This is a genomic window from Devosia sp. (assembly GCF_048261455.1).
Taxonomy (GTDB): domain Bacteria; phylum Pseudomonadota; class Alphaproteobacteria; order Rhizobiales; family Devosiaceae; genus Devosia_A.
Window position 1 is genome coordinate 232,469 of sequence record NZ_JBLXGA010000003.1, and the last position, 56,783, is coordinate 289,251.

The 56,783-nt window shown below is 63.7% G+C and carries 53 protein-coding genes (2 of these 53 running past the window's edge); 31 read left to right on the forward strand and 22 right to left on the reverse strand.

All coding sequences use genetic code 11. The features are described 5' to 3' along the window. From ACN0TK_RS05040 to ACN0TK_RS05065, 6 genes are all read right to left on the reverse strand, one after another. Positions 1 to 179, reverse strand: partial view of an ABC transporter permease subunit gene (locus ACN0TK_RS05040; protein ID WP_417308361.1) — the beginning only. The gene continues 703 nt to the left of window position 1, outside the view; the window shows 179 of its 882 coding nt (coding positions 1-179); its start codon is at positions 177 to 179; its stop codon lies off the left edge, out of view. 67 nt (positions 180 to 246) lie between these two features. Further along, positions 247 to 1,551: an extracellular solute-binding protein gene (locus ACN0TK_RS05045; protein WP_417308362.1), complete on the reverse strand. Its 1,305-nt coding sequence runs from the start codon at positions 1,549 to 1,551 to the stop codon at positions 247 to 249. A gap of 131 nt (positions 1,552 to 1,682) precedes the next feature. Further along, positions 1,683 to 2,732 carry a mannonate dehydratase gene (locus ACN0TK_RS05050; protein WP_417308363.1) on the reverse strand — a complete coding sequence of 350 codons (1,050 nt, stop codon included), beginning with the start codon at positions 2,730 to 2,732 and terminating at the stop codon, positions 1,683 to 1,685. A 39-nt stretch (positions 2,733 to 2,771) separates the two neighbouring features. After that, the gene (locus ACN0TK_RS05055) at positions 2,772 to 3,656 is read right to left on the reverse strand and encodes a carbohydrate ABC transporter permease (RefSeq protein WP_417308364.1); all 885 of its coding nucleotides are present in this window, start codon (positions 3,654 to 3,656) and stop codon (positions 2,772 to 2,774) included. Continuing rightward, positions 3,656 to 4,570, reverse strand: a complete 915-nt coding sequence (locus ACN0TK_RS05060) for a carbohydrate ABC transporter permease (protein ID WP_417308365.1) — start codon at positions 4,568 to 4,570, stop codon at positions 3,656 to 3,658. The genes ACN0TK_RS05055 and ACN0TK_RS05060 overlap by 1 nt, the downstream gene beginning before the upstream one ends. A gap of 74 nt (positions 4,571 to 4,644) precedes the next feature. Further along, complete coding sequence (locus ACN0TK_RS05065; RefSeq protein WP_417308366.1) at positions 4,645 to 5,985, reverse strand: ABC transporter substrate-binding protein; 1,341 nt, start codon at positions 5,983 to 5,985, stop codon at positions 4,645 to 4,647. A 265-nt stretch (positions 5,986 to 6,250) separates the two neighbouring features. Here ACN0TK_RS05065 and ACN0TK_RS05070 point away from each other — a divergent pair, with 265 nt between their 5' ends. Then, positions 6,251 to 6,910 (forward strand): GntR family transcriptional regulator, encoded by a 660-nt coding sequence (locus tag ACN0TK_RS05070; protein ID WP_417308367.1) that lies wholly within the window; start codon positions 6,251 to 6,253, stop codon positions 6,908 to 6,910. Positions 6,911 to 7,053: 143 nt separating this feature from the next. Here the strand turns inward: ACN0TK_RS05070 and ACN0TK_RS05075 are convergent, their stop codons facing one another. Together ACN0TK_RS05075 and ACN0TK_RS05080 are read right to left on the reverse strand one after the other, a co-directional pair. Next, positions 7,054 to 7,581, reverse strand: coding sequence for a gamma carbonic anhydrase family protein (locus ACN0TK_RS05075; RefSeq protein ID WP_417308368.1), 528 nt, complete (start codon positions 7,579 to 7,581; stop codon positions 7,054 to 7,056). Between the two features lie 537 nt (positions 7,582 to 8,118). Next, a complete protein-coding gene (locus ACN0TK_RS05080; RefSeq protein WP_417308369.1) occupies positions 8,119 to 8,604 on the reverse strand; it encodes a MucR family transcriptional regulator in 486 nt (161 codons plus the stop codon). Between the two features lie 224 nt (positions 8,605 to 8,828). Between ACN0TK_RS05080 and ACN0TK_RS05085 the strand changes: the two genes are divergently transcribed. The 5 genes from ACN0TK_RS05085 to ACN0TK_RS05105 all read left to right on the forward strand — a co-directional run bounded on the left by ACN0TK_RS05085 (position 8,829) and on the right by ACN0TK_RS05105 (position 15,026). Further along, a complete protein-coding gene (locus tag ACN0TK_RS05085; protein WP_417308370.1) occupies positions 8,829 to 10,754 on the forward strand; it encodes a hypothetical protein in 1,926 nt (641 codons plus the stop codon). A gap of 22 nt (positions 10,755 to 10,776) precedes the next feature. Further along, entirely contained in the window at positions 10,777 to 10,995 is a 219-nt protein-coding gene (locus ACN0TK_RS05090) for a hypothetical protein (RefSeq protein ID WP_417308371.1), read from the forward strand. Then, the gene (locus ACN0TK_RS05095) at positions 10,992 to 12,203 is read left to right on the forward strand and encodes a YcaO-like family protein (RefSeq protein ID WP_417308372.1); all 1,212 of its coding nucleotides are present in this window, start codon (positions 10,992 to 10,994) and stop codon (positions 12,201 to 12,203) included. The genes ACN0TK_RS05090 and ACN0TK_RS05095 overlap by 4 nt, the downstream gene beginning before the upstream one ends. Beyond that, on the forward strand, positions 12,200 to 12,913 hold the full coding sequence (locus tag ACN0TK_RS05100; protein ID WP_417308373.1) for a TfuA-like protein: 714 nt from the start codon (positions 12,200 to 12,202) through the stop codon (positions 12,911 to 12,913). The genes ACN0TK_RS05095 and ACN0TK_RS05100 overlap by 4 nt, the downstream gene beginning before the upstream one ends. Before the next feature lie 97 nt (positions 12,914 to 13,010). Then, positions 13,011 to 15,026, forward strand: a complete 2,016-nt coding sequence (locus ACN0TK_RS05105) for an aldo/keto reductase (protein ID WP_417308374.1) — start codon at positions 13,011 to 13,013, stop codon at positions 15,024 to 15,026. Positions 15,027 to 15,229: 203 nt separating this feature from the next. On the opposite strand, the gene ACN0TK_RS05110 is transcribed toward ACN0TK_RS05105, so the two are convergent. The 3 genes from ACN0TK_RS05110 to epmA form a co-directional block, all read right to left on the reverse strand. After that, positions 15,230 to 15,358: a ubiquinol-cytochrome c reductase iron-sulfur subunit N-terminal domain-containing protein gene (locus tag ACN0TK_RS05110; protein WP_417308375.1), complete on the reverse strand. Its 129-nt coding sequence runs from the start codon at positions 15,356 to 15,358 to the stop codon at positions 15,230 to 15,232. Positions 15,359 to 15,480: 122 nt separating this feature from the next. Then, complete coding sequence (locus ACN0TK_RS05115; protein ID WP_417308376.1) at positions 15,481 to 16,533, reverse strand: lysine-2,3-aminomutase-like protein; 1,053 nt, start codon at positions 16,531 to 16,533, stop codon at positions 15,481 to 15,483. After that, a complete protein-coding gene (gene epmA, locus ACN0TK_RS05120; protein WP_417308447.1) occupies positions 16,530 to 17,582 on the reverse strand; it encodes an EF-P lysine aminoacylase EpmA in 1,053 nt (350 codons plus the stop codon). Before epmA ends, ACN0TK_RS05115 begins: the two co-directional genes overlap by 4 nt. Positions 17,583 to 17,746: 164 nt before the next feature. Between epmA and efp the strand changes: the two genes are divergently transcribed. Further along, positions 17,747 to 18,319: an elongation factor P gene (gene efp, locus ACN0TK_RS05125; protein WP_417308377.1), complete on the forward strand. Its 573-nt coding sequence runs from the start codon at positions 17,747 to 17,749 to the stop codon at positions 18,317 to 18,319. 148 nt (positions 18,320 to 18,467) lie between these two features. After that, positions 18,468 to 18,842, forward strand: a complete 375-nt coding sequence (locus ACN0TK_RS05130) for a pentapeptide repeat-containing protein (RefSeq protein WP_417308378.1) — start codon at positions 18,468 to 18,470, stop codon at positions 18,840 to 18,842. Here the strand turns inward: ACN0TK_RS05130 and ACN0TK_RS05135 are convergent. After that, positions 18,833 to 20,308, reverse strand: a complete 1,476-nt coding sequence (locus ACN0TK_RS05135; protein ID WP_417308379.1) for a UdgX family uracil-DNA binding protein — start codon at positions 20,306 to 20,308, stop codon at positions 18,833 to 18,835. The genes ACN0TK_RS05130 and ACN0TK_RS05135 overlap by 10 nt on opposite strands. Further along, positions 20,308 to 21,549, reverse strand: coding sequence for a putative DNA modification/repair radical SAM protein (locus ACN0TK_RS05140; protein WP_417308380.1), 1,242 nt, complete (start codon positions 21,547 to 21,549; stop codon positions 20,308 to 20,310). Before ACN0TK_RS05140 ends, ACN0TK_RS05135 begins: the two co-directional genes overlap by 1 nt. Before the next feature lie 130 nt (positions 21,550 to 21,679). On the opposite strand from ACN0TK_RS05140, the gene ACN0TK_RS05145 reads away from it, so the two are divergent. Both ACN0TK_RS05145 and ACN0TK_RS05150 read left to right on the forward strand, forming a co-directional pair. Continuing rightward, positions 21,680 to 23,401, forward strand: a complete 1,722-nt coding sequence (locus ACN0TK_RS05145; RefSeq protein ID WP_417308381.1) for an alpha/beta hydrolase — start codon at positions 21,680 to 21,682, stop codon at positions 23,399 to 23,401. A 99-nt stretch (positions 23,402 to 23,500) separates the two neighbouring features. Continuing rightward, positions 23,501 to 24,451, forward strand: coding sequence for a ring-cleaving dioxygenase (locus ACN0TK_RS05150; protein WP_417308382.1), 951 nt, complete (start codon positions 23,501 to 23,503; stop codon positions 24,449 to 24,451). An 88-nt stretch (positions 24,452 to 24,539) separates the two neighbouring features. Here ACN0TK_RS05150 and ACN0TK_RS05155 read toward each other — a convergent pair whose 3' ends face one another. Then, entirely contained in the window at positions 24,540 to 26,639 is a 2,100-nt protein-coding gene (locus tag ACN0TK_RS05155) for a YfbK domain-containing protein (RefSeq protein WP_417308383.1), read from the reverse strand. Further along, positions 26,636 to 27,190, reverse strand: a complete 555-nt coding sequence (locus tag ACN0TK_RS05160; protein WP_417308448.1) for an RNA polymerase sigma factor — start codon at positions 27,188 to 27,190, stop codon at positions 26,636 to 26,638. Before ACN0TK_RS05160 ends, ACN0TK_RS05155 begins: the two co-directional genes overlap by 4 nt. A gap of 178 nt (positions 27,191 to 27,368) precedes the next feature. Here ACN0TK_RS05160 and ACN0TK_RS05165 point away from each other — a divergent pair, with 178 nt between their 5' ends. Next, positions 27,369 to 27,551 (forward strand): hypothetical protein, encoded by a 183-nt coding sequence (locus tag ACN0TK_RS05165; protein WP_417308384.1) that lies wholly within the window; start codon positions 27,369 to 27,371, stop codon positions 27,549 to 27,551. 188 nt (positions 27,552 to 27,739) lie between these two features. After that, positions 27,740 to 28,228, forward strand: a complete 489-nt coding sequence (locus ACN0TK_RS05170; protein WP_417308385.1) for a hypothetical protein — start codon at positions 27,740 to 27,742, stop codon at positions 28,226 to 28,228. Positions 28,229 to 28,274: 46 nt separating this feature from the next. Here the strand turns inward: ACN0TK_RS05170 and mnmA are convergent, their stop codons facing one another. Further along, a complete protein-coding gene (gene mnmA / locus ACN0TK_RS05175; RefSeq protein ID WP_417308449.1) occupies positions 28,275 to 29,420 on the reverse strand; it encodes a tRNA 2-thiouridine(34) synthase MnmA in 1,146 nt (381 codons plus the stop codon). A gap of 252 nt (positions 29,421 to 29,672) precedes the next feature. Here mnmA and ACN0TK_RS05180 point away from each other — a divergent pair, with 252 nt between their 5' ends. Continuing rightward, positions 29,673 to 31,118, forward strand: coding sequence for a flagellar hook-length control protein FliK (locus tag ACN0TK_RS05180; RefSeq protein WP_417308386.1), 1,446 nt, complete (start codon positions 29,673 to 29,675; stop codon positions 31,116 to 31,118). A gap of 9 nt (positions 31,119 to 31,127) precedes the next feature. After that, a complete protein-coding gene (locus tag ACN0TK_RS05185) occupies positions 31,128 to 31,787 on the forward strand; it encodes a flagellar hook assembly protein FlgD (protein ID WP_417308387.1) in 660 nt (219 codons plus the stop codon). A gap of 12 nt (positions 31,788 to 31,799) precedes the next feature. Here the strand turns inward: ACN0TK_RS05185 and ACN0TK_RS05190 are convergent, their stop codons facing one another. Next, positions 31,800 to 32,351 (reverse strand): pyridoxamine 5'-phosphate oxidase family protein, encoded by a 552-nt coding sequence (locus ACN0TK_RS05190; protein WP_417308388.1) that lies wholly within the window; start codon positions 32,349 to 32,351, stop codon positions 31,800 to 31,802. A gap of 223 nt (positions 32,352 to 32,574) precedes the next feature. On the opposite strand from ACN0TK_RS05190, the gene ACN0TK_RS05195 reads away from it, so the two are divergent. The 7 genes from ACN0TK_RS05195 to flhA all read left to right on the forward strand — a co-directional run bounded on the left by ACN0TK_RS05195 (position 32,575) and on the right by flhA (position 40,730). Then, on the forward strand, positions 32,575 to 32,853 hold the full coding sequence (locus ACN0TK_RS05195; protein ID WP_417308389.1) for a DUF1153 domain-containing protein: 279 nt from the start codon (positions 32,575 to 32,577) through the stop codon (positions 32,851 to 32,853). Positions 32,854 to 33,432: 579 nt separating this feature from the next. Next, complete coding sequence (fliF, locus tag ACN0TK_RS05200) at positions 33,433 to 35,007, forward strand: flagellar basal-body MS-ring/collar protein FliF (protein ID WP_417308390.1); 1,575 nt, start codon at positions 33,433 to 33,435, stop codon at positions 35,005 to 35,007. A gap of 11 nt (positions 35,008 to 35,018) precedes the next feature. After that, complete coding sequence (fliG, locus tag ACN0TK_RS05205) at positions 35,019 to 36,092, forward strand: flagellar motor switch protein FliG (RefSeq protein ID WP_417308391.1); 1,074 nt, start codon at positions 35,019 to 35,021, stop codon at positions 36,090 to 36,092. Continuing rightward, positions 36,092 to 36,739: a flagellar assembly protein FliH gene (gene fliH / locus ACN0TK_RS05210; RefSeq protein WP_417308392.1), complete on the forward strand. Its 648-nt coding sequence runs from the start codon at positions 36,092 to 36,094 to the stop codon at positions 36,737 to 36,739. The genes fliG and fliH overlap by 1 nt, the downstream gene beginning before the upstream one ends. Continuing rightward, complete coding sequence (gene fliN, locus ACN0TK_RS05215) at positions 36,736 to 37,062, forward strand: flagellar motor switch protein FliN (protein WP_417308393.1); 327 nt, start codon at positions 36,736 to 36,738, stop codon at positions 37,060 to 37,062. Before fliH ends, fliN begins: the two co-directional genes overlap by 4 nt. Positions 37,063 to 37,141: 79 nt before the next feature. Beyond that, the gene (locus ACN0TK_RS05220; RefSeq protein WP_417308394.1) at positions 37,142 to 38,512 is read left to right on the forward strand and encodes a sigma-54 interaction domain-containing protein; all 1,371 of its coding nucleotides are present in this window, start codon (positions 37,142 to 37,144) and stop codon (positions 38,510 to 38,512) included. A gap of 85 nt (positions 38,513 to 38,597) precedes the next feature. Then, a complete protein-coding gene (gene flhA, locus ACN0TK_RS05225; protein WP_417308395.1) occupies positions 38,598 to 40,730 on the forward strand; it encodes a flagellar biosynthesis protein FlhA in 2,133 nt (710 codons plus the stop codon). 16 nt (positions 40,731 to 40,746) lie between these two features. On the opposite strand, the gene ACN0TK_RS05230 is transcribed toward flhA, so the two are convergent. Beyond that, positions 40,747 to 41,781, reverse strand: a complete 1,035-nt coding sequence (locus ACN0TK_RS05230; RefSeq protein WP_417308396.1) for a hypothetical protein — start codon at positions 41,779 to 41,781, stop codon at positions 40,747 to 40,749. 159 nt (positions 41,782 to 41,940) lie between these two features. Between ACN0TK_RS05230 and ACN0TK_RS05235 the strand changes: the two genes are divergently transcribed. After that, positions 41,941 to 43,062 (forward strand): zinc-binding metallopeptidase family protein, encoded by a 1,122-nt coding sequence (locus tag ACN0TK_RS05235; RefSeq protein WP_417308397.1) that lies wholly within the window; start codon positions 41,941 to 41,943, stop codon positions 43,060 to 43,062. A gap of 18 nt (positions 43,063 to 43,080) precedes the next feature. Here ACN0TK_RS05235 and ACN0TK_RS05240 read toward each other — a convergent pair whose 3' ends face one another. Further along, on the reverse strand, positions 43,081 to 44,454 hold the full coding sequence (locus tag ACN0TK_RS05240) for an L-serine ammonia-lyase (protein ID WP_417308398.1): 1,374 nt from the start codon (positions 44,452 to 44,454) through the stop codon (positions 43,081 to 43,083). Between the two features lie 395 nt (positions 44,455 to 44,849). Here ACN0TK_RS05240 and ACN0TK_RS05245 point away from each other — a divergent pair, with 395 nt between their 5' ends. Next, complete coding sequence (locus ACN0TK_RS05245) at positions 44,850 to 45,860, forward strand: PRC-barrel domain-containing protein (RefSeq protein WP_417308399.1); 1,011 nt, start codon at positions 44,850 to 44,852, stop codon at positions 45,858 to 45,860. Positions 45,861 to 45,958: 98 nt separating this feature from the next. Here ACN0TK_RS05245 and fliJ read toward each other — a convergent pair whose 3' ends face one another. Next, the gene (fliJ, locus tag ACN0TK_RS05250) at positions 45,959 to 46,372 is read right to left on the reverse strand and encodes a flagellar export protein FliJ (RefSeq protein ID WP_417308400.1); all 414 of its coding nucleotides are present in this window, start codon (positions 46,370 to 46,372) and stop codon (positions 45,959 to 45,961) included. A 31-nt stretch (positions 46,373 to 46,403) separates the two neighbouring features. Continuing rightward, on the reverse strand, positions 46,404 to 47,735 hold the full coding sequence (gene fliI / locus ACN0TK_RS05255; protein WP_417308401.1) for a flagellar protein export ATPase FliI: 1,332 nt from the start codon (positions 47,733 to 47,735) through the stop codon (positions 46,404 to 46,406). A 429-nt stretch (positions 47,736 to 48,164) separates the two neighbouring features. On the opposite strand from fliI, the gene ctrA reads away from it, so the two are divergent. From ctrA to ACN0TK_RS05290, 7 genes are all read left to right on the forward strand, one after another. Then, positions 48,165 to 48,872: a response regulator transcription factor CtrA gene (gene ctrA, locus ACN0TK_RS05260; protein ID WP_417308402.1), complete on the forward strand. Its 708-nt coding sequence runs from the start codon at positions 48,165 to 48,167 to the stop codon at positions 48,870 to 48,872. Positions 48,873 to 49,157: 285 nt separating this feature from the next. Continuing rightward, entirely contained in the window at positions 49,158 to 50,114 is a 957-nt protein-coding gene (locus tag ACN0TK_RS05265) for a sugar-binding protein (RefSeq protein ID WP_417308403.1), read from the forward strand. A 116-nt stretch (positions 50,115 to 50,230) separates the two neighbouring features. Further along, the gene (locus tag ACN0TK_RS05270) at positions 50,231 to 51,811 is read left to right on the forward strand and encodes a sugar ABC transporter ATP-binding protein (protein WP_417308404.1); all 1,581 of its coding nucleotides are present in this window, start codon (positions 50,231 to 50,233) and stop codon (positions 51,809 to 51,811) included. After that, a complete protein-coding gene (locus ACN0TK_RS05275) occupies positions 51,808 to 52,809 on the forward strand; it encodes an ABC transporter permease (protein ID WP_417308405.1) in 1,002 nt (333 codons plus the stop codon). The genes ACN0TK_RS05270 and ACN0TK_RS05275 overlap by 4 nt, the downstream gene beginning before the upstream one ends. A 90-nt stretch (positions 52,810 to 52,899) precedes the next feature. Beyond that, on the forward strand, positions 52,900 to 54,474 hold the full coding sequence (locus ACN0TK_RS05280) for a gamma-glutamyltransferase family protein (RefSeq protein WP_417308406.1): 1,575 nt from the start codon (positions 52,900 to 52,902) through the stop codon (positions 54,472 to 54,474). Between the two features lie 125 nt (positions 54,475 to 54,599). Beyond that, complete coding sequence (locus tag ACN0TK_RS05285; RefSeq protein ID WP_417308407.1) at positions 54,600 to 55,235, forward strand: TetR/AcrR family transcriptional regulator C-terminal domain-containing protein; 636 nt, start codon at positions 54,600 to 54,602, stop codon at positions 55,233 to 55,235. Next, positions 55,232 to 55,732, forward strand: a complete 501-nt coding sequence (locus ACN0TK_RS05290; protein WP_417308408.1) for a DUF1772 domain-containing protein — start codon at positions 55,232 to 55,234, stop codon at positions 55,730 to 55,732. Before ACN0TK_RS05285 ends, ACN0TK_RS05290 begins: the two co-directional genes overlap by 4 nt. Positions 55,733 to 55,772: 40 nt before the next feature. Here the strand turns inward: ACN0TK_RS05290 and ACN0TK_RS05295 are convergent, their stop codons facing one another. Then, positions 55,773 to 56,144, reverse strand: coding sequence for a response regulator (locus ACN0TK_RS05295; RefSeq protein ID WP_417308409.1), 372 nt, complete (start codon positions 56,142 to 56,144; stop codon positions 55,773 to 55,775). A gap of 203 nt (positions 56,145 to 56,347) precedes the next feature. Between ACN0TK_RS05295 and ACN0TK_RS05300 the strand changes: the two genes are divergently transcribed. Next, positions 56,348 to 56,783 carry the 5' portion of an ATP-binding cassette domain-containing protein gene (locus tag ACN0TK_RS05300; protein ID WP_417308410.1) on the forward strand. It continues 416 nt past the right edge of the window, so only the first 436 of its 852 coding nucleotides appear in the window; it begins with the start codon at positions 56,348 to 56,350; its stop codon lies off the right edge, out of view.

Sequence of the window (56,783 nt, forward strand, 5' to 3'; positions counted from 1 at the left end):
AACCGCAGGTAGTTTTCGAACCCGACGAAGCTGGCACCGAAGCCGAACGGGTCTTCGAGATAAAAGGACGAGCGCAGCGCCTGCACGGTCGGCCAGTAGAAAAAGACGGCGATGATCGCCAGCTGCGGCAAGAGCAGCAGGATCGGCAACCAGCGGTGGTCAAAAAAGGCGCGTTTCAAATGCGGATCCTCGGCAAAGGGTACCGGCGACCGCGGGAGCGGCCGCCGGCACAGGCGTCACAAGGACTTACTGCTGCTGCGTCTGAGCGAAACGGCCCAGCAACTCGTTGCCTTCGGTTTCGATCGTCGACAGCGCGTCCTCGATCGAGGTTTCGCCATTCAGGAAGCGGGCCAGCTCGCGGTTTTCAACGTCGCGGATCTGGACGTAAAAGCCCATGCGGTAGCCACGGGTGTTCTCGCCCGACTGCAGCGACAGCTGCTTGATGGCCGTTTCGGCTGCCGGGGAACGCTCGTAGTGGCCGTCCTGCTTTGCCAGCTCATAGGCGGCCTGGGTGATCGGCACATAGCCGGTCTCGCGGTGCCACATGTACTGGACTTCCGGGGAGGTCAGGTACTTGAAGAAGGCGGCCGTGGCGGCGTTTTCTTCATCGGAATGACCGGACATGGCGAACAGCGAGGCGCCGCCGATGAAGGTCTGGTAGCCCTCTTCGGTGATCTCGGACCAGTACGGCAGGAAGGTCGAGGCCCACTTGAACGGCAGGTTGGCGGCGGTCAGACCACCGAAGTCACCCGACGAACCGATGTACATGGCGGCTTCGCCATCGTTGAAATGAGCCTGGTTGTCGTCCCAGCCGGTGCCATAGAAACCGAACAGGCCGTTGTCGAGCCAGTTCTTCACATGGGTGAAGTGCATGGCCATTTCGGGCGAGTTGATCAGGATCTCGGTGCCGTCGGCGCCTTCATAGCCATTGTCATTGCTGGCGAACGGCAGGTTGTGGCGCGAATGGAAGTTCTCGACGAATTCCCAGGGCAGATGCGTCTGCAGCAGCGGGATATAGCCGGCATCCTTGAGCGCGGGCGCGATGGCTTCGAACTCTTCGTAGGTCTTCGGCACGTCGACGCCAGCTTTGTCGAAGGCATCGGCATTGTAATAGAGCACCGGCGAGGACGAGTTGAACGGCATGCCGATCATCTTGCCGTCGCTGTCGGCATAGAAGTAGCGCACGCCCGGGATGTAGTCCTCGATGTCGAAGGCGATGCCGTTCTGCTCGAGCAGATCCTGAACGGGGATGGTGGCGCCCTTGGCACCGATCACGGTGGCGGCACCGGCGTCGAACACCTGCACGATGTTGGGCTGCTCGCCGGCACGGAAGGCGGCGATGGCAGCCGTCAGGGTCTCTTCATACGAGCCCTTGTTGATCGGCGTGATCTGGTACTCGTCCTGGCTGGCGTTAAAATCGGTGGCGATCTGATTGACGACATCACCGAGGTGACCGCCCATGCCGTGCCACCAGGAAATCTCGGTGGCGGCAAGGGTGGCACTGGTACCCATCAGCACGACGGCGCTGACGGCGGAGAAAAGCTTGAACATGGCGGAGGCCCCTGTTGTCTCGAATTGAGCACGGGGAGCCCTACCGGGGCGGTGCGAAACTTCCGCAACATCTGGATGTCGGTTTGGTGACGGTGGAAAACCGCGCGTCACCAAATCGCAATCTGTGACACTCAGTCTTTCGCCATGAATTCGGCCATGCGCAGCAGGCCCTGCATGTAGCCGATGGCGTGCGAACGGCCGCGATGGTTCCAGTCGCTGTCGCCATCCATCTTCGGCACGTGATCGTCGAGCAGGAAGCCGTCGAAACCGGTCTTGATAAGCAGCGCCACCACTTCGGCCGGATCGAAATTGCCATCGCCGATGAAGCACTCGGTGAAGTTCGGCACCGAACCTTTGACATCGCGGAAATGGATGTAGGAGATCCGGCCCTTGGGCGCGAAATACTCGATCATCTCGGTGACATTGGCCTTGCCGCCGACCATTTCGGAGCAGCAGCCGAGGCAGAGGTCGAGCGCCCAGGCGTCGGACCGCCCGACGAGGTCGTAGGCCTTCCTGAAATTCTCCGGCTTGTAAAAGAGCCGCGCCACGCCGCCGAGCATCGGCACCGGCGGATCGTCGGGATGGAGGGCGAGCTTGAGTCCCTCCTCTTCCGCGACCGGCAGAACGGCCTTCATGAAGTAGGTGTAGTTGTCCCACATCTGATCTTCGGTGACATGCGGCCCATCCTTGCCGAACAGCGGCATGGACGAGGCACGGCCGAGCGTCGTCGGCATGAAGCCACGCAGCATCTCCAGATCATCGGCATGCGCTTCGACCACGCTCATGTCGAACTGACGCGCCACGGCCCCGCCGCGCGTCGGCGCGCTGCGGTCGGTGCTCCACACCGAATTGGGCATGAAGTGCAGGCCCAGCACCGGAATGCCCGCCCGCGCGACAGCCCGGATCGTCGCCTGGTAGTTCTCAATCTGCGCGTCCCGCCCGTCGAGCCCGAGCATCGCCTTGTGATAAAAATGCGTGGGAACATTTTCGATGGCTTCGAAGGTGAGGCCCGCCGCGCGCACCTGATCGGCCAGCCCCTTGACGTCGGCTTCCTCCCAGCGCGCGTCGCCCGGCAGCGTCGGATTGTTCATCTGCAATCCCGTCGCGCCGATCTGCGCGGCAAAGCGCAGCCGCTCTTCGCTCAATTCGTGAAACTGCCCGACGGCAACCCTGATACCCATATCTCTGTCTTTCGTTGATAAACCGCGTTTCGCCGTGCCTCAGCCCTTCACCGAACCGGCCGTCATGCCGGCCACCATGAACCGCTGCGCCACGAAATAGAGAACCATCAGCGGCACCGAGGAAATGACGGCGCCTGCCATCAGCGGTCCCCACGGCAACACGTCGCTGGTGATGAGATAGTTGAGCGCCAGCGGCGCAGTACGCTGGCTTTCCGACGTGATGAGCACCAGCGCCAGCAGCAACTCGTTCCACGCCCCAGTGAAGGTGAAGATGGCAACCGCCGCGATGCCCGGCGCCGACAGCGGCAAAACGATGCGGATCAGCGCACCCAGCCGACTGAGCCCGTCGATCATCCCCTGCTCTTCGAGTTCGCGCGGCACGCCGCGGAAATAGCCCTGCAGCAGCCAGGTCGAGAGCGGCAGCGAGAAGGTGAGGTAAACGAGGATCAGCCCCACCAGCGAATTGCCGAGATTGAGCTGCGCCATGACGATCGACAGCGGAATGAACAGCAGCGAGCTGGGCGTCAGGTAGGCAAACAGGATCAATCGTCCGATCAGGCCGCGGAACCGGTAGCGGAACCGCACCATGGAATAGGCGGCAAAGGACGAGATCAGCACCGAGATTACGGTGACGGTCGTGGCGACGATCAGGCTGTTGCGGATGGCGGTGACGAAACTGCCATCGGCGAGGAGCTTATCGAAATTGGCCAGCGTGAAATTGCTCGGCCAAAGCGATGGCGCCCGATAGATATCCTTAGGCGTCTTCAGCGACGTGACGATCATCCAGTAGACCGGAAACAACACCAGCGCGACGGCGATGAGCAGCGTCGCATAGGTGAGGATCCGTCCGATCAGATAGCGCCGGCGCATCGAGGCGACGCTGTTGGTTTCGGCGGCGGCGGGAATGGAAGCCAGTGTGCTCATCAATCCTCGTCCCGCAACATGAGCGAGGTGGCGAACACCACGAGGATCGCCAGCACCGGCAGCATGTAGACCGAAACCGCCGCCGCCTCGCCGATGCGTTGCGTCTGCATGCCGAAATAGGCCAGTACCGGAAACACCATGGTGGCGTCGGACGGACCGCCCTGAGTCAGCAGCCAGACGTGCTCGAACCCATTGGCCGTCCAGATCGAACTGAGCAGCACGGTGACGATGACCACTTGCCGGATGCCCGGGGCGGTGACCGCCCAGAACTTCTGCCAGGCATTGGCGCCGTCGATGGTCGCCGCTTCGTAAAGGTCCTTTGGCACCGCCTGCAGCGCTGCAAGGATCGAGATGAACCAGAAGGGAAAGCCGCGCCACACGGTGGCGATGATCACCGAGGCCATGGCGGTATTCTTGGTGCCCAGCCAGTCGATGATGCCGGAGTAGATACCCGTCTGCGTCAGCACCAGATTGATGCCGCCGCCGATCGGTTGATAGAGCACGCGCCAGGTGAGGAAGGCGACGAAGGCCGGCATGGCCCAGGGGAGCAGCAGCAGCGATCGGAAAATGCCGCGGCCCGGCAGGTTCTGGTGGACGAGGAGCGCCAGCCCCAGCCCGATCAGCAGCTTCAGCGTATCGGTGACCACGACGATGAAGATCGTGTTCCAGATCGCGCTCCAGAACGTCGCCCGCTGTGCCAGATACTCGAAATTCGCAAAGCCGATGAACTGGCCGACACTGCCGATCACCTGATCGGTGAACGACACCCAGATGGCAAAGCCGAACGGATAGGCGACAAGCCCGAGGATCAGCAGCGTCACCGGCGCCACCAGCGCATAGGCGAACATGCGAATGCGCATGCCGCCGCGCAACCAGCGTCGCGGTTGCTCCTGTTTTGGTGATGCGATGGTCATGGTGCCCCTGACGTCAGCAAAGCCGGGCTCTCCCATCCACGATGTGACGGGAGAGCCTGGTCCCGGGAGGGAACTCAGTACTTGTCGTAGATCGCCTGGGCCTGGGTCTGAGCCTCATCCATCGCCCGCTCGAAGTCCCAGCCGTCGACCACGACGCGCTGCGCCATCTTGGGGATGATGAAGTTGGACGACAGGTCCGCCCAGGCGGCGTTGTAGACATCGGGATAGGCTGGCGCCGTGCCGGTCTTGGCAAGCCCGAGCAGGCCGACGAGGATCGAGTTCGAGCCGTCGAATGCCGGCAGTTTCTCTTGGTCCTTCAACACCGGCCCATAGATCGCGACGTCGAAATACGCGTTCATGAACTCGGGGTTGGCGAGATGCTCGATCAGCGCCTTGGCCTCGTCCTGCATTTCGCTCGCCGCGGTGATCGCCCGGCACTGTGGCGTGATCGGCGAAATGGTGCCGATCGGACCAGCCGGCAGCGGCGAGAACGCGCTGTCGTCGAACAGCTCCGGATCGTCAGCCTTGGCGGCGATGCCCACCGAGCCGGTATTGGCGATAAAGGCGGCCTGCCCGCTCAGATAGGCCTGGTTGTCGCCCGCACCGTCCCATGTGGTGTTGCCGGGCGAGAAGAGGCCTTTGTCCCAAGCGTTCTTCAGCCAGGCGAGATAGGTCCGGGTCTCGTCAGACTTGATGGTGACGGTCTTGCCCGCATCATCGGCAATCCGGCCGCCGAACGACTGCAGGATATTCACCTGCACATTGGCGTCGCCGACATTGGAGAGCGCCAGCCCCAACCCGGAAACCGGCATCTTGTTCACCGCCTCGGCCTGGGTCACCAACTCGTCCCAGGTGCCAGGCGGCTCGTTGAAACCGGCAGGCTCCAGCAGATCGGTCCGGCGCAGCAACAGGTTGCCGTTGACACCAAAGGGAATGCCAGTGCGACCGCCGGCGACGTCGGTGGTATCGGTCGCCCGGTCGACACCCTCGAACCAGCCGCCCTGCGCCGCGCCAATCTTTGCGTAAAGCTCGTCCAGCGTGATGAAGACGCCCTGCCGCGACAGCAGCAGCAACAGATCGAGCCCGACATCCAGCGCATCGGGCATGGTGTTGGACGAGACGGCGGCAGACACTTTCTGCACGGTCTCGTTCTGGTTGATCATTACCACTTCGGTCTCGACGCCGTTGTCGGCGCCCCAGGCGTTGATCGTATCGACGAGCAGCTTGTTGGCTTCGTCAGAGAAGATCAGCCCACCCCAATAGGTCAGCTTCTTGCCCTGAGCGAGGGCCGGAGTGAACAGGCTGGAGCCGGCGGCGAGCGCCAAACCGCCAGCGGCGGCCCCGAGCACCTTACGGCGGCTCCAGGGTGTACCGGAAACAGCAGACGCACCGGTGATGTTGTCAGACTTGGTCATGGTTCCTCCTCCCAATGACGCCGCCTGCGGTCCCTCCACCGGCGGTCGCAAACCCTCCGGCAGCGCCCCGCCCGAACCTTTCTCCCGAAGGCCCGAACGGTGCGCATACCGTGGCTAATCGCCTGACCGGCACGCCGGCCAAACGAAAGACTGCCTCAACCCGATTGCAAAATGGGCTGTTTAAATATATTTATTTGACTTATTAATAGATTATCTGCGGGTTTTACCGCTTGTCAACGCGCCTTGGCCGCCACCCTTCGAAAGGATGAGACCGCTGCACGCCGGTATCGACAACACGGGCTATCACGCCTTCTTCGAGGCCATGATTGCGGGTCGTCTGCACTTCGGCCAAGTGCTGAAGCAGGAAGAACTGGGCGAGATCCTCGGCCTGTCCCTGTCTCCCATGCGTGAAGCCACGACCCTGCTCGAAGCCGAAGGGCTGATCTCGGTGCGCCGCCGCATCGGCATCACCATCTTCACACCGGACGTGAAATTTGTCGGCAATACCTTCCAGTTGCGCGGCCTGCTGGAACGCGAAGGGCTGCGCAAGCTGTGCCGCCAGGTGACGCCAGACTGGATTGCCCAAATGCGCGCCGAGCACGCCCGAGTCATCGCCTTCGTGCGCGAGGTCAACGACATGGTGGCCTACCGCATGCCGATGAAGCAGCTGGAACGCGATTTCCACGAGAGCTTCATCACCGTGTACGAAAACGAGCAGATCACCCGCATCTACGCCCGTCTGTCGCAAAAGATGTACCTGTTGCGCCTGCACAATCCCGAGGCCGTCGGCACGGCCAACACTGTCCAGTCCCTGAACGAGCATCTCGCCATCATTGATGCCATGGAGCAGCGCGACCCCGACGCGGCGATCGAGGCTCTGGACCGGCACCTCAAAGGCGTCCTGCACCGGGTGCTCACGACATAGTGCCTAGCGCGCATGAGGATCGCGAGCGGGGCGAGCCTTCAAGCTGGTTTCGGCAATCTGTTTTCGGGCTTGGGCTTCGATCTCGCTATCGCTATCGAGGCCCGCTGGACCGACGCAATCGCACCGCACGCTGGTTGCGGGGCTCAGCTCACGACGCTCAAACCGGCGATGTACCGCCGACCGTTAGCCACATAGTGCTCGGCTGAGCGCTTGAGCCCGGCAATCTCGTCGTCCGTCAGCGTGCGCACCACGCGCGCCGGCATGCCGACGACGAGCGAATTGTCCGGGATCTGCTTGCCCTCGGTCACGAGTGCTCCGGCGCCGATCAGGCAATTGGAACCGATCACGGCACCGTTGAGCACCGTGGCGGACATCCCGACGAGGCTGTTCTCGCCGATGGTGCAACCGTGCAGCATGGCCTTGTGCCCAATCGTGCAACCGGGCCCGATGGTCAACGGATAGCCGATGTCGGTGTGCAGCATGCACTGGTCCTGGATATTGGTCCCTTCGCCGACCGTAATGCGCTCATTGTCGCCCCTGAGCATCGCCCCGAACCAGATACTGGCGTCGCGCGCCAGCGTCACGGCGCCGATCACCACCGCATCCGGTGCAATGAAGTTCGCGTCCGCCGCCAGCTGGGGCGCAACGCCATCGAGAGCGTATATCGGCATCCTGTCTCACCGCGTGCATCGAGGAGAGCCCACTGGCTCAAGCTAACGGGAGAGTCCTAGCCGCCAAAGCCTCGCTTTGGAATGGCATGAACTGGCAAGGGCGCAGAACAAGCGACCGCTCCAACCCGCTGCCATTTTCAGACCTGCGAAAGCTAAGCGCATCGATCCGGTCATTTACGTAGATAACGGCCAGATCACGGGCCCCGGAATATGGTGCAAGATGCAGGGACCCCACGCTCCTGTGCGCGTCGTTTCCGCCCCAGCGGAGCGACCGGTACGTGCAATGACCTCCGCGCGTGCAACGTCGGTGCGACTTCCCAGGGCCGCCGACGAACTTAGGGCCGGCATCGTCTCCTGACGGTGTCGGCCCTTGATCCAAGTCATCATAAACGACATACCCATCAAAGACTTATTAGGTAAATGTCGCTATCCAGCCAGACAGGCGTCCGGCGGAAACGGTCTGCAATGTTACGCGCACGCTCCGCGCCCACTCGAAGGTGCGTGCGCAATCATCATTGCCAGCCCGCCTGTCAGCAATCAGGCGACGTTGGCCGCACGGCGAGAACGCCCAGGGGAGGTTGCCTTCGGCTTCTGACCAAGTCCGATGTCCTTAGCAAGACGCGACCGCGCTTCCGAATAGCTCGGGGCCACCATGGGATAGTCTGCCGGCAGACCCCACTTGGCCCGGTATTCGTCGGGAGACATATTGTACTGGGTCCGAAGATGACGCTTCAGCGACTTGAATTTCTTACCATCTTCGAGACAAATCAAGTATTCCGGCGTGATGGACTTGCGCACGGAAATCGCTGGCTTGCGCTCGACCTGCACGTCCTCTTTCTCGCCGCCTATACGCAGCAGCGTCTGATGCACGTCGGTAATCAAGCGAGGCAGGTCGGCAGCGCTGATTGCATTGTGGCTAACATATGCCTCGACGATCGAGGCTGCGATTTCCACCGAGACGAAGTCATTCGACACGCCGGAAGCCTTATCCTGATCATCTGTATTTGCTTGTATAGCGGGCATTGTTTCCTCTACTTTGTTTACGTGGGCGATGCGCGAGACACTGCGCTTGCAAACCCGATGTCAAACCCAGTCGACGACGCCCTACTGTGCTGTAAAGCAGCCGAGCCGGACAGAAACATACTTGCCAGCGTTATGTCAGCGTTATGTCGGTACGCTGATCGCTTTACTTCGTCAAGAGAAGTCTCTTCACATCATAACCACCGCTGAGGACGGATTAACCTTACGTGCGAGAAACAGTCACACTCCAACTGCTCGGAACGCCGGCACTGAAGCTTGCCGATGGCACAACCGTTGAGCTGCGCCAGAAGGCCTATGCTCTGGCGGCGCTGCTCTATCTTGAATTTCACGGCCATGCCCGCCGTGCGATTGTTGCAGAACGACTTTGGAACCGTGAGGGCGGCCTGCAAAAGCAGGCCAGCAACAATCTTCGTCAGATGTTGATGCACACGCGCGGCATCGAGTCGAAATTCGACTTCGAACTGTTCGCGGCCAACGGCACCCAGATCCAGCTGAGCCAGTCCATTCTGCTTGATCTGCGTGAGATCGGCCGCATCAGGTCCGTCACCGAACCGACCGAGCTGGAACGCCTCATGGGCTTCTGGCGCGGCGAACTGCTGGCCGGAATAACAGACCTCGAAGACGAATTCTCAAAGTGGTTGCTGACGGAACGCGCGCGACTTGAAGATCAGTTCGCCAGCCATGTTATTATTGCGGCGCAACGACTTGGCGGACCGGCTGCCCATGCGGCGCTGAACCGCCTCGCCGAAATACGCCACTATTCGGACGACGTTTGTCGGGCCCATGTGCAGCTCTATCTGGCGGAGGGAAATGTTCCCGCCGCACGACGGCTGATCAGCACCTATGTGACGCGGGGCGGCGCGGTCGACCCCGAAACCAGCGCGCTCGTCGACCCACCGACCACGGCGCGTCCGAGCGTCGCTGCAGCCCCGCGTGTCGAGGCGCGTGAAACGCCATACCGTCGCGCCATCGTGCCGCGCGTCGTGCTGCTACCCCCGCTGCTGGAAGCACGCGCTTCGGCGCTGCCCAAGCACCTCGCGCCGGCGCTGATCGAAGACGTGACGATGGGGCTGTCGCGCCTCAAGTCCATTGCCCCCATCGCTCCGCATTCGGCCTGGCACTTCGACCCCTTCGGCGCGCTTGATGAGGTACGTGCCCACGCCATTGATTATGCTGTGGAAAGTCGGATTGCACCGGACTTCGCGACCGGTGAACTGCAGCTTGCCATTCGTCTGGTGCGCAGCTCCGGACGCGAAATCGTGTGGATGAACAAGTTCGCCTTCGGCAGCGAGCTGGCTGCCGACCGTTATTGGGACATGATCAACGGCATTGCGGTAGCGCTGGCCGATTCCATCGAGACCGCCGAACTTCAGCGGGCCCGCACCGCCCGCGACGCTGACGCCTATGGCTATTACCTGGCCGGCCGGCACAACATGCGCAGCTTCGAACTGCCCAAGATCCGCCGTGCCCGCCAGTCTTTCAAGCACGCGCGACAGATCGAGCCGGAAGTTGCCAGCCTCGAAAGCGCGATGGCCCGCAGCTACGTCGTCGAATGGGTGCTTCGCTCGGGTTCGGACAACGCACTGCTCGACAAGGCCAAGCTGCATGCCGAGCGCGCCGTGGCGATCGACCCAACGGATGGTACGGCCTATCGCGAGCTCGGGCGGGTCGCCCTGTTCGAGGGGGACCTCGATCTCAGTCTCGAGCATCTGGACCGGGCCGCGCATCTCGCCCCGAACCACGCCGATGTGCTCGCCGACTATGCGGACACCCTGGTGCACAATTCCGACTTCGTCGCAGCCCGGCAGAAGATCGACGCCGCGCTGCGACTCAATCCGATGCCACCCGACGAGTACATCTGGACGCTGGGCGGCATCAGTTTCTTCCTCGGCCAGTGGGAGGAGGCGCTGAGCCACCTCACCCAAATGCAGAATCAGGATCCTGCGCTGCGGCTCATGGCAGCTTCGGCTGCGATGGCAGGGCAGATGGACCTGGCGAGGAAGTACCGGCTGCTTGCTCTTGAGGAACAGCCGGATTTCGTGACGTCGGACTGGATTTCCCGCATGCCGCAACGCGATCCGGCAGACGTCGATCTCTACCTGGAGGCCTTGCGAAAGGCCGGGTTCAAATGACACCCCAAAAAGGAGAATTACGATGCGCTATGTGATCATTGGTCAAAAAGGTTCCTCTGAACTGCTGGTCGTCGACACCCAGATGATGACCGTCACGCCGCTGGATCAGGCGTCGGTCGTGCCCGAAACCGTGCAGTCTGCGCTCGCCGATGGCGGCACCATGTATGAAGGTATCGACATTGCCGTGGCCGCTGGCCAGCGCGACGATGCCAGCGCTGTCTGGCACTATCAGACCCGGTGAGTCTCGCCCGCATTGACCACGACCCCGCGGCGGTTTCGACCGACCGCGGGGCCGCGGGTCACGCGGAGCAACTGCTCGATGAGTTGTACAAGCATCTGCCGGCGCTCGGCATCACCAGATTGGCGCGGCAGACCCATCTCGACCGCATCGGCATCCCCTGCTTTGCGGCCATCCGGCCGAATTCGGCAACGATTGCCAGCCATCAGGGCAAGGGCCTGACCGACACCACTGCTCGCGTCTCGGCTATTATGGAAGCGGCCGAATACGCACTGGCGGAAGCACCCACAGTCCCAATCCACCGCATGAGTGGCGCAGATCTGGAGGCGGCCGGTCGCGATGGGCTCGATGTTGCCAGCCTGCTGCCGCGCAACCACGTCCTTGATGACGCGCAGCCGATCCGTTGGCTCGGCGGAAACGACATGGTGAGTGGCCGAGAAATGTTCGTGCCCTTCGACGCGGTCGCCCTTGGTCCTCCGCCTGACGATCTGCCCGATATCGTCCAATCCACCAATGGCATCGCCGCCGGTCGCACCCATGACGGCGCCCTGCTGCATGCCCTGTGCGAGCTGATAGAACGCGACGCTGTCTGTCTTTGGGGCTTCAAATCGGATACCCAGGCGCGGGCCACCGCCATTTCTCCGGCCGCCTTCGCCGATCCCGAGATCGACGAGCTTACCGCACGAATTGCCGCGGCAGGGTTTGCCATTCACCTCTTCGACCAGACCACCGACCTGGGCATCCCGACCGTCTACGCGGCGCTCTTTCCTGATGGCGGCACGCAATATCATCATGACGTCACCACTGGCGCGAGCAGTCACCCGGTGGCAACCATCGCGGCGCGGCGCGCCATTGTCGAGGCCGCCCAGACCCGCGTCACCAATATCGCCGGCGCTAGGGACGATTTCGAAGCCGTAGATTACGGGCGCGCCCTCACCCGCTCCATCGCAGTCCTTACCGAACCGCTGGACCCGACCAGACCCGTCCCGCATCTATTGGGACCTGAGACCTGCGAGGCGGATTGGCTGGCGGCGACGGTTGGGGCACTCAAGGCCCGAAAACTCGACCGGATCATCTCGGTCCCGTTGGGCGGCGAAGCGCTGGGGATCTTCGTGCTGAAAGCCTTCGTGCCGGGGCTCGAGGACCGCCTGACCAATCGCCACTGGCGCGCCGGCCGTCGCGCCGCGTCCGCCATGCTGGGGTTCCTGTGAAAACGCTGTTCGCCGGGCCCTCGCTCTATGGGCAGACGCTCGATCCGGCCGGCCTCGACCTGCGCCCGCCGGCACGTCAGGGCGACCTCTATCGCGCCGTGATGGATGGCGCGACCGGCATCGGGCTTGTCGATGGCGTATTCGGCTTCATCCCCTCGGTCTGGCACAAGGAAATCCTGTTTGCCCTGTCGCAAGGCGTAACCGTGCTGGGCGCCGCCTCGATCGGCGCATTGCGCGTCGCAGAATGCCACGCCTTCGGAATGATCCCGGTCGGCGAAATCGCCGCCGACTATGTGACCGGCCGGCGCGACGATGATGCCGACGTCTGCCTCGCGCATGGCCCGGCTGAATTGGGCTATGTGCCGCTGAGCGAGCCCCTGGTGGATATCGAAGCGACGCTCAGGGCCATGGCCGCAGCCGGCCACATCAGCCCAGCCGAAGCACTGAACCTCGCGGCAGCGGCCCGACGCCTCTATTTCACGGATCGTGAGCTGGGCGCTGTGCTGGAACACGCCGGTTGGCCCGAGACGGACCGCAATCGCGTCCTTGAGGGCTACGAGAGCTGCCGCGTCCGCCTCAAGCAGCGGGACACACTGGAACTGGTCGCCCGGCTACGCGCCCTGCCCGATCGCCGTGGCCCAAGGCCCGGCTGGCAGTTCGTCGCCTCAGAACCCTGGCGCAATTTTCTCGCGGCCTCGACACCGGCCTGAGCGCATCTGCACTGGAACTCGGCGTCCAAGTGCGGCATATCGGACCCAGGGGAAACACCGGGCGGTTCGTTCTGACACCGCCACGAGGGAGACTATCATGACGACGACGACCAAACTGCGTTGGGGAATCATCGGCCCCGGCGCCATCGCCCGCGACTTCCGGCGCGGTGTACTGGATTCCGAACACTGCGAGCTGGTGGCCATCGCCACCCGCAATCCCGAAAAGCCTGGTCTGGCCGAACAGTTTCCCGAATGCCGTGTCTTCAATGGCTATGAAGCGCTTCTGACCGACCCAGAGGTCGATGCGATCTACATCGCCACTCCGCACCCGAGCCACGCCGAATGGGCCATCCGTGCCGCCGAGGCCGGCAAGCACGTGCTGATCGAAAAGCCGATGGCGCTCTCCGCCTTCGAAGCCGACGCCGTGTTCCATACCCATCGCAAGGCCGGCACCTTCGCCGGCGAAGCCTTCATGTATCGGCTCTTCCCGCACACCAAACTGCTGTGGGATCTTGTGCACTCCGGCGCCATCGGTGAAGTGCGTGCCATCAAGTCCAGCTTCGGCTTCCAGATGGGATCGTTCGATCCGGCGCACCGCATTTTCGCCAGCGAGATGGCCGGCGGCGGCATTCTCGACGTGGGCGGCTATACCGTCTCCATCGCCCGCTTTGTTGCCGGTGCCGCATCCGGCAAGCCCTTCCTCGACCCCGTGAAGGTCTCCGGCATGGCGACCCTCAACGCCGAGGGCACCGACAACTGGGCCGCCGCGCTACTGCAGTTCGACAACGGTATCATCGCCGAGGTCAGCTGCTCGGTTCTGGTCAATCAGGACAACATGCTACGCATTCTCGGCAGCAAGGGCCGCATCGAAGTGCCGGATTTCTGGTTCGCCAATGGCGACCGCACCGGCGGTGACGGCCGTATCGACGTCATCATGAACGACGGCGAGACCACCACCCACACGGTCGACAAGCAAAAGCACCTTTATGCCTTCGAGGCCGACGCCGTCGCCGAAGCCGTGGCTGCCGGACGTCAGGAATTCGAGAGCCCCGGCATGAGCTGGGCCGACAGTCTCGGCAATGCCCGGACCCTCGACCAGTGGCGCGCCGACGCCGGCATCGTCTATGCGGTCGAAACCCCGAAGCACCGGGTCAACACCCTGTCGGGGCGTCCGCTGGCTTCCGGCGGCACGACCATTCCCAAGCGCGCAATTCCGGGCCTCGACAAAGAGGCTTCGGCCGTGGCGCTGGGTTTTGAGGATTTCCGCAGCTTCGCATCGGGCGCCATTCTACTCGATGCCTTCTGGGAACAAGGCGGCAATCTCTATGACACCGCCTTCGTCTACGGCGGCGGCACCACCGAAAAGCTGTTCGGCGACTGGCACACCAGCCGTGGCACCCGCGACGAGGCCGTGCTGATCGGCAAGGGCGCCCACTCGCCGCTCTGCTATCCCGATGTCATCTCCAAGCAGCTCGACGTCAGCCTCGACCGGCTGCAGACCGACTATGTCGACATCTACTTCATGCACCGCGACAATCTGGACGTGCCGGTGGGCGAGTTCGTCGACGCGATGGATGCCGAGGTCAAAAAGGGCCGGATTCGCGGCCCCTATGGCGGCTCGAACTGGACCCGCGAGCGCTTCGACGAGGCCATCGCCTATGCCGACCGCACCGGCAAGCAGCGCCCCGGCGCTCTGAGCAACAATTACGCGCTGGCCGAAATGCTCGACCCCGTCTGGGCCGGCTGCGTCACCGCCTCGACCGATGAGTGGAAGAGCTGGCTGAAGGACCGCCAGATCCCCAACTTCTCCTGGTCGAGCCAGGCGCGCGGCTTTTTCACGAACAGCGCCGGACGCGACAAGACCGGCAATCCCGAACTCGTCCGCTGCTGGTACAACGAGCGCAACTTCGCCCGCCGCGATCGCGCCGTGGAACTGGCCGAAAAGCTCGGCAAGAGCCCGATCCATGTGGCGCTCGCCTGGGCCCTGACGCAGGAGTTCCCCTCAATCCCGCTGATCGGCCCCCGCCGCCTCGTCGAACTCGAAGACAGCCTCAAAGCCTTCGACATCAAGCTGACCCCCGAACAGGTCACCTGGCTCGATAGCGGCGCCTGATCCCGCGCCCCTCTCCCACGTCGGAGGGGGGAGCCCAGCACTTCAGGATGGCAGGCGCTGAAACCAATGCCTGCCATCTCACGACGATTGGGGCCACCCACAGTCGTCGCGTCGACGTCGAGGATCTTGAAGAGAGATTGGTGTGTCCTCGCCCCGCCCGCACACGGCCATTCGGCGGCGGCACGGCAATCAACACTGCTTGATCATCCCGGCCAGGTGGTGACCATGCGCCAGGTTATGTTGCCCTGCGCAATCGCCGGGGCGGCAAGACCTGCGGCAGCGGCGCCAGCCGTTGCAGCCGTGGCCGATTTGAAAAAGTCACGTCTCTTCATAAGCATCCTCCCGTTTCGGGCGACGTGACGGACGTTTTTGCCTCTGCACACGTGCACCTGGGGAGTATTGAGCAAATCAATGTGGCAGATGTCTACTGCATTTGCTGTAGCACCGGGAAAGCTCAACGGCCCGGAGGATAGGTGTGCGTCTGTCCGCGCCAGTCGGTGACGGCGTAGCAGCCTGTGCCCGTCTCGGTGACCATGCCGGCGGCCACTGGCGCCTTGCCGTGGCCGCCGGGAATGTCGAGCACATAGGTGGGTTGGCACAGCCCGGAGATGCGCCCGCGCAGCGCCGCGACCAGCGCCTGACCCTCATCGAGCCCGACCCGGAAATGCGCGGTGCCGGGCGCGAGATCGGGGTGATGCAGGTAATAGGGTTGCACCCTGAGCTCAACGAAGCCGCGCATCAGTTCGGCCAGCACCGCGACATCGTCATTGACGCCTTTGAGCAGCACCGACTGGCTGATGAGCGCAATGCCGGCGTCGGCGATTTGCCCGATCGCCGCGCGCGCCTCAGGAGTGAATTCGCGCGGGTGATTGGCGTGAACTGCGAGATAAGTGGACTTGCCGCTTGCCTTCAACGCCGCGATCAGCGCGGCGTCGACGCGCTCGGGCGCCACCACCGGCACACGCGTGTGAAACCTGACGATTTTTACATGGGCGATCGGCTGCAACCGCGCCATCAGGTCCGCGAGCCGGCGGGCCGACAGCACCAGCGGATCGCCGCCGGTGAGGATCACCTCCCAGATCTCCTCATGCGCCGCGATATAGGCGATGGCGGCGTCGAGCGCCTCCGGGCTCAGGGTGCCCAGCCCCTCGGGGCCCACCATTTCGCGGCGGAAACAGAAGCGGCAATAGACCGGACAGACATGCACCGCCTTCAAGAGCACGCGGTCTGGATAGCGGTGAACGATCCCTTCGACGGGCGAATGGCTCAGATCGCCGATCGGATCGGCCCGCTCCTCGGGTGTCGTGTCGCGTTCCCGCGCGTCGGGAATGAACTGCCGCGCGATCGGATCGTCGGCATCGCCCCGCGCCATCAGCCCGGCCATCACCGGCGTCACGGCAATGGCATAGCGCTCAGCGACCGCGGAGGCCTCGGCCTGCAGCTCGGGCGCCAGCAACCCGGCATCGACGAGGTCGCCTGCGGTTCTCAGCGTACGATCCGGTTTCATCTGTTGCCTCCCGCCACCGGCACCCACAGCACATCCTCGATCCGCCGCGCGCCGACCGCCAGCATGACCAGCCGGTCGAACCCCAGCGCCACACCGGCCGTCTCCGGCATCAGCGGCAGGGCCGCCAGCAGGTCCTCGTCCAGCGGATAGCTTTCGCCATAGAGCCGCTGCTTTTCGTCCATTTCCGCTTCAAAGCGGGTCCGCTGCTCCACCGGGTCGGTCAATTCGCCGAAGCCGTTCGCGAGTTCGACGCCCGCGGCATAGAGCTCGAAACGCTCGGACACGCGCCGATCCTCCGGCAGGCGCCGCGCCAGAGCGGCCTCGCAAGCCGGATAGTGATCGAGCAGCGTCATCCGCCCCTGCCCGAGATGCGGTTCGACCCTGTCGACCAATATCAGGCTGAACAGGTAGCTCCATGTATATGCGGGCGGCACTGCGATCTCCGCGGCCCGCATCGCTTCGGCCAACGCATCGGCATCAGCCACACCATCCGCATCCATCGTCGCCATGAGGTCGATCCCGGCATAGCGCGAAAAGGCCTCGGCGACGCTAAGACGTTCGGGCGTGGCGAGCGGATCGCAGACGGCGTCCCGCCAGCGTAGTTCCGCAACGCCACTGGTTGCTGCCGCAAGGCGCACCAGCCGCACGCAATCGTCCATCACGGCGCTATACGGCTCCTCTGCGCGGTACCATTCGAGCATGGTGAATTCGGGATGGTGCAGCGCGCTGCGCTCGCGGTTGCGCCAAACGTGCCCGAAACTGGCGATCCGCCGCTCGCCCGCCGCCAGCAGCTTCTTCATCGAGAATTCGGGCGATGTGTGCAGGTACAGCTGCTCCCCCGCGCCGTCATTGCCGATGGCCGTCGTCGCAAAGGCATGCAGATGCGTCTCATTGCCCGGCGAGCGCTGCAGGCCGGGTGGATCGACGAACAGGAACCCCGCCTCCATCAGGTCGCCGCGCACCGCGTGTTCGATGCGATTGCGCGCCATCAGCGCCGGGCGCCGGTCGGCATGGACCGATGGCGTCCACCACGGAGAAGCTTCAGGTATTGGGGACGTTGACGACAATGTCTGCTCTTTAGCGGGGGTTGGGGACTGGCAGTTTGCGCGAATTTGCGGTATCGGGCGACACCACAACAGCACTATCGCGCGTCCGGCCCGGCCTATCGCCGCTCCAATTAGGCCGACGAACCCGCTCGAACAAGGAAGAACTCATGGTCAAGGTCATTGCCTCGTCGCTCCGCAAGGGCAACGTCGTCGAGCACGACGATGGCAAGCTCTACGTCATTCTCACCGCCGAGAACATCCACCCCGGCAAGGGCAACTCGGTGACGCAGATCGACATGCGCCGCATTTCGGACGGCACCAAGGTGACCAACCGCTGGCGTACCGTAGAAATGGTGGAAAAGGCCGACGTCGACGATCGCAACTACCAGTTCCTCTACAGCGATGGTGAGGGCCACCACTTCATGGAGCCCAACACCTATGAGCAGATCGCCGTCTCCGACGACGTGATCGGCGATCAGGCCGCCTATCTGGTCGACGGCATGGTTGTCAGCCTAAAGACCTTCGAAGGCGCCGCGCTGGCGGTCGAACTGCCGCAGCGCGTCACCCTCGAGATTGTCGAGACCGAGCCCGTGGTGAAGGGCCAGACGGCGTCCTCCTCGTTCAAACCGGCCGTTCTCAACAATGGCATCAAGACCACCGTGCCGCCGCACATCGGCGTTGGCACCCGCGTCGTGGTGATGACCGCCGACGGCAGCTATGTCGAGCGCGCCAAAGACTGATGACGATGGCCGCAGCCCATCCCTGAGGCTGCGCGCGATTTGAGATCTTTCGGCCGGCTGACCTGGTAGCTGGCCGTTCCGTTTTTGGTGGTTGCCCCTGTCGGTTCGCCGTGCTGCAGTCGGCCTGTATGAAGCAGGGCAGAGGTCGATGAGCAGCACAGACGACGCCTTCGATGGGGCCGACATGCGGAACCGGCACTTCGCCCACGCCGATATGCGGGAGTGCCATTTCGATGGCGTCAATCTCGCCAACGCGCGATTCTACGCTGTGTTGAGCAAGGCGCGTTTTGCCGATTGCGATATGGCCGCAGCCAGCTTCGACGACATCAATCTCGCGGGTGCCAGCTTCGACAATATCAACATGTCGGACGGCAGCATCAGCAATGCCAATCTTTCCAGGCTGACGGTCGACGGCGCAAATCTGCGAGGCGCCAGCTTCACCAATGTGGATCTGTCTGGCGCGACCATCGATGGCATTCTGGTGACCGATCTGCTGGCCGCCTATCGCCGATCTCAGGGCTGAGCCAGCGCCGCCGGCGCCTCCGGCATCAGATCCTGCGCCAGGCGCCAGATGGCCGTCATGTCCGCCTCGAACTGCGCCTGTTCCTCGGCCGCCCGCACGCGATCCGGAATGCGCAACAGATAGGACGGATGCACTGTCGCGTAGAGCCGATTGCCATCGGGCAGAATGGTGACGCGGCTCCGCACCGAGGCCAGCGTATGGCCTGACCCGAGCACGCCCGTCACCGCCGTTGCGCCCATGGTGACGATCAGCTTTGGCCGTACGAGTTCGCGCTCGAGATCCAGCCAGAAACGGCAGGCTGAGATTTCGCCCGCATTCGGTTTCTGGTGCAGGCGCCGCTTGCCGCGCGGCACGAATTTGAAGTGCTTGACCGCATTGGTGACATAGACCCGCTCGCGCGGAATGCCGGCTTTTGCGATGGCCCTGTCGAACACCTGGCCCGCCGGCCCGATAAAGGGCTTGCCCGCCAGATCTTCCTGATCGCCGGGCTGCTCGCCGACGAACATGATGTCGGCCGTCTCAGGGCCCTCCCCGAACACCGGCTGCGTCGCCATCTCCGCCAGCGGACACCGCCGGCACCCGCCGATCGCGGCGCGCGCATCCGGCAGCGTGGCGATCTCTGCGTCCTGCGCTGCGGGCAGTTCCGCTTGCCGGGCGCTTCGCCGCAGGTGCTTGGCCGAAGGCTGGTTGGCCTGCCGCGCCACCATTTCGGCCTCGGCGTCCCGGGCGCCGCGGATCAGCTCGGGGATCAGTTCGGCCTCCGGCAGATTGCGCCAGTATTTGACCGGCATCTCCGATTTCATCATCGACACCTTCAGCCGCGCCGGGTTGAAGATCGACGCATAATAGGTCCGCCAGACGTCCTCCATCGCATCCTCAGAAGGCACGTCCGCCTTGCTGCCGCCCGGCCCGAAGGCCAGCGCCTCCCCGTCCCAGAAAGCTGAGCGATAGGGCGTCACCACACCCCAGCGCATCCCCGCGAAGCGCCGCGCGAAAAACGGCGCCACGCGCTCGACGACAAAATGCTCGGGCTCGAACCAGGCGACATAGCGCTCGGCCTCACCGCTCCCGACCGTGCGGAAACGCACGAAGGCCTTCATCTTATGCGCATCGCGCCGCACGGCCGAAACCCGGCGGTCGAGCCGCCCGACATCGGGGTCCGAACGCACCTGCATCAGCCCGGGATCGCGCTGTAGCCGCCACAGCAGCCGATAGAGCAGCGCGAACCGCTCGGGATCGCTGTGGCAGATCCCCGCCTCGGCCCACTCGATGAAGCGTTGCGGCACGGTGCCCACCTTGCGGGTGCTGACCTGCTCCGGCCCTTCGCCATCGCCGAACAGATCCTCTGCCGCGCCCGGCCCCTGCCAGAAGACCTCTTCTGGCGGCACCGCGTCGAGCAGCAATTTGCGCGCCGCGCCGCGCCACTCGGCAAAGTCATTTGGCGCAGTCAGGCGCACCAGCCGCATTAGAAAAGCTCCATCTGCTGCGGCGGCGGCACCAGCTTGGCGCGCAACCGCGCATCGTCGGTCAGCCCGCCCGGCGTCCAGTCCGCCGCTTCGACGAAGGCCCTGACCTTGTCGATCGCCCCGCTCATCCGCGCCAGATCGGCCAGCGTCAGCCGATGCTCGCGCCGTGTCGTCAGGATGCGGTCGATGACACGCACCCCGAGCCCCGGGACCCGCAGCAGGAGTTCCCGCGGCGCCCGGTTGACGTCGACCGGAAACCGTCCGCGGTTCTTCAAGGCCCAGGCGAGCTTTGGATCGACGGCCAGATCGAGCTGTCCATCCGTGCCGCCCGACACCACTTCATCGACATTGAAGCCGTAAAACCGCAGCAGCCAGTCGGCCTGGTACAAGCGATGCTCGCGCAGCAAGGGTGGCGCGGCGGGCGGCAGGCGCGAACTGGCATCGGGGATGGGCGAGAAGGCCGAGTAGTAGACCCGCTTCAGCCCGTACCCGGCGTAAAGCGACGCGCTGCGCTGCAGCACCATGGCGTCATTGCTGCCGTCGGCACCGACAATCATCTGCGTCGACTGCCCGGCCGGGGCCAGCCGCGTCGGCTTGCGCCGTCCCGCCACCTTGCCATCCGGACGGCTTTCGGTGCGGGCGTGGTTGATCTTCGCCATCGCGGTGCGGATTTCGCCGGGACGCTTTTCCGGTGCCAGCAGGTCAAGGCTGGCATCGGTCGGCAGCTCGATATTGGTGGACAGGCGATCGGCCCACTTTCCCGCCTCGATCAACAGGTCCGCCGAGGCATTGGGGATGACCTTGAGATGGATATAGCCGGCAAAACGATGCGTCTCGCGCAGCGTGCGCACCACCCGCACCATTTCCTCCATCGTGTAGTCCGCGGACTGAATGATGCCGGAGCTGAGAAACAGGCCTTCGATGTAGTTGCGCCGATAGAAATCGAGCGTCAGGCCGACGACCTCCTCGACCGAAAACCGCGCCCGCTGCACGTTGGACGAGGAGCGGTTGATGCAATAGGCGCAGTCGTAGCTGCAGTAATTGGTCAGCAGGATCTTCAGCAGGCTGATGCAGCGCCCGTCCGGCGCATAGGAATGGCAGATGCCGCTCCCCTCGGTCGACCCGATGCCGCCCGTCTTCGAACTATTGCGCTTCGTGGTGCCGCTCGAGGCACAGGACGCATCATATTTCGCCGCGTCGCTGAGGATCGCGAGCTTGCGCTGCAGGCTGAGCTGAACCACGGCATGTTCCTTGTTTGTTCCTGCCGCACCCTACCCTGTCGCAAAATCTCGCGCCTACACAAAAAGACATGATTTGCTGTAACTGTTGCGCGAGTTGATGACATCCGACCGCGCTGATGGGAATTGCCGCATGTTGACCAGACATTCGATCGCCTGGCTCGTACCGTTTTTCACCCTCGCCCTGCTGCCGGGCAGCGCTGCGCGCGCCGCAAGCCCGGTGCTGGAGCTGGAGATCACCCAGGCTCTGGCGGGCGACCGCCCAGGCGACGCGGTGGCCAGTCTTGAAACCGCGATTGCCGCTGAAACCGACGGCGAAACCACCGAGGACCTGCTGCGCCGCCTCGCCGGCCTCTACCTGCAGCTTGACCGGCCCGTGGACGCCGCCACAACGCTCGAGAAGCTGGCCTCGGCGCAAGCGCAGCGGCTCGGTCCGCGCGCCACAGACGTCGCGGCCACGTGGCAGCAAAGCGCCGAGATCTGGCAGCAGCTGGGGGAGCGCAGCCGCGCGCTCGAGGCCTATGTCAATGCCATCCGGATCGACGCAGCCAATGGCCTTGCACCGGAGACCAACCCGCTGGATGCCACGACCGACGCGCTGATTGCCGAAGAGCCCTCGGCCCGCATGCGCCAGCAACTGCAGGCACAAAAAAGGTCACAGATCGATCTGTCCGCCGCCGTCGGCGAGCGTGAGGTCGGCGCGGCGCACGCACTGGTCCGCATCTACTATGCGACGAACCGCGCGCTGACCGACAGCCCGCGGCTGGCCGATGTCTATACTGGCGACCGCGGGCCCGTGACCTATGGCACAGCCGAGGTTTCGATCCCCGATATTCACGTCGCCGGAGCACTCGAAGCGCCGGACATTTTCAGCTTCGACGTCGTCGAAGACCCCGACAAGCACGTCATGCTGCGGGCCATCACCCCTGCCGACAAGGCAGCGACCTTCGCCGCCATGCGCGAGCATCTCGCCGAGAAACAGACCAACGAAGCCTTCGTGTTCGTACATGGCTTCAACACCAGCTTTGTCGATGCCGTGCGCCGCACCGCGCAGATCGCCTACGACATGGATTTCGACGGCCTGCCGATCCTCTATTCCTGGCCGTCACAGGGCTCGATCCTTGGGTATCTCGCCGATGGCGCCGTGGTGCAGCTGTCGGGCCGCTACCTGACGCGCTTTCTTGATGACGTGGTCGCCGACACCGGCGCCACGCGTATCCATCTCATCGCCCACTCCATGGGCAACCGGGCGCTGACCGAAGCGCTGGAGCTCTTTGCGCTGCGCCACGCCGGCGAGCCGCCGGCCTTCGACCAGGTGCTGTTCACGGCGCCAGATCTCGATGCGGGCCTCTTCGCCAACATGGTGCAGACCATCCGCCCGGCGGTCGGCCGAATGACGCTCTACACCTCGAAGAACGACTGGGCGCTGCGGGCCTCCCACCAGCTCAACGGTGGCGCCCCGCGCGCTGGCGAGGGTACGGCCGGCATCCCCATGCCGCAGGACATCGACAGCATCGACATGTCGGTGCTGGGCGCGGACATGCTGGCCCATTCCTATTTCGCCAACGACACCTCAGCGCTGACCGATATCCTGTCGCTGTTCTGGCGCGACGCGCCGCCGGACCGGCGCTGCGGCATGACGGCAAGCCCAGTCGATACGACCTCGGCCGAGTGGAGCCTCGAGCCGACGCTATGCGATGGCAACGCCATGCTCAGTGCCCTGCGCCTGTTGCGCGGCCAGAAGATCGGCAACCTGTCCGACGCGCTGGCGACCATCGAGAGCGCCTTTCCCGAGGCCGAGCCGGAACAGCGCATGGCGATTGAGGCCGCTCTGGAGCGTCTGTTTCGCTCGTGACCGTTCGCGATTGACGAACGATCCATCAGCCGAGGGGCACTACCGTCAAGCGCTTGCCTACCCTACCTATCGGGCAACAGGATTTATGAGGAGGCAAGCATGACTCTCGAACTCAAGGGCATTCACCACCTGACCGCCATCACCGCGCAGGCCCCGCGCAATGCCGATTTCTACACTCGCGTCATGGGCATGCGGATGATCAAGAAAACCGTGAACCAAGACGACGTCAGCGCCTATCACCTGTTCTATGGTGATGGCATTGCTTCCCCCGGCGCCGATCTGACCTTCTTCGATTTTCCCACCGGTCCGGAGCGGCGCGGCACCCACTCGATCAACCGGACGGGCCTGCGCGTCCGCACAGCCGACGATCTCGACTGGTGGAAAGCCCATCTGTCGGAGAACGGCGTCATGTCGTCCAACATTAAGGACCGCGCCGGCCACCTGTCTCTCGATTTCGAGGATTTCGAGGGCCAGCGCTTCCGCCTCGTTGTCGATCCGGCGGCGGGCGAAAGCCATCCGTGGGAAAAAAGCCCGGTGCCGACCGAGCGCCAGATCCTGGGGCTCGGACCGATCACCATTTCCGTGCCCGATCTTGGCCGGACCGAGCCGGTGCTGACCAAGGTGATGAACATGCGCGAGGTGCGTACCTACCCCGCCCGCGAAAAAAACGGCGCCATCCACGTGTTCGAAATGGGTGAAGGCGGCGCTGCGGCCGAGCTGCATGTCGAAGTCAACCCGGGCATGTCCATGGGCCGTCAGGGCGCCGGGGGCGTGCACCACGTCGCGTTCCGCACGCCCGACAAGGCCGAGTTCGACCAGTGGGTTCGCCGCGCCACCAGCTTCGGCCTGCGCAGCTCTGGCGAGGTCGAGCGCTATTACTTCACCTCGCTCTACTTCCGCGAGCCCAACGGCATCCTGTTCGAAATCGCCACCGACGGCCCCGGCTTTACCGCCGACGAGCCGCTGGAAACCCTCGGCGAAAGCCTGGCCCTGCCGCCCTTCCTCGAACCCCGCCGCGCCGAAATCGAAGCCGGCCTCCAGCCGCTCTGACGGGACGCAATAGTGCGAGCGCGGCTCCGTCAGCAGCGGAACCGCGCTCTCAACGCCGAGGGGGGCTGACGGCGCTGTTCTTGCGCCGTCAGTCGCGGATGTTCGGATCGGGCTCCAAGGCTCTCGCCAGATCGATCAGCTGCACGAACTCGGCCCGGTAGCCAGCCTCGTCCTCGCCGCGCGCGCCCTGGGCCAGCGCCCGGATCTCGTTCCAGCGCATCGTGCCACCGTAAACCGATCCCTTGAGCTTTTGCCCGAAGGCCGCGACGGCCGCGGCAAAGCGCGAGTCGTCGGAGGCCGCCGCCAGCGATGCCGCGGCGATATCCTCGGCAATCGGCATTTCGATCAGCTGGCTCTCGCTCGCCTCGGGCTGCTTGTAGCGCAGCTTGAGATAGCCAATCTCGCCATTGTCGTCGGCCTCGGGAGCCACCTCAGTGCCATAGCGCAAAGGCGCATTGAGCTGGGCACTAGAGCCGACCGGCGTGATTTCATAGAGCGCCGTCACCGTATGCCCCGCCCCGATGTCGCCTGCGTCGACCTTGTCGTTGTTGAAGTCTTCGCGGTTAAGCGCCCGGGTCTCGTAGCCGATCAGCCGATACTCCGAGACGACGCCCGGATTGAACTCGACCTGCATCTTCACGTCCTTGGCGATGGTTTCGAGCGTGCCGCCGATCTCGCTGACCAGCACCTTCTGCGCTTCCTTGAAGCTGTCGATATAGCTGGCATTGCCGTTCCCGTTCTGGGCCAGCGCCTGCATCGTATCGTCGCCCAGATTGCCGGAGCCGAAGCCCAGGACAGACAGGAACACGCCATCGTCACGCTTGGTCTTGATGAAATCGACAAGCTGGTCGGGATCGTCGATCCCGACATTGAAGTCACCATCGGTCGCAAGGATCACCCGGTTGATACCGCCTTCGACAAAGCTCTGTTCGGCCAGATCATAGGCGAGCTCGATGCCTGCCGCACCCGCGGTTGAGCCACCTGCGTAGAGCCGGTCGAGCGCCCCGAGAATGGCCGCCTTGTCACTGGCCGCCGTCGGCGGCAACACGACGCCGGCCGAACCGGCATAGGCGACCAGCGATACCGTGTCGGTATCCCCCAACTGGTCGACCAGCAGCGCAAAGGCGCGCTTCAACAGTGGCAGCTTGTCGGCATCGTCCATCGAGCCCGACGTATCGATCAGGAATGTCAGGTTCTTCGGCTTGCTCTCGTCCAGCGGCGGCACATAGCCCTTGATGCCGATCCGTACGAGCTGCGTTTCCGGGTTCCACGGCGTCGGGAACACCGCGACCGAAGGCTGGAACGGCGTCTCGGCGCTGTCGGGCCCGGGATAGGCATAGTCGAAATAGTTGATCAGCTCTTCTATCCGCACGGCATCGGCCGGCGGCAGGTAACCATCACCCAGGGCGCGCCGCACATAGGCATAGCTCGCGGTATCGACGTCTATCGAGAACGTCGACACCGGCTGTTCCGCCGTCACCTTGACCGGCGACTCGTCGAAATCGGTGAACATGTCGCCATTGACCTCGGGCGGCGGCATCATGGTCTCGTCTGAAAAAGCGATAGCCGGTGCCGGCTTGCGGACCATGGCGCCCGCCGGAGCTGATGCCGGCGGCGCCATCATTCTCGGTGCAACCGCAGACGACGTCTCTTCCCGCGCCCGCAATTGCGGCGCCGGCGCAACAGAGGGCACGGCTTCTGCCAGACCGTCGCTTTGGCTTTCCAGGTCATCAGCAGGTGCTGCAGACTCTGCTTCCACCTTAGGAGCGACATCTGTTGTCGCCATCGGCACATCTGCCACCACTTCGGGCGTCTCGGTGGCCTTGATCGGGGCCGGCGCCTTGACCGTGGCCTGGGGTGCCAGCGGCGACATCGCCGTCGACGAATAGAGCTGATAGCCGAGCGGCAGCAGCAGCAGTGCCACCGCCGCAGTGCCGAGCCCATAGCTCAGCCGTGTGTTCATGGTGCCCATCGCGAATGTCCTTCTCAAGCTCGCAAACATGGAGCTGAGACGGCCGCTTGCAGCGGAACCTTGGGCAGAAACCTGCGGAGCCGATGCCTTCGCCTGCTCGGCGTCGAACGCCAGCATGGCAGCATCGAGCGCGCGCTGGCGCGCCGCATCCGAAGCGGTGGGTGGGGTCATCCGGGCCAGTTTGGCCAGTTCATCATCGTGCATTTCGTTGCTCATAAAAGCCCCCTTAGGGTCTTTTTGGCCTCGTGGACATGCCAGGAGACGGTTGCTTCCTTGCACCCCATGATCACGCCGGCCTCGGCGTGGCTCAGTCCCTCCGAATAGATCAGCAGCACCGCATCCCGTTGCTGTCCGGGCAATTTGCGCACTGCCTCCCACAATTGACGGGACGCCGCTGCATCTTCCTGGTCGGGCAGATAGGCATCCGGCGTCACCTCCGCATAGCGGTCGGTATGACGGCTGCGACGCGACCGCGACCGCTGCATGTCGCGCACCGCGTTCAGCGTGACGCGATAGAGCCAGCTGGTGAAGGCGCTGCGGCGGTCGAAACTTTTCAGAACGCTCGCCAGCTTCACGCAGACCTCCTGCGCGATATCCTCGGCATCGGACACCTTGCCGCTCCACTTGCAGGCGGTGCGGAAGATGAAATCATAGTGCCGCGCCACCAGCTGCGAAAACGCCTGCCGATCGCCGCCGACCGCCAGGGCGATCAGCGCTTCATCAGTTTGTTGCGGCGCTGCCGCTCCGGCATCGACGAGGTTCGGCATCAGGGCTGAAGACCGTCTCACTGTTGGCTCTCAAGCGTTATTGTAGACCTGAGACGGGCGCTGCAACGTGATGCTTGGGGTGCAAACAGAAGTTTTTGCGATTCAGCGCCGGGCGGGGCCAGCGGGCGCCGGACGCAAATGGCTTGCGCAGCGCCCGTCCCGGCGCTACCTCAGCCAAATGTCCGAAGATCCCAAAAAGCCAGACAGCCCGTTCAAGCTCAATTCGGGCCGTATCGTCATGCTCGTTCTCGGCGTCCTTCTGGTGCTCTACACCCTTTCGGCGCTATTCGGCGGCCTCAACAACTACCAGCAGCTGCGCGAAGCCGCGAGCGGCGCCCAGCAGCAGGACGCCCGCGAGTAGGCTCGGATCTTATTTTCCTCAAGGCACCGGCGCCTTGGACTATGGCCTTTGCTGTGCCGTTTCGAGCCGAACAAGGGCCGCAGCGGCCACCACAAAGACCAGCCCAAAAATCTTCACACCTCAAAGAAGTATCCTGCTAATCTGCACTTGATCGCGAGCCAGATTATAGTGCAACAGGTGGGGATAGAGTGGGCAAGATACGTGTAACTCTGCTTGGCGCGCTGGCCGGCCTAGCCTTCGGTAGCGCGACTGCACAGGAGTCCGGTACCGAGCTTTGCGCAGATTTCGCCGGTGCCAATGCATCCTACAACTCGCCGTTCATATGGCAAGGTTTCGGCTTTGAGCCTTTGCCCGGCAGAAATATCGATATTGACCAGGGCATCGCAATTGTCTCCGGGCGCCTCACCATACTCCCACCGATACCGGTGAACGGGATAACTGTAGACCTTAGGTCGCCCGGCGACTCGACTACGCACGATTTCAGGCTGACGGCCATCGACGGATCCGGCGCCAATGTCGATCAGGTAACCGCCAACTTGGCCACATCGACCACTGTGCAGGCGACACTCTCGGGGGTTGGCATTGTTGCCCTTGAGGTCACCGACACTATCGGCGGTATGGCGTACGAGTCCGGCGTCACCAAGGTATGCATTCCTGTAACGATTATCGCGCGTTGATGCCCTCGATCAGCTTTGCTTCGGCGCAGAGACCGGCCGCGGCGATTTAGGCCACCAGCGCCGTTGGCACCGCTTCGGCAATGAAGCCGCCGCCCAGCACTTCGCTGGTGTCGCTCTCATCGGCGTAGAACACGCAGGCCTGTCCGGGCGAAATACCGTATTCGCCGGCAAACAGCGTCACGAACACCGCGCCGTCCTCCATATGCACGGCGCCCGCCTGCGGCGGACGCGTCGAGCGCACCTTCACCTCGATCGGCATGCCATTGCCCGCGGCGAGCGTATCGAGCGCTTCGGCGCCGAGCCAGTTCACATCACGCAGCCGCACCGTCTTGGTCATCAGCGCCTCGCGCGGCCCGACGACCACCTGCGCCGTGTTGGGATCGAGCTTGACCACATAGAGTGGTTCGGCGGCTGCTATCCCCAGGCCCCTGCGCTGACCGACGGTATAATTGACGATCCCCGCATGCCGCCCCAGCACCCGGCCATCGAGATGCACGATCTCGCCGCTCGCGTGCACCTCAGGATGCATCTTGCGGATCACGTCCGCGTACTTGCCCTGCGGCACGAAACAGATGTCCTGGCTGTCATGCTTGTCAGCGATCTCCAGCCCGAACTCGCGCGCCAGCTCGCGCACCGCAGGCTTGCTCATGCCGCCGAGCGGAAAGCGCAGGAAATCGAGCTGCTCCTGCGTGGTCGCGAACAGGAAATAGCTCTGGTCACGGCTGTCGTCGATCGGCCGGTAGAGCCGCCGCCGGCCATCCTCGAGCCGGCTCTGCACATAGTGGCCGGTCGCCAGCACGTCCGCGCCGAGATCGCGCGCCACTTCCATCAGGTCTACGAACTTGACGCTCTGGTTGCATGCGATGCACGGCACAGGCGTTTCGCCCTGCTGATAGGCATTGGCGAACGGCTCCATCACCGCATCGCGAAAGCGCTGCTCATAGTCGAGCACATAGTGCGGAATGCCGAGCTGCGCGGCGACCCGCCGCGCATCGTGAATATCCTGCCCCGCGCAGCAGGCACCCTTGCGGTGCGTGGCTTCGCCATGGTCGTAGAGCTGCAGGGTGACGCCCAGCACATCATAGCTCTGACGGGCGAGAAGGCCGGCAACGACGGAGGAATCGACGCCCCCAGACATCGCGACGACGACGCGCGTGTCTTCGGGGCGCTTGGGCAGATCAAGCGAGTTCATCATCTCTATGGTCATCCGGTTGGGGTCAAGGGCCAGCGGCTGAGCATCACCCGTCTCCGGGCAACGGCCGGGCTATAATCCCCAATCGGCGTTTCGGCAACTGGCCCGACCCGGCAGCTTTTGCCGGTTGCGGTCCGATCCTGCCGGGCCGGCGCGGCATACCTTCCCGCTAAACCATTGAAATTACGACAATCGCAAACCGGCACGGCGCTTGCATCAGAGGCAGTGCATACCTGTGCCAAGAGGTCTGACGTGACGATTACCGTTGGTTTTTCACCAGCATCCGCCCAACCGGCATCCGCCGTCACCGCCAAAACTGCGGCTGGCGCCCAGGGTGGCGAGGGCATGCAGTCGCTGTTTGCCATGCTGCTCGGCCTGCTCGGTGGCAATACCGGTGAGGCGGCAGCGCAATTGCCGGATACGATCGCGGATCTGTTTACAGGCGCAGCGTCATCGGCACCCCTGACACTCGATGCCGCTGCACCGGACCCGGCGACCGACGGCAACGCACTATTATCCGATCTCGGCAGTCTGCTGGGTGAACTGGCCAATGCGCTCGAGACCGGCGAGCCGATCGATCCGGCGCTGAAGGAAAAGCTGAGCGAGACGCTCGATGCCGTCGCCGCGGCCTTCAACCTGCCGCAGACGCCCCCGCCACCGCCCGGCGCAGGCGAAGCTGCGCTCGCCGCCGCACTCGACGGCGACGCGCTATTGCCGACGCCCGACGCCGCATCGCCGGCCGATGCTGAAGACACGGCAGAACTCGCGCGTATTGCTGAGCAATTCGCCCGCCGTTTGGGCCAGGAAGCGCCGGAACTCGGTCGACGTATCGAAGCAACCTTGCGTGAACTGGGTGGCCACAACCTACCAAAGGAACTGCTGCAGGCCCTGGGCATCGATCCCGACCTGAAGTTGACGCCCTCAGCGCCGGGCAGCCTCACCGGCGCCAAGCAGACAGCTGGGGCCGCTACGAATCCCTTTGCCGCGCCGACGCTCGACACCCCTGAGACACTCGCAACGCCGATGGGCGACGGCGCCACCGACAAGGCGGGCACCGACCCGGCGGAAAAGCGCCAGCCGGGCAGCATGGCGCCGCGTGACCTGCGCATCGATCAGGCGGATGCAAAACCGACCGGCCCGGCCCAACCCGCGACGACCGATCCCGCCGCGACGGCAACAGCGCAGCCAGCAAGTGCCAGCACCGCGGCGATGACACCGGCGGGTGCCCGCGTCATTCACGCCGCCTACCAGGCGCCGGTGCAGCAATTGAACCTGCCGGCCATCGCCTTCGATATCGTGCGCCATGTGGAAGCCGGTAACAGCCGGTTCCAGATCCGCCTCGATCCGCCGGAGCTGGGTCGCATCGACGTCCGGCTCGATGTGGACAAATCGGGCGCAGTTCACGCCCGCCTCACCGTCGATCGCGCCGAAACGCTCGACCTCATGCAGCGTGACCAGCGCGCATTGCAGCAGGCGCTGCAGCAGGCCGGCCTCGACGGCAACAAGACCAATCTTGAATTTTCGCTGCGCCAGAACCCGTTCTCCGCCGGTGGCGACACGGGCAATGGCGGCGGCCAGCAATCCGCACCCGGTTTCGCCGGGGATCGGCTGGCCGCAGATCTCGACGCCTCGGACCAACCCGCCGCCGTGCACTATCGTGGCACGACCGGGCCCGACGGCGTAAACCTGTTCGTCTAGGAGGCTTTCATGGCCGTTTCTGCTGTATCTGCGGGCTCAACCAGTGCCCTGTCCGGCACCCGTCAGTCCATCGCGCAGAATTTCGACACCTTCCTGTCGCTGCTGACCACGCAGCTTAAGCATCAGAATCCGCTCGATCCGCTCGACACCAACCAGTTCACCCAGCAACTGGTGCAGTTCACCGGGGTGGAACAGCAGCTCAAGACCAATGAGTTTCTGGAAGCCATGATGCTGTCGACCCAAAATGCCAACAACTCCGAGGCGGTTGGCTATGTCGGCAAGGTCGTCACCGCGTCCGGCGCAAAATCCGAGCTGATCGACGGCGAAGCGGTATGGCATTTCGGTGTCGACAAGGCCGCAAACATCACCGCGACGGTCCGCGATGCCGACGGAAATACGGTTTTTGTCAAACAGGGCAACGTCGAGCAGGGCGAAAGCGTCTTCAAATGGGACGGTATCGGCTCCGACGGGCGTCAGAAACCCGATGGATCCTATTCCATCTCCATCGAAGCGCGCGATGGGGACGGACGCTTCGTCAATGTCGCGACCGAAATGACTGGCGAAGTCACCGGCGTCGACTTTACCGGATCCGAGCCGGTCCTGCTGATCGGCGGCGCCCGGGTGAACCTGTCGAGCGTTCTCACCGTGCGCAAGAATACCGAGAGCTGATCCGGACCCCGGTCAGGGCTTGAAGCCCGTCGGCAGTCCATCCTGGCTGACCATGTTCTTGTCCGCCCAATAATCGCGAATGCCCTCCGGACCCTTGGCCTCGGCCCAGCGGTCCATCTGGTCGCGCTCGCCGTCATAGCCCATGAGCGGCACGCCATAGCCGCATGAGGTCTTGACGAGATCGAAGTCGATCCGCGTGATCTGCCGCGCACCCAGCGGTTCCGTATCGTCGAACTCGACCGACAGCAGCGAGGCGTATTCGTCGCTGCCGCGCGCAATCACCCTGCCCTGCCCATAGAGCCGCAGGATCAGCGGCGGCCCCGCCACGGCACAGAACATGATGGTCATCCGCCCATCGGCTTTGAGATGCGCCGCGGTCTCGTTGCCGCTGCCCGTGCGATCCAGATAGCATGCCGCATTGTCGTTCAGCACCCGGAACAGGTCGGTCGAGCGCGGCGACAGATTGATCCGCGCGCCTGCTGCCGACGTGGCGGTGAAGAAGATGTGCTGTTCGCCGATGAAGCGCGTCAGTCGTTCATTCAGTGCTGGATAGTCTTTGGCCATTGTCAGTCCCGGGCCGGCATCGATCTGGCCATCAATTTGAATGGAATACGTGTCGATTGCGACAGATTTATTGTCCAGATGCGGCTGCGCACCTACCTCAAACTCGTTACCGGTTGCCCACGATCCCGAACGCGCGTTTTAACGCCTTGTAAGCAATGTCTTAGGCGAATTTTAAGCGCGATGTCCTAGGCTTTGGGCGTGGTCAGGTGAGTAAGTGAGTAGAATGACCGTCCAAATGCGTCCCCGCGTAAAGTACGTGATCGGCCCGGATGGAAGTCCGTTGACGATCGCCGATTTACCCCCGAAGAACACCCGCCGCTGGGTGATCCGCCGCAAAGCGGAAGTGGTTGCTGCCGTACGCGGCGGCCTGCTCAGCCTCGAGGAAGCCTGTCAGCGCTACACGCTGTCGGTTGACGAATTCCTCAATTGGCAGGCGGCGATTGACAAGCACGGCCTTGCCGGGCTGCGAACGACCTGGATACAGCACTACCGCGAAGGCTGATTGATCCTATACTGGAGCTTGAAATCTATCAGGGAAATCCCTGTTAGAAATAGTTCTTTTGATTATCAGATTTCTCGGCAGCTCTGCACTCAGGTCTTCCGACCCTGCGATTTTCGCGCATATGTCACGCTTCTGGCGTTAGCCGCCTATGCGGTCGCCTCTCGGCGCGTCACAAGTCACACAATCAGATCGCGGCGCGAGACGCATCAAGCGCCTTGCGCCGCGACCACTTAGCCTCCCTTTCGAGGCGAGCCAGGCCGCGAAGTCTTACCGCGCCATCCATACCTTCCAGTTCGCACCACGCACGCGCCGCTAGCCGGCCCGGATGCCATCCGCACCCGAGCAGGCCGAAACCTGCGCACTTTCCGGGAACCGGTCATTGAGTTCGGATTCACCGCACCCGGCAATTCCTGCCGGAAATTCGCGTTTTGGCACGGTCGGTTAATCTCTTGTTTACCATCCACCCGGTAATTTTTGCCTAGGGCCAGTGCACCACTGCGCCGAAAGTGAAGTCGGGTTCGGCGCGTGGACGGATTACTGCAGCTTTTCAACCGGTTGGGACTTGCGCGGGTCGCCGCAATGGCCACCATCGCGGTGCTCATGCTCGGGTTCTTCGCCTTCCTCATCATGCGGGCGTCCACCCCGCCGATGGCGCCGCTATATACCGGCCTGACGTTCGAGGATTCGGGCGCCATCGTTTCCGAACTGCAGACCCAGAACATTCCCTTCGAGCTGCGCGGCGACGGCGCCACCATTCTCGTGCCCCGCGACACCATCACCCAGTTGCGCATGCAGCTCGCACAGGACGGACTGCCCACCCGTGGCCAGGTCGGCTACGAGATCTTCGACGAGCAATCGACGCTCGGCGCCACCAGCTTCGTACAGAACATCAACAATGTCCGCGCCCTCGAAGGCGAACTGGCTCGCACCATCACCTCACTGGCGCGCATCCGGTCAGCCCGCGTCCATCTCGTCCTGCCCGAACGCGCCCTGTTCAGCCGCGAGCAGAAGGAGCCGTCGGCCTCCATTGTCCTGTCAGTCCGCGGTGAGCTGTCCGCCGGCGAGATTCGCGCCGTCCAGCACCTGGTGGCCTCGGCGGTCGAGAGCCTGACGCCCACGGGGGTCTCGGTTGTCGACGATACCGGACGCCTTCTCGCCTCGGGCGGCGGCAACGGAACGGCCGACGTGCTGGCCAGCGAGACCGAAGAACGCACGCTCAATACAGAGAACCGCCTGCGCAATCGCGTCGAGGACCTGCTGGCCAATATCGTCGGCGCCGGAAGGGCCCGCGTCCAGGTTAGTGCCGAACTCGACCTGAACCGTCTGACCCGCACCTCGGAGACGTATGACCCAGACGGACAGGTTGTGCGTTCCACCCAGACCCGCGAGACCGAAACAACGGCGACCGGCGGCGGAGCTGGACAGGTTTCGGTCGCCACCGAATTGCCCGGAACCACCGTTGGCGGCCTCAATGGCGGCACGGCGGAAGCTGAAACGGCCACCGAAGAAGTCACCAATTACGAAATTTCCAAGGTCACCCAGACTGAAATGACCGAAGCCGGCGGCATCAAGCGCCTGTCGGTCGCCGTTGTCGTCGACGGCATTTACACCACCGCTGAGGACGGCAGCTCCACCTATACGCCGCGCCCGCAGGAAGAGCTCGACCAGATCACCGCCCTCGTCCGCTCCGCTGTCGGCTTCGATGAGAGCCGCGGTGATCAGGTCGAAGTTGCCAACCTGCAGTTTGCTGATCGGCCGGAACTGGCCACTGGCGGCACCGCCGAAGCCGGCTTGTTCGATTTCACCCGCGACGACCTGATGGGCGCCGCCGAAATGGCGGTCACCCTGCTCATCGCGCTGGCCCTCGTCTTCTTCGTCCTTCGCCCGCTGCTCAAGCGCGTGCTGACGCCGGAAGCGCCCCCGCTGGCGCTGCCCCCCAGCGCCGAGATCGCGCCCAGCCAGTCCTATAATGGCCAAGACCAGTTCGATGGCGACGCCGAGCCCAGTGAGCCACGGGTACCGTCCTGGATAAACAACGCCCGCAACGCTGGCGAAGCCCAGACCAAGACGCTGGAGAACGTCGGAACACTGGTCGAAGACAACCCCAAGCAAGCCGCGCTCATCGTGCGCGACTGGCTTTCGAACCCAAGTTGAGGACCTGAAGCATGGCTGCCGCCGCGCAGGAAGATTCCCAGGCCGCCCTCCCCTCCGGCCAGTTGGTCGTGGGTGACGACGCCAATCATCGCGCGCTGAACGGTACCGAGAAGGCCGCCGTGCTGCTGCTGGCGCTCGGCCCCGATTACGGCAAGCCCATCCTCGAGGAACTCGACGAGATGGAAATCCGCGAGTTGTCCCGCGCCATGGTGCGGCTCGGGCCGATCACACAGGACATGCTCGACTCCCTGCTGGTCGAGTTTGTCACTAATGTTTCGTCGAACGGCAGCATCTCGGGCAATTCCGAAACCACCCAGCGCCTACTGCTGAGCTTTTTGCCCACCGATCGCGTCGACGCGATCATGGAGGAGATCCGCGGTCCGGCCGGTCGCAACATGTGGGAAAAGCTCTCCAACGTGCAGGAGGACGTGCTCGCCAACTATCTCAAGAACGAGTACCCCCAGACCATCGCCGTCGTGCTGTCCAAAATCTCCACCGATCATGCGAGCAAGGTGCTGGGCTCGCTGCCGGAGGAACTGGCCATGGACGTCGTCCAGCGCATGCTGGCGCTCGACCCGGTGCAAAAGGAGATTCTCGAAAAGATCGAATCCACCCTGCGCACCGAGTTCATGTCGACCCTTTCGACCACCAAACGGCGCGATAGCCACGAGCAGATGGCCGAGATCTTCAACGCGTTCGACCGCCAGACCGAGGCGCGCTTCATCACCACGCTTGAAGAGCGCGACCGCGAGGCATCCGAACGCATCAAGGCGCTGATGTTTACCTTCGACGACCTGGGTAAGCTCGAATCCGCAGCCATCCAGACCCTGCTGCAGGCCATCGAGAAGCGCGAACTGGCGCTGGCGCTCAAGGGCGCCAACGACACGCTCAAGGAGCTGTTCTTCGCCAACATGTCGGCGCGCGCCGGCAAGATGCTCAGCGACGACATGGAATCCATGGGGCCGGTGCGGCTCAAGGATGTCGACGAGGCGCAGGGCCACATGGTCGCCGCCGCCAAGGATCTGGCCGCGCGTGGCGAGATTGTCATCGCCAAGGGTAACTCCGATGAGGAGATGATCACCTGATGGCGGCCACACTCAACAAGTTCACCTTCGATCTCGATCTCGGCGAAAAGGCCGAGCGCAGTGCGGTCCTGACCGAATCCGACCTGGCCAAGCGCGTCGAGGAAGCACGCCAGGAAGGCTACCAGCGCGGCTTGGCCGAGGGTGAGGCAACTGCGACAGCCCGTTCTGCCCAACAACTGGTCATGGCTGGCGAGGATCTGGCTCGCCAGGTGACCAGCATGGCGGCGGCGCTCGATGATCAGCGCAGGGCCGACATGGCGGACGCGATCGATCTGGCCGTCGCCGTCGGGCGCAAGCTCGCCGGCACCCTGATTGCCGCCCAACCGCAGGCCGAGATCGCAGCTCTCGTGGGCGAATGCATGGGCTCGCTCGACGGCGTTCCCCATCTCGCCATCCGCTGCGCGCCGGACCTCGCCGAAGCGGTGCGCGATGCCGCAACGTCGACCATGGACGCGAGCGGCTTCTCCGGGCGCCTGGTGGTTCTGGGCGATCCCGAAATTGCCGCCGGCGACGCCCGCATCGAGTGGGTCGATGGGGGAGTGGTGCGCGACCATACCAAGCTGCAGACACGGATCGACGCCTGCATCGACAGTTTTTGTGAGGCGCGCGGCATCAGCCCGCGGCCGACAGAGGAGGCCTCGGAATGACGCCAGACGCACCGGACGAACTGGGTCTTGAGGAAATGGCCGCGCCCGGTCGCGATGGACCGACGCCGACCGGCGACCGCTCCGCCGCCGATCTGGAAGCCGTTTTTGATGTGCCCGTGCGCATCTCGGTCGTACTGGGCCGCGCCAAGGTGCCCGTCGCCAGCCTGCTCAAGATGGATGTCGGCACGGTGGTCGAACTCGACCGCCAGGTCGGCGAAGCCGTCGAGATCTACGTGAACGACCGATTGGTCGCCCGTGGCGAGATTGTCCTCGTCGATAGTCGGTTGGGGGTCACCATGACCGAGATCATCAAGGCCACCTGATCATGCGATTTTCAAACCAAGAGCGCTTCAGCCAAACCGTGTTCATCACCTTCGCAATCTACTGCACCCGGAGCCAGCCATGCGCCTGTTGATCGTCGGCCCGCTTGAAGGGCAACTCACCGAAGCCACGAAGCTCGCCATGGACGGTGGCGCCAAGGTTGCGCACGCCCCCTCCGTCGAGATCGGGCTCGCTTCGCTCCGCGCGGGTCGCGGCGCCGATCTGCTGCTGGTCGATGTGATGATGGATATCGGCGCGCTGATCGCCGGTCTGGAAGCCGAGCGCATCGTGGTACCGGTCGTCGCCTGCGGCACCGAAAGCAATGCCGCCGCCGCGGTCAACGCCATCCGCGCCGGCGCCAAGGAGTACATCCCGCTTCCGCCCGATGCCGAGCTGATCGCGGCCGTCATCGCCGCCGTGGCACGGGAGTCCAGCGACTTTCTCTATCGTGACCCGGCTATGTCGCGGGTCGTCGGCCTCGCCGACCAAGTCGCCCGCTCCGACGCCTCGGTGCTGATCACCGGCGAAAGCGGCACCGGCAAGGAGGTCATGGCCAAATACCTGCATGCGCACTCGAAGCGCGCCAGCAAGGCCTTCATCTCCGTCAACTGCGCGGCCATCCCCGAGCAACTGCTCGAGTCCGAGCTTTTCGGACACGAGAAGGGCGCCTTTACCGGCGCTGTCGGCCGCCGCATCGGCAAGTTCGAGGAAGCATCGGGCGGCACACTGTTGCTCGACGAAATTTCCGAAATGGACGTGCGCCTGCAGGCCAAGCTGCTGCGCGCCCTGCAGGAGCGGCTGATCGACCGCGTCGGCGGCTCGAAGCCGGTGCCGGTAGATATCCGGGTCATCGCAACCTCGAACCGCGACCTGAGCGGCGCCGTCCGGGCCGGGCTGTTCCGTGAAGATCTGCTGTTCCGCCTCAACGTCGTCAATCTCAAGCTGCCGCCGCTGCGCGAACGCCCTGGCGATATCGCCGCCCTGGCCGAACACTTCATCGACAAATACAGCCGCGCCAATGGCATCGAGCGACGCAGTCTGTCGACCGAGGCCCGCGAAGCCCTGCTCCGCGCGCCCTGGCCGGGCAACGTGCGCGAACTCGAGAACACGCTGCACCGCGCCGTGCTGCTCTCGAGCGGCGAGGTCATCGGCCCCGACGCCATTCTGATGCCCGATGGCACCGGCCTGAGCGACGTCGTCGCCGCGGCGAACATTGCCACCCAGGCGGCCCAGACAGCGCAGACCCTCTCCAACGCCATGGTCGGCCGCACCGTCGCCGATGTCGAACGCGACCTGATCCTAGATACGCTCGATCATGTGCTCGGCAATCGCACCCATGCCGCGACCATTCTTGGCATCTCGATCCGCACCCTGCGCAACAAGCTCAACCAGTATGCCGATGAAGGCGTGGCGGTCCCCGGGCCGGGCGCCCAGCGCAACTCGGCTGCCTGAATGCACAATCCCCGCACACAGCCTGAGCGACTGCCTCAGTCAGTTGGCCGTGTGCACCACTCTATGAACGAGACCGGACCGATAAATGGCTGACGTTTCTGCACCCGGCCCCGGCGGCTCATCCGGTTTCCGCCTCCCCACGCTGGCCGAACTGCGCAGTTCGCTCGGCTCGTCGGATATCGCCCTCGCCATTGGCGTCATGGCGATCATCGTCATTCTCATCGTGCCGCTGCCGCCGCTGCTGCTCGATGGTCTGCTCGCCATCTCGATCGTCTTTTCGGTGCTGATCCTGATGACGGCCCTGTTCATCAAGACGCCCCTCGAGTTCTCCAGCTTTCCGACCGTGCTGCTGATCGCCGCCATGCTGCGGCTGGCGTTGAACCTCGCCACCACGCGGCTGATCCTCGCTGACGGTCACACGGGCACAGGGGCGGCCGGTAACGTCATCGAGGCCTTCGGCAACTTCGTCATGCGGGGCAATTTCGTCATCGGTGTCGTGGTTTTCTCGATCCTGATCCTCGTCAATTTCATCGTCATCACCAAGGGTTCGGGCCGCATCGCCGAAGTCGCAGCCCGCTTCAATCTCGACGCCATGCCCGGCAAGCAGATGGCGATCGACGCCGATCTCAGCGCCGGCCTGATCGACGAGACCACCGCCAAGGCACGCCGCGAAACGCTTGAGGCGGAAAGCGCCTTCTTCGGCAACATGGATGGTGCCTCGAAGTTCGTCCGCGGCGACGCCATCGCCGGCCTGCTGATCACCTTCATCAACATCATCGCCGGCATGATCATCGGCATGCTGCAAGAGGGCATGAGCTTTGACGAGGCGGGCAGCGTCTACACTCTGCTGACCGTCGGAGACGGCCTGGTCAGCCAGATTCCTTCGCTCATTGTCTCCACCGCCGCAGGCCTGCTGGTGTCGAAGGCCGGTGTCGTCGGCTCGGCCGACAAGGCACTGCTCAAGCAGTTCACCGGCTATCCCAAGGCACTGGGCATGTCGTCGGCAGTCATGGCCGCCCTCGCCTTCCTGCCGGGCATGCCCGTCGTTCCCTTCCTGATGCTGTCGGCCGGTGCCGGATATCTCGCCTATCGCAACGCCAGAACCCAACGGGCCGAACTGGAGCGCGAAACCAGCACAGCCGCCATCGAGGAAGCCAAGGCGGCCCAGCCGCCGGCGGAAGCCCCTATCACCGACAGCCTAAAGATCGACGATCTCAAGCTCGAACTGGGCTACGGATTGCTGTCGCTGGTCAAGGAAGACGAGAACGGGACCGATCGACTCACCGAGCAGATCAAGGCCCTGCGCCGTCAGTTGGCGACCGAACTCGGCTTCATCATGCCGCCGGTTCGCATTCTCGACAACATGCAGCTCGAGCCCAACGACTACAAGATCCGCATCAAGGAGGTCGAAGCCGGCGGCGGCCAGATTTTCGCCCATCAGTTGATGGTCATGGACCCCATGGGACACGAGATCGATCTGCCCGGCGTCCACACCACCGAGCCGACATTCGGCCTGCCGGCCACCTGGATCGAACCGGGCCTGCGCGACGAGGCCGAACTGCACGGCTACTCGATCATCGACCCGTCGACGGTCATTTCCACGCACCTGACAGAGGTGTTGAAAGCCAACGTCTCGGATCTGCTCAGCTACGCCAATGTCCAGTCGCTGCTGAACGGGCTCGACAAGAACCAGCAAAAGCTCGTCGAGGATATCGTCCCCGGCCAGATTTCGGTCTCGGGCATCCAGCGCGTGCTGCAGGCGCTTCTTTCCGAGCGCATCTCTATCCGCGACCTGCCGACCATTCTCGAAGGCATCGCCGAGGTCGCCGGCCCAAGCCGCAGCGCCCAGATGATCGCCGAACACGTCCGCTCGCGCCTCGCCCGGCAACTGTGCGCCTCGAACCTCGGTCCCGACGGCAATCTGCCGCTACTGACGCTCTCGCCGCAATGGGAGCGCGACTTCGCCGAGTCGATGGCTGGCGAAGGCCCGGAGCGCCATCTGGCGATGGCCCCCTCACGCCTGCAGCAGTTCATTGTCGCGATCCAGAAGGCGTTCGAGTCCGCCGCCCAGCAGGGCGAAATTCCGGTCCTCATCACCTCGCCCGGCATTCGCCCGCACGTCCGCGCCATCATCGAGCGCTTCCGTCCGCAGACGGTGGTCATGAGCCAGAACGAGGTCCATCCCCGCATCCGGTTGAAGACAATCGGCAGCGTCTGAGGTCGCCCGCCGCTGGCTAGGCCGGGATAGTTTTCCCCGCGAACGCCTCACGCAGCGCAAGCCAGGCCCATCCGAACCCGAGCATCATCACCGGCGTATAGAGCGCGCCCCAATAGCTGTTGAAGGGTTTGCCGACGAGCGCGAACAGCGTCAGATATGCCGCGACAACAGCAAGCGCCCGTCCACCGCCGCGCCAGGCCCAGAGCCCGAACAGCGCCACCGGCAGGATCAGCGCCGTCACCCAGACGGGCGCCAGGCTCCATAGACCGTTGAAGCCCGATGTTTTCAGCAGGAACGCCATGCCGCCGAACTGCAGCCAGCTGTCGGGATAGGCGCGATCCTCAGCACCCAGCCGCCGCGCCACCTCCCACCAGTGCCAGCCAAAATAGAGCGCATAGACAGCCATCCCCGCGGCCCAGCCGGCCGCCTCGCGCCAACGGCGCTGCCAAAGCGCGATGACGAGGCAGACCAGCACATATGGCGCGGCAAGCTCACGCACGAATAGCGCGATTAGTCCGGCAAGCAGACCGATCCAGCGCCACCCCGCGCCATAAGCGGCGACGGACAGCAAGATCAGCGTGCCCGCCGCGATCTCGGTGAAATAGACCGCTTCAGGCGCCGCGATGCCGAACAGGCTGCTGCCGACCGCCAATGTTGCAATCGCGGCGACCGCCAGCCCGTCAGGCCGGGCCATCCGGTAGGTGAGGGCTAGCGCAAAAAGGGCGAGTGCGCCGAGAAAAGCCTGTGCCAGCGCGGGCCCCAGCCCCGCAACCAGGATCGGCCAGGCCGGAGTGCGCCAGTTGAACACCGATCGCGTGCCATAGCCCTCGGCTCGCAGCACGTTCTGCGCGGAATCGTGATAGCCCCCACCCGACTGCATCTCGGCAATGATCCTGGCATAGGCCGCGGCATCACCCGCGCCAACGGCTTCGGCAGACGGCGCGGGCGGGGCCGAACCTTCAGAAACCACTGCCACTGCGACCAGCACGGCCACTAACGCGGCTATGGCGACTAGTACCAGCGCCCGGCCTCTCGCCGACAATCCGCTCATTCGTGACCGCACAACACGTGTCCCACCCCTGTCGTCCCTGAGATTAGGGCCGATGGGGCGCAAATTCGGTTAAGAGACGATCCTTACAAAACCGCGTCGGCGCGGAACTTGCCGGCAGACCGGGCATTGGGACGGAGCAACACTCCGGGGCATATTCAGATGAAACTCTTCCGCTGCGACAATTGCAGCCACATGCTGTATTTCGAAAATACCAAATGCGGTCATTGCGGACGCAAGCTCGGCTACGAGCCTAATACGAACCGTCTCGTTTCGCTACTGGATGGCCCCACGGTCTATACCGCCCCTGCCCTGGACGGCGCGAAGTTCGTCTATTGCGCCAATGCTGCTCATGGCGCCTGCAACTGGCTGGTGCCGTCCGAGCCCGGCGCCGATCCGTTCTGCCGCGCCTGCCGCCACAACGATACCGTACCCAATATCGATGATCCGACCGACCGCAGCCGCTGGCAGGTGATCGAGCGCGCCAAAAAGCGCCTGTTCTACTCGTTGTTGCGCCTTGGTCTGCCGCTCGCGACGCGAAACGAAGACCCCGAGCATGGCCTGAGCTTCCGCTTTCTGAGCGACGACGCCAGCACCGATCCGGTGATGACCGGGCATGAAGACGGCGTGATCACCATTGCGCTGGAGGAAGCCGACGATGCGGCGCGCGAATATCGCCGCACGCAATTCAATGAGCCCTACCGCACGCTGCTTGGTCACTTCCGGCACGAGATCGCCCACCACTATTGGGACATCCTGGTCGGCGGCAAACCGACGCTCGGTGAGTTCCGCCAGCTGTTCGGCGACGAACGGGCCGATTATGGTGAGGCGCTCAAGGCGCATTACCAGTCGCCGCCCGAGAACTGGAACCAGACCTATATCTCGGCCTATGCCACGTCGCATCCGTGGGAGGATTTCGCCGAAACCTTCGCGCATTACCTGCACATCGTCGACACCACCGAGATGGCCACCGCCTTTGGTCTGAGGGTGCACCCTGACGTCGACAGCACCGGCGAGATGTCCGGCCGGCTCGATTTCGACCCCTACGGGCCGGTCAACACGAACGAGTTGATCCACAACTGGATTCCGCTGACCTCACTGATCAACAATCTCAACCGCGCCGTCGGCCAGAGCGACGCCTATCCCTTCGTCCTGACACCGGCGATCATCGAAAAACTCGATTTCATTGCGCGGCTGATCCACGACGCCGGCGCCATGCAATGGACCGTCCCGGGTCCTGACGGTCCGATTGCGATCAGTTCGCCCAACGAGGCAGAGGACTGAGGCGGCAACCCGCCACGCTCAACACTCGGGAAACGCCAGGCTGAGCCCGCCGAGACTGGTCTCCTTGTAGCGTGCATCCATGTCGCGGCCGGTCTGGCGCATGGTCTCGATGCACGCATCGAGCGACACCATGTGCGTGCCATCGCCCACGAGGGCCAGTGACGCCGCGGCCACCGCTTTCACCGCGCCCATGCCATTGCGTTCGATGCACGGGATCTGCACCAGCCCGCGCACCGGATCGCATGTCATCCCTAGGTGATGCTCCAGCGCGATCTCCGCGGCATTCTCGATCTGTTTATTGGTGCCACCGAGCGCAGCGCAGAGCGCTGCCGCAGCCATCGCCGATGCCGAGCCGACTTCGCCCTGGCACCCGACCTCTGCGCCGGAAATCGAGGCGTTGAACTTGATCAGCCCGCCCACAGCCGCCGCAACCAGCAGCATGTCCGGCACCTTTTCGCGCTGCGCCCCGGGGACCAGGTCCAGATAATAGCGGATCACGGCGGGTAGCACGCCTGCGGCCCCGTTTGTCGGCGCCGTCACCACCTGCCCGCCGGCGGCGTTTTCTTCGTTCACCGCCATGGCATAGGCCGAGAGCCAGTCGACGGCCGAGTGCAACGGTACCGAATTGCGCCCGGCCATGCCGTCGAGATGCCCCTTCAATCCGCCGGCGCGCCGCTTGACCTGCAGCCCACCCGGAAGCTCACCTGCGCCGGCCAGACCCCGGTCGATGCACCGCTCCATCACCCCCCAGATCTGCAGAATGTCATTATCAAGCGACGTCGCGGGTCGGAGGGTCAGTTCATTCCGCCGCTTCATTTCCGCGATGCTGAGCCCGGACGCCGCGCCCATCTCCAGCATTTCCGCCGCTGTTCCGAAGGCATAGGGCACGTCTTGCTGCGGCGCCCCTGCCCCGCGGCGATCGGCCTCCAGCTCCGCCTCGCTCAACACGAAGCCCCCGCCAACTGAATAGTAGACTTCCGACAGCAGGTCCGGCGCGCCTTTTAGCAACCGAAACTGCAGGCCATTCGGATGACCCGGCAATTGGCTGCCCTTTTCAGCAATGATCGCCGTTTTCGGATCGAGCCGCACGCGATGGCCGCCGATTTCCACGGTGCCGCTTACCGCCAACGCAGCGAGCGCGGCATCGGCCGCCTCACGATCATAACTGTCCGGTGTCATGCCCAGCAGCCCGCAAAGCACCGCGCGTTGCGTCCCGTGCCCGACGCCGGTGTAAGCCAGTGACCCATAGAGACGGCATTCGATCGCTGCGCCGCTTGCCGGCAGGCCCGCAACCTTGTCGCGAAACCGCCCGGCCGCCAGCATCGGCCCCATCGTATGCGACGAGGACGGCCCCACGCTGACCTTGAACAGATCGAAGACCGAGACAAACATTGTGCCGGCACTGTGTGAGCACGCTCGGGCGCGGTCAAGCCGCTGCGCCACGGTGCAGAACACCCTGACGAGACCGATACAACTTTACCTTTTGCTAACCCGTTAACCCGGCTGCGCGCCGTTTGCGCCGCGTTTCCGCTATTGTGACGAAACTGGGGCAACGCTGCTCGGCCGAGCTGGCTGCCGCCCCAACAAGTCGCTGGGAGGCGATGAGGGTCGGACTCCGATAACGGAGCCGGCCCTTTTTAATTCCAAATCCCAACCAATCGCACTGCGACGCGGGAACGAGTGTGCGGGAAGCTCGTTGTCACTGCAACGGGCCGTGCGGCACGCCACAGCCAAGCGATGTGCCGCACAGCCCTGTTCATGAGACACACGAACGAGAGGAACATACGATGCTCCGCACCCTTTTGACTACTACCGCAGTTGCCACCCTTCTGGTCGGCGGCGCGGTCGCCCAGGATGCCCCCGCCAACGCGATGGATTCTGAGACCACGACCATGGATACAGAAGTGGTCGTCGATCCGGCGATGAGCACCTCGATCCTCGCCACGGGCTATACCGTTGTCGATACCGACAACCTGGCCTCCGAAATCATGGGCATGCCGGTTTATGGCGCTGCCACTAATGATGCCGAGCAGGTTGGCGATATCAACAACCTCGTCATTGCCGAAGACGGCACTGTCGCTGCCGTGGTCCTCGGCGTCGGCGGCTTCCTGGGTCTTGGCGAAAAGAACGTCGCCGTGAACTATGACGAGCTGCAGTGGACGACTGACGAAGACGGCGAACTCCGCCTCGTCCTGCCGACCACCAAGGAAGCTCTTGAGTCCGCTCCGGACTTCGAGACGGTCGACCGCGATGACATGGCCATGGACAACAACATGGCCACGGACAACAACATGGCAGCCGACGACAACATGGCGGCTGACGACAACGCCATGGCGACCGACAACACCATGATGGATCCGGCCAACGATACGGCGATGGCTCCGGCCACCGACACTACCGGTGACGTCGCTGCGACCGACCGTATGCAGCAGCCGGTGGCTGGCCCGATCGATCGCACGACGCTGACCGACCAGGCGATGACCGCTGAAGAGCTCATCGGCACCAATGCTTATGGCCCGAACGACGAGCATCTCGGTGCTATCGGCGACGTGGTCTTCGGTGAAGATGGCACGACTGTCGAAGCCGTGATCATCGACTTCGGCGGCTTCCTCGGCATCGGCACCAAGCCGGTCGCTGTCTCGGTCGACAACCTGAGCTTTGCTCTGGACGAGTCGAACAACCGCTACCTGTTCGTGAACGTCACCCGCGAGCAGCTGGATAACGCCGTTGCCTTCGACGCGGACACCTTCAATACCGATCGTGACCAGCAGCTTCTGACCACCGACGCTGCGATGTAATCGGGTCCCCACCCGAACGACGAAAGGCCCGCTTCGGCGGGCCTTTTTTATGTCACGACGCTGGTGTGGGGAGTAGGGAGCGGACTGTTTACCCCGGACTATTTCCGAATGTGCCGGATCCGCCCCATTTCGTCATATTCGGCCTGTTCGGCCTTGGCATCGGCAGCGGCTTCCCGTCCGGTTTCGCGCTGGTCGAGCAATTCCACCTTCTTGAGTTCTTCCACGGCCTCAGCCAGCGCATCCTGCGCGGCTTCCAGTTTGCCCTTCATATCGCCCGCCGAGGCCAGCAGGTTGTCCCTGCGCCCCATCGCGGCCTTGGCAAAGGTAGAATAGGCGAAATGCGCCACATCTGAAATGCCGGTTTTCTGGTGTTCGATCTCGATCTGCTGGTCCAACTCGTGCGCCATGCGCTCGAAGTCGGCGACCATCATCTCGATCTGCGCCAACTGACGGCGCTTTTCGTCGACCTGGAACTTCTTGAGCCGGATCAGGCTCTCGCTCCGCGATTTCATGACTTGTACTCCTTACACCCTCAAGCCACCGTCACTTTTGTTCGGCGCTCACCTTGTCGAGAATCGCTTCCAACATCGTATAGCTGTCGGCGATCGACGTCCGCTCCTCCCGCTGCTGGCTCAAGAAAGCCTCTAGCGCCGGTTGGATGGCGATGGCGCGGTCCACGCCAGGATCTGATCCCTTGCGGTATGCCCCCAGGCGGATCAGTTCCTCCATGTCGGCAAAAGTCGACATGAACTCTCTTGCCTTTTGCAGGTGCGGCCGGACATTTTCCGGCACACATCCTGGCATCGTGCGCGATATGGACCTCAGAACATTCACCGCCGGATAACGACCTCGTTCGGCGATGGAACGCTCCATCACAATGTGCCCGTCGAGAATGCCGCGCACGGCGTCCGCAATCGGCTCATTGTGGTCATCACCTTCCACCAAAACGGTAAACAACCCGGTAATGGAGCCTGAATGGGCAAGGCCCGGGCCGGCCCGCTCCAGCAAGCCCGGCAGTTCGGTGAATACGGTGGGCGGATATCCCTTGGCCGTCGGCGGCTCGCCGATGGCAAGGCCGATCTCGCGCTGCGCCTGGGCAAATCGCGTCAGGCTGTCCATCATGCACAACACCTGCTGGCCCTGATCGCGGAAGAACTCTGACAGGGTCAACGTCAGATAGGCGGCCTGGCGCCGCATCAACGCGGCCTCGTCCGAGGTCGCCACCACCACGACGGCGCGGCTGATACCGACCTCGCCGAGATAGTCGGTGATGAACTCCTGCACTTCTCGTCCGCGCTCGCCGATCAGCCCGATGACCGCGACATCGACCTGGGCATTACGCGCCAGCATGCTCATCAGCACCGATTTGCCGACGCCGGAGCCGGCGAAGATGCCCATGCGCTGGCCGTCGCACATGGTGGTGAATGTATTGAGAGCGCGCACGCCCATATCCAGCGGTTCCCCAACGCGCATACGCTCATGGGCAGGCAGCGGCGTCTGGCGCAATGGATAGGCGGTTGATCCCTGTGGCAGGGGCCCCTTGCCATCGATCGGCTCGCCATTGGCATTGACCACCCGCCCCAGCCACTCTGGCGACGGGCGGACCGCGCCGCTGTTTGCGCTGAACACGGCCCGGCAGCCCAGCCGGACACCGGTTAGCGGCCCGAACGGCAGGCACATCGCGTGCCCCTCACTGAACCCGATGATCTCGGCCTGCAGGACCCCGCCCCCGGTGGTCTCGATCGCCACGCGTCCGCCCACCTTGAGCTCGAGGACCGGCCCGACGATTTCCACAAGCAGGCCCTGGACGGTACGTACTCGCCCGAAGACCTCGTAATCATCGATGGAATCGATGGCAGCAGTCAGCGATTTCACGATATGTCCTCTGCCCGGCGGCTACCCGCCTCTACCTGCGATTCGGCCATAGGATAACGGTAACCGATCCTTAACGCGATTTCGTTAACCATTGTGGTTCACCTTACCTGTCAACGGGCCGGTAAGGCTTGCTCTCGCGGCGGCTCCATCGGGGAACCGTCACCCCCTGAAACCACGAGTCGCCAGAGTCGATTGCAGGGGTTTCTTAACCTAGTTTCTTAAGTCGAGAATTTCTTTTTTCGCTAGGGTTTTCAGGGGCTTGGATAAAAGTTAGCAAGACGTGGATTGAAGCTTGCGGATCGGAATTAAACTTTGTTAACTAATTGCGCTTAGCTTTGAGTCATATCCAGTAGGGTTCGGTTAGGGCTGAGAGCCAAATGGGCTTTTCCGCCCGGTTCCAGCAAGGAACGGTTAAAGGGGATAGACGGCATGCGTGTGCTCCTGATCGAGGACGACAGCGCCACGGCGCAGAGCATCGAACTGATGCTCAAATCTGAGAGCTTCAATGTATATACGACCGACCTCGGTGAGGAAGGCGTGGATCTGGGCAAGCTCTACGACTACGACATTATATTGCTGGATCTGAACCTTCCCGACATGTCGGGCTACGAGGTGCTTCGCACCTTGCGTGTCGCAAAGGTGCAGACCCCCATCCTCATCCTGTCCGGCCTGGCCGGCATCGAGGACAAGGTGCGCGGCCTCGGCTTCGGCGCCGACGACTATATGACCAAGCCGTTCCACAAGGACGAACTGGTCGCCCGCATCCATGCCATTGTCCGCCGGTCCAAGGGCCACGCGCAGTCGGTCATCAACACCGGCGACCTCTCGGTCAATCTCGACACCAAGACCGTCGAGGTTCAGTCCCAGCGCGTCCATCTGACCGGCAAGGAATATCAGATGCTGGAGCTGCTCTCGCTGCGCAAAGGCACCACGCTCACCAAGGAAATGTTCCTCAACCATCTCTATGGCGGGATGGACGAGCCAGAGCTGAAGATCATCGACGTCTTCATCTGCAAGCTGCGCAAAAAGCTCTCGGTTGCAACCGGTGGTCGCAACTACATCGAGACGGTCTGGGGCCGCGGCTACGTGTTGCGTGAACCCGATGATGTCGAAACACTGGAATCCAGCGTCGCCTGATCAGGCCGGAACTGCTGCATTGTCAAAAAACCTCGCGCCTTTCGACGCGGGGTTTTTTGTTGCGCCTGCAGCCTGAAGATAGCGCAAAACACCTATACAGTAGCGCCCCGAGCCATCGCAGGGGAAAGCTTCGCGACTGCGGCTTGACGGGCCAAATTAATATTATACTATAAATGAACGTGCCACGCCTTTTGGCGTGCCAAAACAAAGCCTGACCGACCAAAATATTGGCGGCAGATTTGAGGTACGTGCATCACCGCCACTAGGGCGGCAGGGAGGAAAATTATGAAGTCTGTCATCAGCCTGGCGGCCGTGCTGGCCGCAGGACTCGTGCTCACGTCCGGCGCCATTGCTCAGGACAAGCCCAAGCTTGCTTTCGTCGTGAACGCGGCGTCCGATTTCTGGAAGCTGGCCGAAGCCGGCGTGAAAAAGGCCCAGGGCGAGCTGCCCGACTACGAACTCGAGTTCAAGTACCCGGCCCAAGGCACTGCTGCGCTGCAGAATGCGCTGATGGATGATCTGGTCGCCGCCGGCACCGACGCCATCATGATCTCGTCGGCCGATCCGAAGAACTCGATCGATGCCTTCAACCGCATCGCCGCTCAGGTGCCGCTGTTCACCACCGACTCCGATGCGCCGGATTCCGATCGTATCGCCTATCTCGGCTCCTCCAACACCCTTGCCGGTGTTCAGGCGGGCGAGGAAATGGTCAAGGCCATGGACGGCGAAGAAGGCAAGTGCATGGGCTTCGTCGGCTTCCTCGGCGCCGATAACGCCATCGAACGCATCGCCGGCTTCCGCCAGGCCATCGAAGGCAGCAATATCGAGCTGGTCGACGTGCGCGGCGACGATGTCGACTTCACGCGCGCTCGCACCAATGTCGATGACGTGCTGGTCGCCAATCCCGAGATCAACTGCATGGTCGGCTTCTATTCGTACAATCCGCCCAAGATCTACGAAGCGCTGCAGGCCGCCGGCAAGCTCGGCTCCATCACCGTCGTCGGTTTCGACGAGGACCCGGTGACCCTGGGTGCCGTGCGTGAGGGCTCCTTTGCCTCGACCGTCGTGCAGCAGCCCTTCGAGTGGGGCTATCAGGGCATGAAGCTGATGGCCTCCTATCTCGAGGATGCCGACAGCGTCGACCTGCCGGATGACGGTTTAATCATCGTGCCGACCAAGGTCATCGACCAGTCCAACGTGGATGAGTTCGAGGCCGACCTGAAGGCCAAGATCAACGGCTGACGTTCGCGCTCTGGTCCTGGCGCGACGCCCGGCGGCGGCAGGCTCTCCCCTGCCGCCGCTGTCTGCGTCATCGGCCGCCAGACGCCTGACTTTGCCTTGACCACAGTGAATTGCCCATGCCCGACCCAGTTGCCGAGTTGAGTGCGCCGCCGCGCTCCGTTGCTCAGCCTTTCCTGCGCCTCACCAGCGTGCGCAAGACCTATCCCGGCGTGGTCGCACTGGCGGGCGTCGACATGTCGGTGGCGCCAGGCGAGGTCATCGGCCTCGTGGGCGAAAACGGCGCCGGCAAATCGACACTGATGAAAATCCTCGGCGGCGTCATTCAGCCCGATAGCGGCACGATCGAGATAGACGGCACGGCCCTGCCCGGCCTTACGGTTTCAGGGTCGATGCGCGCCGGCATTGCGTTCGTCCATCAGGAACTGAACCTGTTCGACAATCTCGATGTCGCCTCCAATGTCTTCATCGGCCGTGAACCCCTGACCGGCGGCCCGTTGAAACTGGTCGATACGCGCAAGATGCGCGCCGATGTTGCGCCCTATCTTGAAAAGCTCGGCGCCAGCTTCACCCCGAGCACACCAACGGCGCGCCTGTCGCTGGCGCAGCAGCAACTGGTTGAGATCGCCAAGGCGCTCTCGGTCAACGCCCGCCTCGTCATTCTGGATGAACCGACGTCATCGCTTCCGGTGGCGGAAACCGACCGGCTGATCGAGGTGATCGCGGGCTTGAAGGCTGCCGGCATTGCCGTGATCTTCATCACCCACCGCCTCGGCGAGATCACCCGCAGTTGCGATCGTGTGCTGGTGCTGCGTGACGGCGTGCAGGTCGGCACACTCGACAAGGCCGAAATCACCCACGACAACATGGTTCGCCTGATGATCGGCCGGGCCCTGCGGGTCGAGTACGACCCGCCCAAGGCCGCGCGCGGCGGCGCCCTGCTCTCCGCCCGCGGCATCCGCACTACCGCCCATCCCGGGCGCGACGTCGATCTCGACCTGCATGCCGGCGAAATCCTCGGCCTTGCCGGCCTAGTCGGCTCGGGCCGCACCGAGTTCGCGCGCGTGCTGTTCGGCATCGACCGGGCCAACGCCGGCACATTGCAGTTCGACGGCGCGCCGCTGACGCTCCACTCCGCCAGCGATGCGGTCAAACACGGCATTTACCTCGTTCCCGAGGACCGAAAGGGTGCGGGCATCCTGCTCGACCTGCCGATCGCCGAGAACATCTCGCTGCCCAACCTGCCATCGCTGTCGCCGGGCGGCCTCGTCTCCGCCAGCCGCGAACGCCAGCAGGCCGAACAGAGCCGCACCGAGCTCAGCATCAAGGCGCCCACTGTGCAAACGCGCACCGGCAGCCTTTCCGGCGGCAATCAGCAGAAGGTCGTTCTGGCAAAATGGCTTGCAATGCGGCCGCGCGCCTTGATCTTCGACGAGCCGACCCGGGGCATCGACGTCGGCGCCAAGGCCGAAATCTACCGCCTCATGCGCGGCCTCGCCGACTCCGGCGTCGCTGTGCTGATGATTTCCTCGGACATGGAAGAGGTGATCGGCGTCTCGGACCGTATCGCCGTCATGCATGAGGGCCACATCTCAGGCCAGCTCGAGCGCGCCGACTTCTCCGAGGAAAACGTCCTCTCCCTCGCCATTGGCAAACCTCTGGCCAGCGCCGGCCGCCCGCAACAGGACATGACGCGATGAACAAGAAAGATCTCGGACTGCTGGTCCTCATTCTCGCGGTGGGCTTCATCGTCTTCCTGCGCAATCCGCTGTTCCTGAGCCCCAACAACATTGCCAACACCGCCAATCTGATCGGCCTGTTTGGCCTTTTCGCCATTGGCCAGGGCTTCGTCATCATGACCGGCGGTATCGAGCTCAGCGCCGGGTCGATGATCGCGCTGCTCGGTACGCTGTTCGTCGACCTCGTCGGCAACAAGGGCGTACCCTGGCCCATTGCCTTCGCCATCGTGCTGGTTCTCGGCCTGCTGCTGGGCCTCGCCCATGGCCTGCTCATCACCAAACTGAAGATGCAGCCCTTCGTCGTAACCCTGTGCGGCCTCTTGATCTATCGCGGCGTCGCGCGCGGTTACACGGCCGACGCCACCGCCGGCTTTCCCTTCGGCTCCGAATATCCCGGCCTCGATTTCTTCGTCGCGCGCATCGGCGGCGTGCCGGTTTCGGTCTATGTGCTGGCGGTCGTCGGCATCATTGCCTGGATCGTGCTGCACCGTTCGGTCTTCGGCCGCTACCTTTTCGCCATCGGCAAGAACGAGGAAGCGGCACGCTTTTCGGGCATCCGCACCGATCTCGTCATCACCTCGGCCTATGTCATCTGCGCCGGTCTGACCGCGCTCGCAGCCGTGTTCTTCGCCATGTACACACGGTCCGTGCAGCCCTCCTCGCAGGGCAATTTCTACGAGCTCTACGCCATTGCCGCGGCCGTGCTCGGCGGCTTCTCGCTGCGCGGCGGCGAAGGCTCGATCGTCGGGGTCATCCTCGGCACCATCCTGCTGCAGGAATTGCAGAACCTTGTGAACCTGCTCGGCATTCCGTCGTCGCTGAATTTTGCCGTGATGGGCGGGGTCATCCTTATCGGCGTCATCGTCGACCAGCAGTTCAACCGCTACCGTGCCCGGCGCCAGCAGGCCGAAGCGGCGCGGGCGAGCCCGACCACGGAGACCCCGGCGCCCGCCGAATAATCCACGCGCGACTGGTCGGTCGGGCTAAACCCCGGCCTTCCATCTGTGCCGCCAACCGCTAAACTGGGGGCTCCACTCGACGAGGCCCCGATGCACGAACGCGACTACATCAGCCCCGGCCGCTCTGCCGCGATCGGCGAAAACGGCATGGCTGCCACCTCCCATCCCATGGCGACCCTCGCCGCGCTCGATACGTTGCGCAGCGGCGGCAATGCCATGGATGCGGCACTGGCCGCGGTCGCGGTCCAATGCGTCGTCGAACCCGGAATGACCGGCATCGGCGGCGACTGCTTTGCCATTGTCGCACCCGCCGGCGGCGAGGTGGCGGCCTTCAATGGCTCGGGCTGGGCCCCGGCCGGCGCCTCTGCCGACGCCCTGCGCGCCGAGGGCCTTACCGCCATTCCCGAGACCTCGCCGCACGCCGTCACCATCCCCGGCGCCGTCGACGCCTGGTGCCAGCTCAACCAGCGCTTTGGCACCATGGGGCTCGATCGCCTGCTGCTGCCTGCGATCACCCTCGCCGAATCCGGTCACCGCGTGACGGGCCGCGTCGCCTACGACTGGGCCCGATCCGGCGACCGCCTGAGCACCTACCCCGCAACCGCGGCCCAATATCTGCCCGCGCCGCGCACCGGCGACATCCACGCCAATCCCGCCCTCGGCGCCACCCTGCGCGCCATCGCGCTCAATGGACGGGACGCCTTCTACACTGGTCCGGTCGCCGACGAACTCGTCACGACACTAACCAGCCTCGGCGGCACCCACTCAGCCGACGACTTCGCCGCGTTCGAGGGCTTTTTCACCAGCCCCATCGCCGGAAGTTTCCGTGATCGCACCCTGCTCGAATGCCCACCGAACGGCCAGGGCCTCGCCGCACTGGTGATCGCGCGCATTCTCGATGGTTTCGATCTTGGCGACGTCTCGGAGGCGAAACGCATCCATCTTCTCGCCGAGGCAACCAAGGCCGCCTATCGCCTCCGCGACCTGCTAATTGCCGACCCGGCCCATCTGCCGATGCCCGTCGAGGACATCCTGTCCGACAGCTTCATCGCCAGTCTGCGCGACCCGATCCGGCCCGACCGCGCCTCCGATCCGGCGATGTGGGATGGGCCGCTGCATCGCGACACCGTCTATCTCACCGTCGTCGATCGCGATCGCAACGCGGTCTCGCTGATCAACTCAATCTTCGCCACCTTCGGCTCCGGCATCTATGCGCCAAACGCGGGTGTGCTGCTGCAGAACCGTGGCTCCGGCTTCACCCTGGCTGAGGGCCACCCCAATGCGCTTGGTCCTCGCAAGCGCCCGCTCCACACCATCATTCCGGCGATGCTGATGGACGGCAATCGCCCCCTCATGCCGTTCGGGGTCATGGGTGGCCAGTTCCAGGCCGCCGGCCACGCGCATTTCCTCACTCATGTGCTCGATCGCGGCTACGACCCGCAACTGGCCAACGAAGCGCCGCGCAGCTTCGCCTTCAATGGCAAGCTGACGCTCGAACCCGGCTTCGGCGAAACGGTTCGTGCCGAACTCGAGGCCATGGGCCACGCCACAGAATGGACCGACGGTCCGATCGGCGGCTGCCAGGCCATCTGGATCGACCACCAGCGCGGCGTACTGATCGGCGGCTCCGACCACCGCAAGGACGGCCTGGCGCTGGGCTACTAGCTAACCGACCCTCTCCGCAATCCTGCGCCCCTGACGCTGCGCGACAGTGCCGTGCGGCCTGGCTCAAATCTGCGTCTTGACAAAACCGTACATAACTATACGGTTTTGTCATCGGGAGAGATGAGATGCCGACACCAAAGCAAATCGCACGGCGCGAGAGGATCGAAGCGGCGGCTTATGCCGTGCTCAAGGAGTCCGGCTACAAGAGCGCGTCCCTGCTGGCGATCGCCCGGCGCGCCTCCGCCTCCAATGAGACGCTCTACACCTGGTACGGCAGCAAGCAGGCCCTGTTCCGGTCACTGGTCGAAGCCAATGTCGCCGAGGCTCGGGATCTGCTTCAGGACACCCTCGAGGCGGGTGGCGATCCGATCGCAACCTTGCGGACTCTCGGGCCGGTCCTGCTCGCCATGGTCACCGGCGACAAGGCCATCACCCTCAATCGCGCTGCCGCCGGTGACGTCAGCGACACGCACACCCTAGGTCCGGCCATCGCAAACTTCGGGCGCGGCACCATGGCGCCGCTGCTCCGCGATCTGCTCGCCGCCGCCCACCGCGACGGCGCCCTCTCCTGTGACGACCCTGCCGAAGCCGCCGACATCTACTTCCGTCTGTTGATCGGCGACCTTCAGGTGCGCCGTGTCATCGGCGTCCTCGATGAACTCACGCCCGAGCAGATCGCGGAGCGCGCCGCCGGTGCGACGACCGCCTTCCTCCGCCTCTACGCCGTCCCCACCGCTGCCGACAGGACCGAACAGCCATGACCCGCACCCTGAAAATCTTCGCCCTCCTGTCGCTGCTTTTCAGCGGCGCCATCTTCGGCTTCTTTTATGCGTGGGTGTGCTCGACCATGTGGGGGCTCGACGCGGCCGAACCTCAGGTCGCCATCGCCGCGATGCAGGCCATGAACGCCTCAGTGCGCAACGCGGTGTTCGCGCCGGCCTTTTTCGGAACGCCCTTTGTCTTGTTGGCCACCGCGCTAATCGCGCGCAGCGCCGGGCAGACCCGTGCAGCGCTGCTGTTTGCAGCCGGCGGCCTCGTCTATTTATTCGGTGGACTCGTGCTGACCATGGTCGTGAATGTGTCGATGAACGAAGCCCTGGCCGTGACCGCCATTCCGCAGGACACAAGCGCGGCCCAAGCGATCTGGCAGGCCTATTCATGTCCCTGGCAAATGTGGAACATCCTGCGCACGATCGCATCCGGTGGGGCACTGGCGCTGACCGGAGTGGCGATCCTTGCGATCAAGCCTCGGCAGTGAGTTTAGAGCGCACCGCGCTCGATTGGCGGCAAGCAAGCGGTCAGACGGCCGCTTCTTCCGGCGCCACGAACTTGGCTTCCAGCTGAAAGCGGTCGAAGGGCTTCATCATATAGTCCGAAGCGCCGGCCTTCAGCGCCATCGCCACGGCGCCCACGTCGTTCTCGGTGACCATATAGATCACCCGCGGAGCCTGTCCGCCATTGTAGCCGCGCAGCATTTTCAGGAATTCGAGCCCGCCCAGCACGGGCATCTCCCGGTCCAGCAGCACCACATCAGGCATCTCCTGCCGGCACTTGTCGAACGCTTCCTGTCCGTCTTCGGCCTCGTCGACAATGTAGTCGAGATCCTCAAGAATTCGGCGCGCCACTTTACGCACCACACTTGAGTCATCGACGATCAGACAGGATTTCATGAAAAGCGTGCTCCCGCGGTCCGTTCATTCGGGCACTTAGGGTCTATAGCCCGTATTTGTGCCCGCGAATGGTTAGCACGGGGTATATTTGCCGCCCAAAGGTCCCGATTTTGCTTGGATGCAACCGACCATGGGCGTATCCAGCGGCAAGATTTGGTCAGGGCGGACCCCGCGGCAACGCGCGGGCCCGACAGCGTCACCCGATGATCTCCATCTCGAACCTCAGCTTCACCTGGCCCGGTGGCACACAGCCCACCCTCGACGGGCTCGACCTAAAAGTCGAGAATGGCGAGGTTTATGGCCTGCTCGGTCCGTCCGGCGCGGGAAAATCCACGACCCAGCGCATCCTGATGGGGCTCGAGCGCCACTTTTCCGGCACAGCCACCGTGTTCGGGCAGCCGGCCGGCAGCCTTGGGCGTGCACTCTACGAGCGCATCGGTGTCTGTTTCGAACTCCCGGCGCTCTATCTGCGGCTGACAGCCCGCGAAAACCTAACCCTGTTCGCCAGCTTCTATTCCACGCCCAAACGTGACCCGATGGAGCTTCTCGGCTGGGTGGATCTCGCCGACGCTGCCGATCAGCGCGTCGAGCGCTTTTCCAAGGGCATGAAGATGCGGCTCAACCTGGCCCGCGCGCTGA

Coding starts and splice junctions, on each gene's coding strand:
- ACN0TK_RS05045 (WP_417308362.1), bottom strand. CDS start 1,551: ATGTTCAAGCTTTTCTCCGCCGTCAGCGCCGTCGTGCTGATGGGTACC.
- ACN0TK_RS05050 (WP_417308363.1), bottom strand. CDS start 2,732: ATGGGTATCAGGGTTGCCGTCGGGCAGTTTCACGAATTGAGCGAAGAG.
- ACN0TK_RS05055 (WP_417308364.1), bottom strand. CDS start 3,656: ATGAGCACACTGGCTTCCATTCCCGCCGCCGCCGAAACCAACAGCGTC.
- ACN0TK_RS05060 (WP_417308365.1), bottom strand. CDS start 4,570: ATGACCATCGCATCACCAAAACAGGAGCAACCGCGACGCTGGTTGCGC.
- ACN0TK_RS05065 (WP_417308366.1), bottom strand. CDS start 5,985: ATGACCAAGTCTGACAACATCACCGGTGCGTCTGCTGTTTCCGGTACA.
- ACN0TK_RS05070 (WP_417308367.1), top strand. CDS start 6,251: ATGAGACCGCTGCACGCCGGTATCGACAACACGGGCTATCACGCCTTC.
- ACN0TK_RS05075 (WP_417308368.1), bottom strand. CDS start 7,581: ATGCCGATATACGCTCTCGATGGCGTTGCGCCCCAGCTGGCGGCGGAC.
- ACN0TK_RS05080 (WP_417308369.1), bottom strand. CDS start 8,604: ATGCCCGCTATACAAGCAAATACAGATGATCAGGATAAGGCTTCCGGC.
- ACN0TK_RS05090 (WP_417308371.1), top strand. CDS start 10,777: ATGCGCTATGTGATCATTGGTCAAAAAGGTTCCTCTGAACTGCTGGTC.
- ACN0TK_RS05105 (WP_417308374.1), top strand. CDS start 13,011: ATGACGACGACGACCAAACTGCGTTGGGGAATCATCGGCCCCGGCGCC.
- ACN0TK_RS05110 (WP_417308375.1), bottom strand. CDS start 15,358: ATGAAGAGACGTGACTTTTTCAAATCGGCCACGGCTGCAACGGCTGGC.
- ACN0TK_RS05115 (WP_417308376.1), bottom strand. CDS start 16,533: ATGAAACCGGATCGTACGCTGAGAACCGCAGGCGACCTCGTCGATGCC.
- efp (WP_417308377.1), top strand. CDS start 17,747: ATGGTCAAGGTCATTGCCTCGTCGCTCCGCAAGGGCAACGTCGTCGAG.
- ACN0TK_RS05130 (WP_417308378.1), top strand. CDS start 18,468: ATGAGCAGCACAGACGACGCCTTCGATGGGGCCGACATGCGGAACCGG.
- ACN0TK_RS05135 (WP_417308379.1), bottom strand. CDS start 20,308: ATGCGGCTGGTGCGCCTGACTGCGCCAAATGACTTTGCCGAGTGGCGC.
- ACN0TK_RS05145 (WP_417308381.1), top strand. CDS start 21,680: ATGTTGACCAGACATTCGATCGCCTGGCTCGTACCGTTTTTCACCCTC.
- ACN0TK_RS05150 (WP_417308382.1), top strand. CDS start 23,501: ATGACTCTCGAACTCAAGGGCATTCACCACCTGACCGCCATCACCGCG.
- ACN0TK_RS05155 (WP_417308383.1), bottom strand. CDS start 26,639: ATGAGCAACGAAATGCACGATGATGAACTGGCCAAACTGGCCCGGATG.
- ACN0TK_RS05160 (WP_417308448.1), bottom strand. CDS start 27,190: ATGCCGAACCTCGTCGATGCCGGAGCGGCAGCGCCGCAACAAACTGAT.
- ACN0TK_RS05165 (WP_417308384.1), top strand. CDS start 27,369: ATGTCCGAAGATCCCAAAAAGCCAGACAGCCCGTTCAAGCTCAATTCG.
- mnmA (WP_417308449.1), bottom strand. CDS start 29,420: ATGAACTCGCTTGATCTGCCCAAGCGCCCCGAAGACACGCGCGTCGTC.
- ACN0TK_RS05185 (WP_417308387.1), top strand. CDS start 31,128: ATGGCCGTTTCTGCTGTATCTGCGGGCTCAACCAGTGCCCTGTCCGGC.
- ACN0TK_RS05190 (WP_417308388.1), bottom strand. CDS start 32,351: ATGGCCAAAGACTATCCAGCACTGAATGAACGACTGACGCGCTTCATC.
- ACN0TK_RS05195 (WP_417308389.1), top strand. CDS start 32,575: ATGACCGTCCAAATGCGTCCCCGCGTAAAGTACGTGATCGGCCCGGAT.
- fliF (WP_417308390.1), top strand. CDS start 33,433: ATGGCCACCATCGCGGTGCTCATGCTCGGGTTCTTCGCCTTCCTCATC.
- fliG (WP_417308391.1), top strand. CDS start 35,019: ATGGCTGCCGCCGCGCAGGAAGATTCCCAGGCCGCCCTCCCCTCCGGC.
- fliH (WP_417308392.1), top strand. CDS start 36,092: ATGGCGGCCACACTCAACAAGTTCACCTTCGATCTCGATCTCGGCGAA.
- fliN (WP_417308393.1), top strand. CDS start 36,736: ATGACGCCAGACGCACCGGACGAACTGGGTCTTGAGGAAATGGCCGCG.
- ACN0TK_RS05220 (WP_417308394.1), top strand. CDS start 37,142: ATGCGCCTGTTGATCGTCGGCCCGCTTGAAGGGCAACTCACCGAAGCC.
- flhA (WP_417308395.1), top strand. CDS start 38,598: ATGGCTGACGTTTCTGCACCCGGCCCCGGCGGCTCATCCGGTTTCCGC.
- ACN0TK_RS05230 (WP_417308396.1), bottom strand. CDS start 41,781: ATGAGCGGATTGTCGGCGAGAGGCCGGGCGCTGGTACTAGTCGCCATA.
- ACN0TK_RS05235 (WP_417308397.1), top strand. CDS start 41,941: ATGAAACTCTTCCGCTGCGACAATTGCAGCCACATGCTGTATTTCGAA.
- ACN0TK_RS05240 (WP_417308398.1), bottom strand. CDS start 44,454: ATGTTTGTCTCGGTCTTCGATCTGTTCAAGGTCAGCGTGGGGCCGTCC.
- ACN0TK_RS05245 (WP_417308399.1), top strand. CDS start 44,850: ATGCTCCGCACCCTTTTGACTACTACCGCAGTTGCCACCCTTCTGGTC.
- fliJ (WP_417308400.1), bottom strand. CDS start 46,372: ATGAAATCGCGGAGCGAGAGCCTGATCCGGCTCAAGAAGTTCCAGGTC.
- ctrA (WP_417308402.1), top strand. CDS start 48,165: ATGCGTGTGCTCCTGATCGAGGACGACAGCGCCACGGCGCAGAGCATC.
- ACN0TK_RS05265 (WP_417308403.1), top strand. CDS start 49,158: ATGAAGTCTGTCATCAGCCTGGCGGCCGTGCTGGCCGCAGGACTCGTG.
- ACN0TK_RS05270 (WP_417308404.1), top strand. CDS start 50,231: ATGCCCGACCCAGTTGCCGAGTTGAGTGCGCCGCCGCGCTCCGTTGCT.
- ACN0TK_RS05275 (WP_417308405.1), top strand. CDS start 51,808: ATGAACAAGAAAGATCTCGGACTGCTGGTCCTCATTCTCGCGGTGGGC.
- ACN0TK_RS05280 (WP_417308406.1), top strand. CDS start 52,900: ATGCACGAACGCGACTACATCAGCCCCGGCCGCTCTGCCGCGATCGGC.
- ACN0TK_RS05285 (WP_417308407.1), top strand. CDS start 54,600: ATGCCGACACCAAAGCAAATCGCACGGCGCGAGAGGATCGAAGCGGCG.
- ACN0TK_RS05290 (WP_417308408.1), top strand. CDS start 55,232: ATGACCCGCACCCTGAAAATCTTCGCCCTCCTGTCGCTGCTTTTCAGC.
- ACN0TK_RS05295 (WP_417308409.1), bottom strand. CDS start 56,144: ATGAAATCCTGTCTGATCGTCGATGACTCAAGTGTGGTGCGTAAAGTG.